The 54,933-nt window shown below is 61.9% G+C and carries 54 protein-coding genes and 1 other RNA gene (2 of these 55 cut by a window edge); 42 read left to right on the top strand and 13 right to left on the bottom strand.

Annotated features, from left to right (window positions below; all coding sequences use genetic code 11):
- The 15 genes from ACXJKE_RS00815 to ACXJKE_RS00745 form a co-directional block, all read left to right on the top strand.
- On the top strand, window positions 1–1,091 hold the 3' portion of the coding sequence (locus tag ACXJKE_RS00815) for an MFS transporter (RefSeq protein ID WP_457278677.1). Its footprint begins 37 nt before the window's first position; 1,091 of the gene's 1,128 nt are visible here — the last part of the coding sequence; its start codon lies off the left edge, out of view; its stop codon occupies window positions 1,089–1,091.
- Between the two features lie 52 nt (window positions 1,092–1,143).
- A complete protein-coding gene (locus ACXJKE_RS00810; RefSeq protein ID WP_457278676.1) occupies window positions 1,144–1,650 on the top strand; it encodes a hypothetical protein in 507 nt (168 codons plus the stop codon).
- Window positions 1,651–2,020: 370 nt separating this feature from the next.
- The gene (locus ACXJKE_RS00805; protein WP_457278675.1) at window positions 2,021–2,284 is read left to right on the top strand and encodes a hypothetical protein; all 264 of its coding nucleotides are present in this window, start codon (window positions 2,021–2,023) and stop codon (window positions 2,282–2,284) included.
- A gap of 111 nt (window positions 2,285–2,395) precedes the next feature.
- Window positions 2,396–3,262 (top strand): GNAT family N-acetyltransferase, encoded by an 867-nt coding sequence (locus tag ACXJKE_RS00800; RefSeq protein WP_457278674.1) that lies wholly within the window; start codon window positions 2,396–2,398, stop codon window positions 3,260–3,262.
- Window positions 3,262–4,131 carry a UDP-2,3-diacylglucosamine diphosphatase gene (locus ACXJKE_RS00795; protein ID WP_457278673.1) on the top strand — a complete coding sequence of 290 codons (870 nt, stop codon included), beginning with the start codon at window positions 3,262–3,264 and terminating at the stop codon, window positions 4,129–4,131. The genes ACXJKE_RS00800 and ACXJKE_RS00795 overlap by 1 nt, the downstream gene beginning before the upstream one ends.
- Window positions 4,128–5,234 carry a glycosyltransferase family 4 protein gene (locus tag ACXJKE_RS00790; RefSeq protein ID WP_457278672.1) on the top strand — a complete coding sequence of 369 codons (1,107 nt, stop codon included), beginning with the start codon at window positions 4,128–4,130 and terminating at the stop codon, window positions 5,232–5,234. Before ACXJKE_RS00795 ends, ACXJKE_RS00790 begins: the two co-directional genes overlap by 4 nt.
- Window positions 5,235–5,284: 50 nt before the next feature.
- Window positions 5,285–7,378, top strand: coding sequence for a polyphosphate kinase 1 (gene ppk1 / locus ACXJKE_RS00785; protein ID WP_457278671.1), 2,094 nt, complete (start codon window positions 5,285–5,287; stop codon window positions 7,376–7,378).
- A 1-nt stretch (window position 7,379) separates the two neighbouring features.
- Window positions 7,380–7,853, top strand: coding sequence for a SixA phosphatase family protein (locus ACXJKE_RS00780; protein ID WP_457278670.1), 474 nt, complete (start codon window positions 7,380–7,382; stop codon window positions 7,851–7,853).
- Between the two features lie 724 nt (window positions 7,854–8,577).
- Window positions 8,578–8,871 carry a hypothetical protein gene (locus tag ACXJKE_RS00775; RefSeq protein ID WP_457278669.1) on the top strand — a complete coding sequence of 98 codons (294 nt, stop codon included), beginning with the start codon at window positions 8,578–8,580 and terminating at the stop codon, window positions 8,869–8,871.
- 87 nt (window positions 8,872–8,958) lie between these two features.
- Window positions 8,959–9,288: a cupin domain-containing protein gene (locus tag ACXJKE_RS00770; RefSeq protein ID WP_457278668.1), complete on the top strand. Its 330-nt coding sequence runs from the start codon at window positions 8,959–8,961 to the stop codon at window positions 9,286–9,288.
- A 62-nt stretch (window positions 9,289–9,350) separates the two neighbouring features.
- Window positions 9,351–9,848, top strand: a complete 498-nt coding sequence (locus tag ACXJKE_RS00765) for a GNAT family N-acetyltransferase (RefSeq protein ID WP_457278667.1) — start codon at window positions 9,351–9,353, stop codon at window positions 9,846–9,848.
- 217 nt (window positions 9,849–10,065) lie between these two features.
- On the top strand, window positions 10,066–10,482 hold the full coding sequence (locus ACXJKE_RS00760; RefSeq protein WP_457278666.1) for a hypothetical protein: 417 nt from the start codon (window positions 10,066–10,068) through the stop codon (window positions 10,480–10,482).
- A 65-nt stretch (window positions 10,483–10,547) separates the two neighbouring features.
- Complete coding sequence (locus ACXJKE_RS00755; RefSeq protein WP_457278665.1) at window positions 10,548–11,291, top strand: AAA family ATPase; 744 nt, start codon at window positions 10,548–10,550, stop codon at window positions 11,289–11,291.
- A 79-nt stretch (window positions 11,292–11,370) separates the two neighbouring features.
- On the top strand, window positions 11,371–11,895 hold the full coding sequence (locus ACXJKE_RS00750; RefSeq protein WP_457278664.1) for an SLOG cluster 4 domain-containing protein: 525 nt from the start codon (window positions 11,371–11,373) through the stop codon (window positions 11,893–11,895).
- A gap of 861 nt (window positions 11,896–12,756) precedes the next feature.
- Complete coding sequence (locus tag ACXJKE_RS00745; protein WP_457278663.1) at window positions 12,757–13,221, top strand: YcxB family protein; 465 nt, start codon at window positions 12,757–12,759, stop codon at window positions 13,219–13,221.
- 59 nt (window positions 13,222–13,280) lie between these two features.
- Here ACXJKE_RS00745 and ACXJKE_RS00740 read toward each other — a convergent pair whose 3' ends face one another.
- The 4 genes from ACXJKE_RS00740 to ACXJKE_RS00725 form a co-directional block, all read right to left on the bottom strand.
- Window positions 13,281–13,757 (bottom strand): hypothetical protein, encoded by a 477-nt coding sequence (locus ACXJKE_RS00740; protein ID WP_457278662.1) that lies wholly within the window; start codon window positions 13,755–13,757, stop codon window positions 13,281–13,283.
- A gap of 104 nt (window positions 13,758–13,861) precedes the next feature.
- On the bottom strand, window positions 13,862–15,361 hold the full coding sequence (ppx, locus tag ACXJKE_RS00735; protein ID WP_457278661.1) for an exopolyphosphatase: 1,500 nt from the start codon (window positions 15,359–15,361) through the stop codon (window positions 13,862–13,864).
- Window positions 15,362–15,684: 323 nt separating this feature from the next.
- Window positions 15,685–16,824, bottom strand: a complete 1,140-nt coding sequence (locus tag ACXJKE_RS00730; protein ID WP_457278660.1) for an ABC transporter substrate-binding protein — start codon at window positions 16,822–16,824, stop codon at window positions 15,685–15,687.
- 169 nt (window positions 16,825–16,993) lie between these two features.
- Complete coding sequence (locus ACXJKE_RS00725) at window positions 16,994–17,473, bottom strand: fasciclin domain-containing protein (RefSeq protein ID WP_457278659.1); 480 nt, start codon at window positions 17,471–17,473, stop codon at window positions 16,994–16,996.
- A 228-nt stretch (window positions 17,474–17,701) separates the two neighbouring features.
- Here ACXJKE_RS00725 and pstS point away from each other — a divergent pair, with 228 nt between their 5' ends.
- The 7 genes from pstS (at window position 17,702) to phoR (ending at window position 24,482) form a co-directional block, all read left to right on the top strand.
- A complete protein-coding gene (pstS, locus tag ACXJKE_RS00720; RefSeq protein ID WP_457278658.1) occupies window positions 17,702–18,745 on the top strand; it encodes a phosphate ABC transporter substrate-binding protein PstS in 1,044 nt (347 codons plus the stop codon).
- A gap of 117 nt (window positions 18,746–18,862) precedes the next feature.
- Complete coding sequence (gene pstC / locus ACXJKE_RS00715; RefSeq protein WP_457278657.1) at window positions 18,863–19,828, top strand: phosphate ABC transporter permease subunit PstC; 966 nt, start codon at window positions 18,863–18,865, stop codon at window positions 19,826–19,828.
- Window positions 19,825–20,685, top strand: a complete 861-nt coding sequence (gene pstA / locus ACXJKE_RS00710) for a phosphate ABC transporter permease PstA (RefSeq protein ID WP_457278656.1) — start codon at window positions 19,825–19,827, stop codon at window positions 20,683–20,685. The genes pstC and pstA overlap by 4 nt, the downstream gene beginning before the upstream one ends.
- A 47-nt stretch (window positions 20,686–20,732) precedes the next feature.
- Window positions 20,733–21,512, top strand: coding sequence for a phosphate ABC transporter ATP-binding protein PstB (gene pstB, locus ACXJKE_RS00705; RefSeq protein WP_457278655.1), 780 nt, complete (start codon window positions 20,733–20,735; stop codon window positions 21,510–21,512).
- Window positions 21,513–21,531: 19 nt separating this feature from the next.
- Complete coding sequence (gene phoU / locus ACXJKE_RS00700) at window positions 21,532–22,233, top strand: phosphate signaling complex protein PhoU (protein WP_411879881.1); 702 nt, start codon at window positions 21,532–21,534, stop codon at window positions 22,231–22,233.
- Between the two features lie 171 nt (window positions 22,234–22,404).
- Window positions 22,405–23,130: a phosphate regulon transcriptional regulator PhoB gene (gene phoB, locus ACXJKE_RS00695; RefSeq protein WP_431096707.1), complete on the top strand. Its 726-nt coding sequence runs from the start codon at window positions 22,405–22,407 to the stop codon at window positions 23,128–23,130.
- A complete protein-coding gene (gene phoR, locus ACXJKE_RS00690; RefSeq protein WP_457278654.1) occupies window positions 23,127–24,482 on the top strand; it encodes a phosphate regulon sensor histidine kinase PhoR in 1,356 nt (451 codons plus the stop codon). The genes phoB and phoR overlap by 4 nt, the downstream gene beginning before the upstream one ends.
- Here the strand turns inward: phoR and ACXJKE_RS00685 are convergent.
- The 5 genes from ACXJKE_RS00685 to trxA form a co-directional block, all read right to left on the bottom strand.
- The gene (locus ACXJKE_RS00685; RefSeq protein WP_457278653.1) at window positions 24,470–25,825 is read right to left on the bottom strand and encodes an MATE family efflux transporter; all 1,356 of its coding nucleotides are present in this window, start codon (window positions 25,823–25,825) and stop codon (window positions 24,470–24,472) included. The two genes, phoR and ACXJKE_RS00685, sit on opposite strands and share 13 nt — an antisense overlap.
- Complete coding sequence (locus tag ACXJKE_RS00680) at window positions 25,822–27,573, bottom strand: hypothetical protein (RefSeq protein ID WP_457278652.1); 1,752 nt, start codon at window positions 27,571–27,573, stop codon at window positions 25,822–25,824. The genes ACXJKE_RS00685 and ACXJKE_RS00680 overlap by 4 nt, the downstream gene beginning before the upstream one ends.
- Window positions 27,574–27,780: 207 nt before the next feature.
- Window positions 27,781–28,062, bottom strand: coding sequence for a type B 50S ribosomal protein L31 (locus tag ACXJKE_RS00675; protein WP_457278651.1), 282 nt, complete (start codon window positions 28,060–28,062; stop codon window positions 27,781–27,783).
- 279 nt (window positions 28,063–28,341) lie between these two features.
- Window positions 28,342–29,604, bottom strand: a complete 1,263-nt coding sequence (gene rho, locus ACXJKE_RS00670) for a transcription termination factor Rho (protein ID WP_348050341.1) — start codon at window positions 29,602–29,604, stop codon at window positions 28,342–28,344.
- A 244-nt stretch (window positions 29,605–29,848) separates the two neighbouring features.
- Complete coding sequence (trxA, locus tag ACXJKE_RS00665; protein ID WP_077594529.1) at window positions 29,849–30,181, bottom strand: thioredoxin TrxA; 333 nt, start codon at window positions 30,179–30,181, stop codon at window positions 29,849–29,851.
- Between the two features lie 179 nt (window positions 30,182–30,360).
- Between trxA and ACXJKE_RS00660 the strand changes: the two genes are divergently transcribed.
- From ACXJKE_RS00660 to ACXJKE_RS00625, 8 genes are all read left to right on the top strand, one after another.
- Window positions 30,361–32,955 (top strand): PD-(D/E)XK nuclease family protein, encoded by a 2,595-nt coding sequence (locus tag ACXJKE_RS00660; protein ID WP_457278650.1) that lies wholly within the window; start codon window positions 30,361–30,363, stop codon window positions 32,953–32,955.
- Window positions 32,952–36,254 carry a UvrD-helicase domain-containing protein gene (locus ACXJKE_RS00655; protein WP_457278649.1) on the top strand — a complete coding sequence of 1,101 codons (3,303 nt, stop codon included), beginning with the start codon at window positions 32,952–32,954 and terminating at the stop codon, window positions 36,252–36,254. Before ACXJKE_RS00660 ends, ACXJKE_RS00655 begins: the two co-directional genes overlap by 4 nt.
- 58 nt (window positions 36,255–36,312) lie before the next feature.
- The gene (locus tag ACXJKE_RS00650) at window positions 36,313–36,945 is read left to right on the top strand and encodes a hypothetical protein (RefSeq protein ID WP_457278648.1); all 633 of its coding nucleotides are present in this window, start codon (window positions 36,313–36,315) and stop codon (window positions 36,943–36,945) included.
- A 287-nt stretch (window positions 36,946–37,232) separates the two neighbouring features.
- Window positions 37,233–38,603, top strand: a complete 1,371-nt coding sequence (locus tag ACXJKE_RS00645) for a TIGR03862 family flavoprotein (protein ID WP_457278647.1) — start codon at window positions 37,233–37,235, stop codon at window positions 38,601–38,603.
- 81 nt (window positions 38,604–38,684) lie between these two features.
- On the top strand, window positions 38,685–38,966 hold the full coding sequence (locus ACXJKE_RS00640) for a hypothetical protein (protein ID WP_457278646.1): 282 nt from the start codon (window positions 38,685–38,687) through the stop codon (window positions 38,964–38,966).
- Window positions 38,967–39,116: 150 nt separating this feature from the next.
- Window positions 39,117–39,833, top strand: coding sequence for a Crp/Fnr family transcriptional regulator (locus tag ACXJKE_RS00635; RefSeq protein ID WP_457278645.1), 717 nt, complete (start codon window positions 39,117–39,119; stop codon window positions 39,831–39,833).
- Between the two features lie 159 nt (window positions 39,834–39,992).
- Window positions 39,993–40,685, top strand: a complete 693-nt coding sequence (locus ACXJKE_RS00630; protein ID WP_457278644.1) for a Crp/Fnr family transcriptional regulator — start codon at window positions 39,993–39,995, stop codon at window positions 40,683–40,685.
- Window positions 40,686–40,925: 240 nt separating this feature from the next.
- Entirely contained in the window at window positions 40,926–41,387 is a 462-nt protein-coding gene (locus ACXJKE_RS00625; RefSeq protein ID WP_457278643.1) for a hypothetical protein, read from the top strand.
- A 29-nt stretch (window positions 41,388–41,416) separates the two neighbouring features.
- Here ACXJKE_RS00625 and ACXJKE_RS00620 read toward each other — a convergent pair whose 3' ends face one another.
- Window positions 41,417–41,677, bottom strand: coding sequence for a hypothetical protein (locus ACXJKE_RS00620; RefSeq protein ID WP_457278642.1), 261 nt, complete (start codon window positions 41,675–41,677; stop codon window positions 41,417–41,419).
- A gap of 186 nt (window positions 41,678–41,863) precedes the next feature.
- Between ACXJKE_RS00620 and ACXJKE_RS00615 the strand changes: the two genes are divergently transcribed.
- Window positions 41,864–42,352 (top strand): low molecular weight protein-tyrosine-phosphatase, encoded by a 489-nt coding sequence (locus ACXJKE_RS00615; protein ID WP_457278641.1) that lies wholly within the window; start codon window positions 41,864–41,866, stop codon window positions 42,350–42,352.
- A 34-nt stretch (window positions 42,353–42,386) separates the two neighbouring features.
- On the opposite strand, the gene ffs is transcribed toward ACXJKE_RS00615, so the two are convergent.
- Window positions 42,387–42,483: signal recognition particle sRNA small type (gene ffs, locus ACXJKE_RS00610), an RNA gene on the bottom strand.
- A 189-nt stretch (window positions 42,484–42,672) separates the two neighbouring features.
- Between ffs and dnaX the strand changes: the two genes are divergently transcribed.
- From dnaX to ACXJKE_RS00570, 8 genes are all read left to right on the top strand, one after another.
- Window positions 42,673–44,532 (top strand): DNA polymerase III subunit gamma/tau, encoded by a 1,860-nt coding sequence (dnaX, locus tag ACXJKE_RS00605; protein ID WP_457278640.1) that lies wholly within the window; start codon window positions 42,673–42,675, stop codon window positions 44,530–44,532.
- A 94-nt stretch (window positions 44,533–44,626) separates the two neighbouring features.
- Window positions 44,627–44,959: a YbaB/EbfC family nucleoid-associated protein gene (locus ACXJKE_RS00600; RefSeq protein ID WP_457278639.1), complete on the top strand. Its 333-nt coding sequence runs from the start codon at window positions 44,627–44,629 to the stop codon at window positions 44,957–44,959.
- Between the two features lie 150 nt (window positions 44,960–45,109).
- The gene (gene recR, locus ACXJKE_RS00595) at window positions 45,110–45,736 is read left to right on the top strand and encodes a recombination mediator RecR (RefSeq protein WP_457278638.1); all 627 of its coding nucleotides are present in this window, start codon (window positions 45,110–45,112) and stop codon (window positions 45,734–45,736) included.
- 71 nt (window positions 45,737–45,807) lie between these two features.
- Window positions 45,808–46,221: an MAPEG family protein gene (locus ACXJKE_RS00590; protein ID WP_457278637.1), complete on the top strand. Its 414-nt coding sequence runs from the start codon at window positions 45,808–45,810 to the stop codon at window positions 46,219–46,221.
- Window positions 46,222–46,355: 134 nt separating this feature from the next.
- The gene (locus ACXJKE_RS00585; protein ID WP_457278636.1) at window positions 46,356–47,405 is read left to right on the top strand and encodes an ABC transporter substrate-binding protein; all 1,050 of its coding nucleotides are present in this window, start codon (window positions 46,356–46,358) and stop codon (window positions 47,403–47,405) included.
- Between the two features lie 220 nt (window positions 47,406–47,625).
- Window positions 47,626–48,453 carry an ABC transporter ATP-binding protein gene (locus ACXJKE_RS00580; protein ID WP_457278635.1) on the top strand — a complete coding sequence of 276 codons (828 nt, stop codon included), beginning with the start codon at window positions 47,626–47,628 and terminating at the stop codon, window positions 48,451–48,453.
- 2 nt (window positions 48,454–48,455) lie between these two features.
- Entirely contained in the window at window positions 48,456–49,295 is an 840-nt protein-coding gene (locus ACXJKE_RS00575; RefSeq protein WP_457278634.1) for an ABC transporter permease, read from the top strand.
- Window positions 49,296–49,690: 395 nt separating this feature from the next.
- Entirely contained in the window at window positions 49,691–49,843 is a 153-nt protein-coding gene (locus ACXJKE_RS00570) for a DUF3096 domain-containing protein (protein WP_348050368.1), read from the top strand.
- 45 nt (window positions 49,844–49,888) lie between these two features.
- Here ACXJKE_RS00570 and ACXJKE_RS00565 read toward each other — a convergent pair whose 3' ends face one another.
- Together ACXJKE_RS00565 and gloB are read right to left on the bottom strand one after the other, a co-directional pair.
- The gene (locus ACXJKE_RS00565) at window positions 49,889–51,448 is read right to left on the bottom strand and encodes a transglycosylase SLT domain-containing protein (RefSeq protein ID WP_457278633.1); all 1,560 of its coding nucleotides are present in this window, start codon (window positions 51,446–51,448) and stop codon (window positions 49,889–49,891) included.
- Window positions 51,445–52,215, bottom strand: a complete 771-nt coding sequence (gloB, locus tag ACXJKE_RS00560) for a hydroxyacylglutathione hydrolase (RefSeq protein ID WP_457278632.1) — start codon at window positions 52,213–52,215, stop codon at window positions 51,445–51,447. Before gloB ends, ACXJKE_RS00565 begins: the two co-directional genes overlap by 4 nt.
- Window positions 52,216–52,227: 12 nt before the next feature.
- Here gloB and ACXJKE_RS00555 point away from each other — a divergent pair, with 12 nt between their 5' ends.
- From ACXJKE_RS00555 to ACXJKE_RS00545, 3 genes are all read left to right on the top strand, one after another.
- On the top strand, window positions 52,228–53,067 hold the full coding sequence (locus tag ACXJKE_RS00555; RefSeq protein WP_457278631.1) for a class I SAM-dependent methyltransferase: 840 nt from the start codon (window positions 52,228–52,230) through the stop codon (window positions 53,065–53,067).
- Window positions 53,068–53,120: 53 nt separating this feature from the next.
- On the top strand, window positions 53,121–53,603 hold the full coding sequence (gene rnhA / locus ACXJKE_RS00550) for a ribonuclease HI (protein WP_457278630.1): 483 nt from the start codon (window positions 53,121–53,123) through the stop codon (window positions 53,601–53,603).
- A 273-nt stretch (window positions 53,604–53,876) separates the two neighbouring features.
- Window positions 53,877–54,933: the 5' portion of an efflux RND transporter periplasmic adaptor subunit gene (locus ACXJKE_RS00545; RefSeq protein WP_457278629.1), read on the top strand. It continues 332 nt past the right edge of the window; only the first 1,057 of its 1,389 coding nucleotides appear in the window; the start codon lies at window positions 53,877–53,879; its stop codon lies beyond the right edge, outside the window.

Here is a 54,933-nt window from a genome sequence, read left to right as displayed (position 1 = left end):
CGCGCCAAGCCGCCATGGTGCTCGGGCTGTCACTTCCGGGGGACACGGTGCTCTACCTGCTCCTGCCGATGTTCGCTCCTGCGTTTGGCGTCACCTTGCCCGAAGCGGGCATTCTCCTGGCCGCTAACCGCCTGGTGCGCATTGCGGGCTACGCAGCGGTGGCAAGGTTTTACGCCCGCAACGGCGAACGGCTCACCTGCTCACTGGCGGCGCTAGCGGCCGCGGTGTGCGCGCTGGGTTACGCGATGCTGACCGGGTTCGTCGCCCTGTTGTTCTTGCGGCTCTTGTGGGGCCTGGCCTTCGCAGCCCTGAACCTGGCCACCCAGGCATTGGCCACCGCCGAACCGGCGGGCGCGGCGCGTCGGGCAGGGCGGTCCCGCGCATTCACAGCACTGGGGCCCATGCTTGCCCTTCCTTTGGGCGGCGTGTGCGCGCTTTGGTTTGGCCCCAAAGTTATTTTTTTCCTGTTCGCGGCTGTTGCGTTGAGTGCCTTGCTGGTCGCACGGCAGCTGCCAACCGCCGCACATGCCGAGCCGGCACCACGAAAAACAGGAATCAGGCTCCCGGGCGGGCTGGACATCTTTTCCTTCACGGAAGGCCTGGTGCTGGACGGCCTGTTCATCATCGGCCTGTCTTATCTGGGCCGTGACCTGTTGCCCGGCAATCCGGTCATCGTGGCGGGGCTTCTGCTGTCGGTCCGTTACCTGGCGGAAATTGTCTTGAGTTCTGCCGGCGGATACATGGCTGAAAAGCATGGCGTCGAAGTTCTTATGGTGACCTTCTCCGTGCTCACTTCTGTTGCCCTGGTGGGCTTTGGTTTCGGCTGGCTGTGGACTTGCGCACTTGCCATCGTGGTTTTGCGTGCCTTGCTGTTGCCGCTGCTGCCGCCGCTGGTTGCACTGCGCACGCCGGGGCCCGGACGCATACAGGCCCTCGCCACACGCTCGGTCTGGCGCGACATGGGCGCCGGCGCAGGCCCGGTGCTGGCCGGCCTGTTGTTGCCCATCGTGCCCTCCGCATGGATTTACGGCGTTGCTGCACTTCTTCTTTCGGCTACCGCCATTGCCTGCCTGAGGCAGCGCAGCGACTGAAAGTGCATCCGATACCACTTCTTTCATTCCCTCTTCTTTTGGAGATCTTCGCTTGGACATTCATCACACGCTCATCAATTGCGCCGGGGGCTCGGTCGCGTTACCGGCCAGCCCGATGAACCATCGAAGCGATGGCGGACATTTGCTGGTCAATCCGCCACGGCCGGTGTGGGAAAGAAGTGAATTGACGCCCAATGAACTGGCGCTATGGGGCTGCCTGGTCGCAGCCACCGCAAGAGCCATGCTGGAAACACTGCCCCAACTCGCCGGAGGGTGCCTGAACTACTGGGAGGCAGGTAACAACGCGCTCAACGAGCTGGCGCATCCACCCGGACCGAAAACCCCTCAGCTTCACCGGAAAATGCATCTCCACATTTTTGGGAGAAGCCCGACAGCGAGTCACCCCGATTGGCAATGGGGCGAACCTCCGCAGTTTCCAAAATTTGCTTCATCCAAAGCCTGGGCGGCCCAGTTCAGCCGTCTGGAGGCGGACGAATGCGAGGCCATAACAAAGAGGCTCGAAGTGCTGTTGGCAACGAGGTACGCGACAGGCTCCTAACTGCGTTGCGCAGGCGGCCGTCCACCCGGTCGATTTACCGCTGTTTGGATCGATTGCCGATGGCAACTACTCGTCGCTTTACAGGGACGACGATTTCTGTTTTAGCCAATCCAGGGATGTCCGATTTGTCATCTCTGGCATGTCCGTTCTCTTTTGCCGTTTGTCCGTGCTCATGCGCCGGCACGGTGGTGAGGCTGCAAGGCCAAGGCAGGGCTGCGCCTTGCCGTGGAGGGATTGCCGAAAAAAACGGTCTCCTGAGCCATCGAGGCGGCCGATGCGTGCCCGCCACACGACGCGAATTTCTTCCCGTGTCACACAACTGCCATTGAACTGACACGAACGCGTCACCCCCGGCTCCCAGAATCACGCCATGACCAGCATGACGGAGCACCCGATGAATGACGGACAGGCGCAGGGCCCCGGCCGCACCCTGAGCAGCGGCATCCAGGATTTCAACAAGCAGTGCCTGCGCATCCTGCGCTGCACCGCACAAGCCCTGGCGAACAGCCCGGGCGGCCTGCGCTTCAAGGCGGGCACCCGGCCTTGGCTTGAGGGTCTTTCGAATGCGCGGCCGATGCTGGCCGCCGGTTTGGGGCGACGTGACAAGGTGGTTTCGCTGACCGCCGGTGATTGAGAGTCAAAGCCCCTTTTTTGGGGCTTTTTTACAGCGCGATTTGAAGTTGCTGAATTGTCGAGTTGATGAGTTGCCGAAGTTGTTGAGACACCAGGAAACAAGGAGTTAGCCATGAAAGAACTGCCCAATCCCACCTTTGCATTGTCGCCAGTCGCAATGCCACGGGGGTCACTTCATCAAAGCGGTCATGCTGTCATTCCCGCCGTTGTTCAAAGGCCTGCCGTGGGGAAAATCACGGTCAGCTGGGCCCGGCACCAGGACGAGGTCCGGCAGGCACAGCGCCTGAGGTACCAGGTTTTTGCGCTCGAGATGGGTGCCAATCTTTCCAAGGTGCTGCCCGGCCACGACGTCGACCTGTTTGACGACTATTGCGAACACCTGCTGGTGCGTGATGCCGACAGCCAGGAAGTCATAGGTACCTATCGCGTGCTGACGCCCACCCAGGCAAAGCGCGTGGGCAGTACCTACAGCGACACCGAATTCGACCTGACCCGCCTGCGCTCCCTGCGCGAGCGCATGGTCGAGCTGGGCCGCAGCTGCGTGCATGCCGACCACCGCCACGGCGGCGTCATCCTGGCGCTGTGGGGCGCACTGGCTGAATTCATGGCGCGCAACCAGCTGGACACGATGATCGGCTGCGCCAGCATTCCGATGCAGCACAACGGCGTGTCGAGTGGGCACGCGGCCGCCAGCATCTGGCGCCAGGTGCGCCAAACGCATCTGGCACCCATTGAATACCGCGTGACGCCGCGTCTGGCGCTGCCGGTGGAGCGACTGGATGACACGCTGGACGTGGAACCGCCCGCGCTGATCAAGGGCTATTTGCGCCTGGGTGCCAAGGTGCTGGGCGCACCCGCCTGGGACCCGGACTTCAATTCGGCCGACCTGCCCATGATGATGCGCATCACCGACCTGCCGCCGCGCTACCTCAAGCATTTCTCCGGCAAGCCTGTGTCGGGCAGCCCTTCGGAGGCCTGATGCGCAGCATGTTTGACGCCATGGGCGCGCTGGGCAATGGCTTAGTCGCGAACAACGACGATCGTGATGGCGATGACGACGACTCGCTGCGCAAGCGCTATCGCACCATCTTTATTTCCGACATCCACCTGGGCACGCCCGGCTGCCAGGCGGCCGCGCTGCTGGATTTCCTGAAGGCCCACCCGAGCGACAACCTGTACCTCGTGGGTGACATAGTGGACGGCTGGCAGCTGCGCCGCCGCTGGTACTGGCCGCAGTCGCACAACGACGTGGTGCAAAAACTGCTGCGTCGCGCCCGAAAAGGCTGCCGCGTGGTTTATGTGCCGGGCAACCATGATGAGTTTGCGCGTGAATTTATTGGTAACCAGTTCGGCGGCATCGAGGTGATCGATGAAGCCGTGCACACCACCGCCGACGGCCGCCAGTTGTGGATCATCCACGGCGACTACTTCGACGCGGTGGTGCAGTGCGCCAAGTGGCTGGCCTATGTGGGCGACAACCTCTATGAATTCACACTCAAACTCAACCGCCACCTCAACCGCCTGCGCGCCCGCCTGGGCCTGCCGTATTGGTCGCTGTCGGCCTACCTGAAGCAAAAGGTCAAGAGCGCGCTCAATTACGTCACCGACTTTGAAGAGGCCGTGGCCAATGAAGCCCGCCGCCGCGGCCACCAGGGTGTGGTCTGCGGGCACATCCACCGGGCCGAGATGCGCGACATCAACGGCGTGCTGTACTGCAATGACGGCGACTGGGTGGAAAGCCGCACTGCGCTCGTGGAAAACTTCGACGGCTCGCTCGAACTGGTGCACTGGGCACCTGCGCACGAGACGCAGGGCCGCGGCCACATGGCTTCCACGGTGACCGCATGAGGGTCGCCCTTGTTACCGACGCCTGGCAACCGCAGGTCAATGGCGTGGTCACCACCCTGGTGGAACTGGTGCGGGAGCTTCAGGAACTGGGGCACCAGGTGGAAGTGATCCAGCCTGGCCTTTTCAAGACGCGGCCTTGCCCGGGTTATGCCGGCATTGACCTGGCGGTGCGCCCCAAGCGCGGCCTGACCGAAAAGCTCGATGCTTTTGGGCCTGAAGCCATTCACATTGCCACCGAAGGCCCGCTGGGCTGGGCTGCGCGCAGCTATTGCCTCAAGCGCGGCCTGAAGTTCACCACCGCGTTTCACACCAAGTTCCCTGAGATCCTTCATGCGGCATTGAAGATTCCGCTGTCCTGGGGTTACGCGCTGTTCCGCCATTTCCACAGGCCCTCATCGGGCGTGATGGTGCCTACCCATGGCGTGTTGCGCATGCTGGAGAAGCGGGGCTTTCAGAACCTGCGCAGCTGGACGCACGGCGTGGACACGGAGCTTTTCGGCTTTGAGCCGCAAGCGCGCTTGTACCCACCCATGGGGACGGTGGTGCGGCCGGTGTCGCTGTTTGTGGGCCGGGTGTCGTACGAGAAAAACATCGAGGCTTTTCTCAAGCTGGATATTCCGGGTACCAAGGTGGTCTGTGGGGTAGGGCCGCTGGAGGCAACACTCAAGGAACGGTATCCGCAGGTCCGCTGGATGGGCGTGCTGGACCGCAGTGAGCTGGCCAAGGTCTACGCGGCCGCCGATGTGTTTGCCTTTCCCAGCCGGTCGGAAACTTTTGGCCTGGTGATGCTCGAAGCCATGGCAGTCGGCACACCGGTGGCGGCCTACCCGGTCGATGGCCCGCTGGAAGTGCTTGGAAAGCCCGATGGAAGTTGTCACGGCGGTGTCATGCACGAAGATTTGCAACAGGCTTGTTACAGCGCTTTGGCTGTGCCGCGCCGTGAAGCCCGTTTGCGTGCGCTGGACTTCAGCTGGGCCCATGCGGCGCAGCTTTTCGAGTCTTTCCTCGTAACCGCCGGGCACAACAACGCCATGAGCAGTACTTGCCAGCCTTTTCAGGTGGGTGCACCATCAGTCAAAAGTACTGTCACGCCATTGTCATGAAACACGTCAACACTGTGACTTGTTGTTAATGACAAAGACCACTCTTGTTGATGCCCACTTCACCCGCCTCGGTGGCCGCCGCCGCGCCACCCGTCCAGTTCCTGGACCGCGACCACAGCATTCTTGCCTTCAATGAGCGGGTGCTGGACTGGGCGAAGCGCCAGGACGTGCCGCTGCTGGAGCGGCTGAGGTTTCTATGCATAGTCTCGTCCAACCTGGACGAGTTTTTTGAAGTCCGGACCGCGCCCCACCTGACGGCGGCGCAGGCCAATGAACAAAAAGCGCTGTATTCGGTGCAGTCTTTCGCCGCACTTTCTGCGGCGGCCCACGATATGGTGGCGCGCCAGTATTCGCTCTACAACGACGACCTGCTGCCGGCCTTTGAGCGGCAGGGCATACGCATCGTTTCGCACGGCGAACGCAATGCGGCCCAGCGGCGCTGGGTGAAAGCGTATTTCGAAAGGGAAGTGCGGCCGCTGCTGATTCCGGTCGGGCTGGACCCTTCGCATCCGTTCCCGCAGGTGGCGAACAAGTCGCTCAATTTCATCGTGCGGCTGGGCGGCCATGACGCGTTCGGGCGCGACAACGATATTGCCATCGTCAAGGTGCCGCGCGTGTTGCCGCGGCTGATTCATATGCCGTCCCACGGCAAGGACAAGAGCCGCCTGTTCGTGTCGCTTTCCAGCGTGATTCGGGCCCACCTGGCCGAGTTGTTTGCCGGCCGCGAAGTGGGGCAGTTTTCGCAGTTCCGCGTCACCCGGCATTCTGACCTGGCCGTGGATGAAGACGACGTGAAAAACCTGCGCACCGCCTTGCGCCAGGGCCTGGAGCAACGCCATTACGGGCAGGCTGTTCGGCTGGAGGTTTCCGCGGGCTGTTCGGAATACCTGGCCAGCTTCCTGCTCAGGCAATTCAACTTGCCGACACAGTCCCTGTACCGTGTTCACGGCCCCGTCAATCTGGTGCGGCTGACGCAGCTGGTGGACCTGGTCAATGACCCCAAACTGCTCTTCCCCGGGTACAGCGCGTGTTACCCCACCCAGTTGCAGCCCGGCCAGTCGTTCTTTGAGCGGCTCAAGGAAGGCGACGTTTCCATTCACCAGCCTTTTGAAAGTTTTGACGGCGTGCTCGCCTTCCTGCGCGAAGCGGTTAACGACCCGCAGGTGCTGGCGATCAAGCAGACCATTTACCGCACCGGTACCGACTCGGAGCTGATGGTGCTGCTGCGCGAAGCCGTGCGCCGCGGCAAGGAAGTGACAGTGGTGGTGGAGCTCAAGGCGCGCTTCGATGAAGAAGCCAACATCAACTGGGCGGAAATGCTGGAGTCGATAGGTGCGCAGGTGGTGTACGGTGTGGTGGGCCTCAAAACCCACGCCAAGATGTTGCTGGTGACGCGGCGCGAAGGCAAACACCTGGTGCGCTATGCCCACTTGTCTACCGGCAACTACAACCCGCGTACGGCCCGCCTATATACCGACCTGAGCTACCTGACGGCCGACCCCTTGACGACGGCCGACATTGACAATGTGTTTGTGCACCTGGCCAGCCAGAGTCGCCTGCCCAAGCTGCACCATTTGCTGCTGGCGCCGTTCCAGCTGCACCGCAAGCTGATCGAAAAAGTCGATGCGCTGGGCGATGCCGCCCTGCAAGGCAAAGACACGCGCATCGTGGCCAAGATGAACGCGCTGACCGACGAAGACCTGATGCAGGCGCTGGTGAGGGCAGGGCAGCGCGGCGTGAAGATCGACCTGATTGTGCGCGGCGCCTGCATGCTGCCGGCGCAGGTGCCCGGTGTGACGGACAACATCCGCGTGCGCTCCGTCATCGGCCGCTTCCTCGAGCATTCACGGGTGTTTTATTTCCGCTGTGCTGAAGAGGAAACCTTGTTGCTTTCCAGTGCCGACTGGATGAATCGCAACATGCTGCGCCGGGTGGAGCTGGCCTGGCCTGTGACCGACCCCGTTCTGCGCCAGCGCATCATCGATGAGTGCCTGGTGGCCTACCTGCATGACGGGCGCGACGCCTGGGATTTGCAGCCTGACGGCACCTACCTGCGTGTGAACCCCCAGGGCGATGCCCCGCGCCACGGTGCGCAGGCTGCCTTGATGGCGCGCTATTCGGCCCCCCATCACCAGGAAAAATGACATGGACCTCATCCTGTGGCGTCATGCAGAGGCAGAAGACTGGCCCGAGGGTGACCCGCAGGGCGGAAGCGATCTTGAGCGCTCACTGACGGCGAGGGGTGAGAAGCAGGCGGCCCGCATGGCCAACTGGCTGGACCGTCAGTTGCCCGAAGGCGCGCGCATTTTCGTCAGCCCGGCGCGGCGCTGCGAGCAGACCGCGCTGGCGTTGGGACGCAAATACAAAATCCGCAGTGAGCTGGCGCCCGACGCCACGCTGGAGCAGCTGCTGGAGCTGGTGCAATGGCCGTCGGCCAGGTCGCCGATTCTGGTGGTGGGCCACCAGCCCAACCTGGGGCAGGCCATCGCGCAGCTGCTCAGCTTGCAGGAAAGCGAATGCCCGGTCAAGAAGGGTGCGCTCTGGTGGCTGCGCAGTCGCGACCGCGACGGCATTGACCAGACCGTCGTGGTCACTGTGCAGTCGCCTGAAGTTCTCTGAAACAGCAGCACACTCAAAGCCTGCCCGCGGACAAAAAAACGGACCCAATACAGGTAAGTTTTACCGGTGCCAAGGCTATAGTGCAAATACCGAACCCGCTCCCGGACCTGGTCCAGCAAGCGGGCAGACTGCAGTGGAGGATTGCGGGGCTTCACAGAATTTTTATACCTGTATAAAATTACAGTTTATTTCTTTGAGACCCAGCATACAAGCGGCTTACAGGAGGTTTTAATGTCCAGATTAGGTTGCAAGCGCCAGGTTATACCGCAGGTTTTGCGGCATACATTACGTTATCCCTCATGAAATGCCGTCCTCGTCCGCCCCCGCCGGATTTCTCTCCGCACCAGGTGCTTTGGGCGAGATGGGAGTTCCTTCCCACGATGGAAATGGCTCAATACCTTCGTCGAATAATCCGCGCCGAGCGCCGATGTCGTAGCGGGGAATTTCCGAAACATCTTTTTTCTCGATTTCGTCGCCGACGCATAGCGGTGGGCCGCAAGCTACTTGCGTTGGGCGGAACAGTACACCCGCGCCTTTTTATCGACCCACACATTCGAGGCTGGCGATCTGGGGAGCAGTTCTGGCTTGCGAACGTTCCCCCGCGGCTCTGCCGACCGGCCATATTCCTCCTTGTACCCATTGTGAGTGGCATCCAATGAGGGATAACAGGTCGGCCCAGCCGCGACAGCCTACGGCTGCCGCTGGCCTCCAACGGTAAACCTCTATGAAATTCCTCGCGCCTTGGTACGAGAAAAAAGACGACTCACTGGTCGCCGAACTACAAAGGGAAGTGCCGAACGGGCATGCCTTACACGGCATTTCGGTCACCGTGCTGGGTCGCCGGGACGATAAGGACGACGTGCTGTTTGCGCTGCAAGATGGTACGGGCCGCATCGCCGCTGTTCATTTGACGTTTCAGGTCGAGACAGATGTTCGCTGGCCTAGCTTTTCGATGTTTGCAAACGAAGCCGAGTGGATTGAAAAAATGCAGGCTGATCATGCCGAGTTCGAGGCTTAACATGCCGGCCCATCGGATCGCCTGCGGCGTCCGCTGGCCTCTACGTTAGGCGTCATATTCCACCTCACATAGAAAGAGTGCAACGCAATGAACTCTGTCAACCTTTCGGCAGTGCTATCAAGTGTTTCTGAACCGTGGCAACCCGAAACGGTTGCGCACTTCAATGGCAACGAAGTCATGGTTGCCAAAGCCATGGGCTCGTACGCTTGGCACAAGCATGAAGACACAGACGATTTCTTCTTGGTACTCAAGGGCAGCATCACAATCGAAATGCGCAATCGCAGTGTTCACCTCGGCCCGGGAGAAATGTTCGTCGTTCCACGAGGCGTCGAGCATCGCCCAGTAGCCACTGAGGAGGCTCACTTCGTACTTATCGAACCGCCGGGTACCGCGAAAGACGGAACTATGCTTGTCTAAAGTTTCCTTACCACGCCGCCGCCCGTCGTTCAGCTCAAACGTTCACCGCCAGAATAGAACCAATGATTCAAATCGTCCCCTTCTCTCCGGCACACGCCGATGGTGTAGTGTCTGTGATCCTGCCGATTCAACAGTCCGAGTTCGAAATCCCGATCACACTGGAAGCACAACCAGACCTGCAGGACATTGCCGGTTTCTATCAGCATGGCATCGGCAACTTCTGGGTCGCCCTGGAGGAGGGAGCCGTTGTCGGCACACTTGCTCTGCTAGACATCGGAAACTGTCAGGCAGCTCTGCGCAAGATGTTCGTGGCCAGCTCGCATCGCGGGCCGGAGCATGGCGTCGCCAAGGCGCTGCTTCAAACGCTGCTCAACTGGTGTCGTGCTCAAGGTGTACGAGAGGTCTTCCTGGGCACAACAGTCAAGTTCCTTGCCGCCCACAGGTTCTACGAGAAGAATGGCTTCCACGAGATGGTCAAAGAAGCTCTGCCAGAGAGCTTTCCCGTCATGGCTGTTGACACCAAGTTCTATGGGTTGTCACTGCAACGCAATGACGCCTAACCTTTCCATCGAGGGGACGTGCCCCGGCATGCCGGATCACGCCTCTCATCTCAAACGTTAGGGGATCTGAAAGCTTGAGTACTTTGGTGCTCAGAGTACGTCGCGCGGCTCCCGGAGAAGAAGAGAAGAAGAGAAGAAGAGAAGAAGAGAAGAAGAGAAGAAGAGAAGAAGAGAAGAAGAGGGTTCATGTCAAACTTTAGACGCCGCAAGGAATTCCATGCCGTTGCTCAAGCCGCTTGTTGCCTGGCTGGTCATACTTGCCCTGGCCATTGCCAACGGAGCGCTTCGCGAGATTGTTCTGATTCCTGTTCTTGGCAAGACCACTGGTCTGGTCATGAGCGGGGCGCTACTTTCCCTTTTTGTGATGCTTGTGTCTTTCGCCCTTGTTTGTCTCAGCCACGGCATCACAATCTTGCAAGGTCTTTGCGTTGGCGCTTCCTGGTTGTGTCTCACACTGGTCTTCGAGTTCAGCTTTGGCCGTTACGTTCAGCACAAGTCCTGGTCTGAGCTACTCGAAGCGTATGCATTCAAAGACGGTAATATCTGGCCTGTTGTGCTTCTCGTCATTCTTCTGGCGCCGCCGGCCGCAGTCCTCCTTCAGGCAAGATCTCAGCATGCAAACGGCAGCGCCTGACCCATCCTTGAAGCGAACGCGCCTTCGGCACGCCGCACAAGTCAAACGTTAGGTGTCCAGCTCGCATGACCAAGCGCACCAAGCCCTACCTGCTTCACGCGGCAATTCGTCCAGACGCGGATATTGACTACGAGTCCTACCCGTTCAGCATTCCCGCTGTACGCGAGATTGCCAACATCGACTTCCATCCCAACGTGACCTTCTTTGTCGGAGAGAACGGGTCGGGGAAGTCGACCGTCATGGAAGGCATCGCAGTCGCTCTTGGCTTCGGAGCTGAAGGCGGCACAAAGAATGTGCGCTTTCACTCTGCAGGCTCACTATCCGCACTTCACGACTGCTTGCGTCTGGCTCGCGGTGTTCCAAAACCTCGTGATGAGTATTTCCTTCGCGCCGAAAGTTTCTTCAATGTCGCGAGCTATATGGATGAAACTGGTTACCTGGAAGGCTACGGCGGCAAGTCCTTGCACACGCAGTCTCACGGTGAGTCCTTCATGGCGGTGCTTTTGAACAAGCTACGCGGCAACGGCATCTACCTCCTGGATGAGCCAGAAGCGGCTCTGTCGCCCAGCCGCCAACTCGCCGCACTCAGTGCCATTCACCAGCTTGTAGAGGATCACTCGCAGTTCATCATTGCAACGCACTCTCCGATACTTCTTTCCTATCCAAATGCGAAGATCATTCAGTTCGACAGGTCGGGAGTCAGTGAGGTCTCGTTCGAAGATACGGAGCACTTCGCTGTCACTCGGGACTTTCTCAACAACTATCCAAGGCGTCTCGAGCAACTGCTTCAAGATGACGTAGACACCTGACCATTCCGTCGAGCTGCGTGCCCTGGCAAGCCTGGCACGTGGTTCCTGTTAAACGTGAGATCGTAAACTCGCCCCTGCCATGACCGTTTCTCATCGAAAGCCCCAAGTCTGTGTACTCGGCAGCGCTGAGCCGGGTTCTAGCGCCTACGAGCTTGCCGGGCAAGCTGGTGAAGCGCTGGCCAAACTGGGCATTACCGTTGTAAGCGGGTGCGGCAGTCCCGCAACCCGAGTTGCTGCGGAGCGCGCAATTCAGGCTAACGGCCTGGTGCTCAGCATAGTGCCGCCAGACCAGATGCCCGAGCCGGATTGGCCCGCCACGGTGGTGCTCCCCTGTGGCATGGGAGATGCCCGCAATCTCTTGATGGCGCTTGCCGGCGATGCCTGCATCGTCATCGGTGGTCGCGCAGGCACCAAATCCGAGGTTCACCTGGCCTGGCTGCACAAGCGGCCTTTGCTTCCCCTGGTCGGCTGCGGCGGGTGGTCTGATGAACTACCGTCCAACCCTCCAGACGATCGGGCGAACTCCCGGATCCTGCCGTGGAGCACCATCGCCGAGCTGGAGGCAAATCTCCGCAGTCTTGGGTTGGTCAAAAATGCGGATTGACTTGGGGAACTGGTTCGGCAAGCGGGAGGGCAGATTGCAAGGGAGAACTGCGCGGTTTCATGGAGTTTTTATAACTGCATGAATTTGCAGTATTCTTCCTTGAAACCCGGCATGCAAGCGGACTGCAGGAGTTTTGAATGTATAGACCAGATCGCAAGCGCCAGGTTATACCGCAGGTTTTGCGGCATACATTACGTTAGGCCTCTGTGCGCGATTTTCTGAAATTCGTATTCGTTAACTGGCCTTCGCTAGTACTAGGCGCCGGTGCAACCTGGATCACATCACTTGCAGTTCAGAAGTCTGAACCGTCAACAAATAGGCTGCTTGCCAAAGTTGTCGGTCGCCTTGGTCTTTCAGTCTTGATAACACTCTTCTTATGGGGGCCGCCAGGCATGTTCCTCGGCCTTGTAGGAGGCGGTGTTGCCCCCTTCCTAGTCGGCCTATTGGTTGCTCCAGTCCTGGTTTACTGGGCTCTCTATCCACTTTTCGGCCCTGCACTAGAAAGGTATCTATCTGCAGATGCCCGTGTACCACCACGAAGTTCAAAAGAGGACCCTGACGACCAAGAGACCTAGCAGCCGTCGATTGCGAGAAACCATCGCATCCTTACCTTGCCATTCAAAGAGCTTGAGCAGCTACTAGAGAGCCACCTGATCTGGAAGTAGCGCCCTCCCCCAAGTTCTCAGTCGGCGCCAATCGAGGAAAAGCAATGAAAGTCAGTTCTGTCTTCATGCCGAGGCCTAACCCTTCCATCGAGAGGGGCGTCCAAGAGCTATCGCTCTTGGACGCCCCTCATGTCAAACGTTAGGCGCTCCAGAAATGCATTCCGTCCACACGAATCTTGCGAAGAGGGACATCACCATGGCCGTTTTTGCACGTTTGACGCGTCGAGGTCCTTTGCTGAAGGCTTGGGTGCTCTGGACGGTTGTTGTGGGTGGCGTCATGGTGGTTGCGAAAGGCCTTCCGCAAGAGCCAGTCGAAGTGCTCGTACTTGCGATCTCTGCATCCCTGGGCTCGTTACTCTCAGTTGCTGTCTCTATCGTCTTCACGCTACTGCGCATTCGGAATGGATTAAAGGACGGCGATGGTGTGCTTGGCGAGCACGAATATGCGCTGACGGCAGACGGGCTGACGGAGAGGACTGCGGTCAATGAAACCTTGGCAAGATGGAGCGGAATACGAGGGGCGAACAAAACAAGAGCCTTCGCGTTCATCGAGATGCGAAGCGGGTCGTTTCACATCATCCCTCGTCGCTGTTTCAGGTCTCCGGCCCATGAGGCCGAGTTTTTATCCGAGCTTCAGCGCGGTGCGACAAGTAGTGCCTAGCCGGACACAAGCGCAAAACTCCGCGCTCTTGCGAGCGCGGGAAGATTCCTCGGTATAGCTTAAGAGCCGAGCGTGGGCCGGCCGGTCTTGATGGCGGGAACCTGCTCGAGCGCGGTCAGGAAAGCCGCATCGGAAATGCTGGCTAGCAACTTGATGCCTGCGCGCAGCAGTTCGCTTTTCTTGGCGGGGCGGGTGAGCTTGGCGGCGCGCTGCTTGAGGTCGTCCAACACCACGTATTCGGCTTTCGGAATGGTGAAGCTGTCGCGCACCAATTTTGGCTTTTTGGTCTTTTCCAGCTTTGCGGCTTTGGCGGGCTTGGCAGGCTTGGCAGGCTTAGCGGTGGCCTGCGGTTTGGCCGCAGGCTTTTTGGCGCCGGCCTTTTTCACGATGGCTTTCTTGACCGTGCCTTTGCCGGTCGGGGCCTTGGCGGGGGACGCCTTTTTCGGGGTGGGCTTGGCGGCGGTTTTCACGGGTGCCTTGGGCGTGGCAGGTGCCGGTGCGGCGGGTTTTGCAGTTGCTTTTTTGCTGGTAGCCATGGATTGATCCTTTTTGGTGCGCGGTCAAATAAACCGTATATATAGTTTATACGGTTTGTTTAAAAACCGTCAAGACCTGGTCCGGCGAGGCAGAAGAAGGGTGCTCATGGGCCGGGCACAACCAGCGTCCACGGCGTTTTTTGCCACGCCAGGACTTCTTCCTGCAGTAGATGGGCTGACTGCGGAAACGACTGCGCCCAGCCGGGGCGGCAGTTCAGTACAAAGATTCTTCCGGGTTCAGCGCTGCTCTCAAGCTGAAGGCCTTTCAGGTCAGGGTCGCGCCGGGCGTGGCAGAGGATGACGGCCAGGCGCAGGCACAGCAGTTGCTGGATGAACACGCGGTCTTCAAAATTGACTTCAAGCTTGCGCAGCTTGCCGCGGTGGCCCAGCACCAGAAGGCTCAGGCGATGCAGTTCGGGCAGGGCAAAACCCGGCGCGTCGGCGTTGTCCAGGATGTAGGCGCCATGCTTGTGATAGTCGCTGTGCGAGATCTGGCTGCCGATCTCGTGCAGCTCTGCGGCCCATTCCAGCTTGCGCTGGAAGCGCTCCGACTCTGCGCGAGGCATGCCGGCACTGGCCATTGCGAACAACTGCCTGGCGACTTTGCTGACGCGCTGGGCCTGTGCGTTGTCGGTATTGAATTTGCTGGCCAGGCGCTGCACGGTGGTGGAGCGCAAATCGGTCAAATCCTGCTCACGGTCCACCAGGTCATAGAGCACACCGTGGCGCAAGGCGCCTTGTGCGGCTTCCATTTGCGCGATGCCCAGCAGGTCGAACACGGCCCTCAGCACGCTCACACCGCCGCCTATGACGGCGCGACGGTCGTCCTTCATACCGTCGAGCTTGAGCCGGTCGGCGCTTTGCGCCTTGAGCAATCGGTCCAGCAGCCAGTCGAGGCCTTCTTGCGTGACCATACCCGCAGGCCAGCCCGAAGCTGTCAGTACGTCACTGACGGCGCCAATCGTGCCGGAAGACCCATAGGCGGTGTCCCACGCATCGGCGCGGTAGATGTTGACGGCTTCGTCGAGAACTGCCTTGGCGGCGACCTCCGCTGTCTGGAAAGCACGTGGGGTGAACTGCCCGTCGGGGAAATACTTCATGGACCATGCCACGCTGCCGACACGGTAGGACTCCATGGTGCGCGCGTCCAGCCCCTTGCCGAGGATCATTTCGGTGGAGCGCCCGCCTATGTCCACCACCAGCCGGCGTTCATCGGACTGCGGCAGGAGGTGAGCAACGCCCTGGTAAATGAGGCGGGCTTCTTCACGGCCCGGGATGACGTCGATGGCAAAACCGAGGATCTTGTGGGCGCGCGCCAGGAATTCCTCGCGGTTGCGCGCTTCGCGCAGGGTCTGCGTGGCGACGGCGCGAACCTGGTACTTCTTGAAACCGGCCAGCCGTTCGCCGAAGCGCGCCAGGCAGTCCCAGCCTCGCTGCATGGCTTCCGGGGTCAGGTTGCGGTCGGCATCCAGCCCGTTGCCCTGGCGAACGGTTTCCTTGAGGTATTCGGTGCGGTGAATCTGGCCGGCATCAAAGCGGCCGATTTCCAGTCGAAAGCTGTTGGACCCGAGGTCTACAGCGGCGAGCAGCGTTCCATTTTGCATACCTGAGTTTAAGGGCTTGCCATAGCATTCGCGCGGGACTCGCATCAGCATTTCTGGGCCTGTGAACATTGTGTTTGCAAGATGCGTTGCGAGTCAAAAAGGCCATGAGCAAGGCGTAAAACGCAGGCGGGGTGAACCCCGTCAAGGCTTTGCAACGCCGCGCAGGGCCTTTTTGATCGCAACCCGGAGGGAATGGGGTGAAAACGGCGCCAATCAAGGCGCGTGACGAATCCCAGACCGGGAGTCTGGGTGAGGAGTGCAACGCGGAGTGGCGCCGTTTTCACCCCATTCGCATTTGCAAACACAGTGTTCACAGGCCCTGCCTAGCCGATCAACCGGCCATCGACCGTCATCATGCTTTGCGTGACGTAGGTGCCGCTTCTGCGCTGGGGGTTGAAGCTGATGCTGAATCCGCCGACGTCGAACTTTGTGCGGCGCTGGAAGGCGGCAAGAACGCTCTGGCGGTTCAGGGGGCCATCGACGTCATTGAGCACTTCGTAGGTGTAGCGTGCTGCAATGAATCCTGCCAGGCTCAGCGGCGTGGGCGGCTCGTCGAAGAGGCGCGAAAGCGTTTCACGGTAGCTTCTGACCACCGGAAGGCTGGCGTTGACCAGGGGCACCGGCTGGGTGGCGATGACCGGCGTGTTGCGCGCCGCGCCCACCTGCAGCATGGTTTGCAGGTTCACATCGGCCAATGCCACGACATAGCGCTGGCGAGCCTGCTTTTCCAGGCCCTGGGTGAATTCGGCGAGCTCCGGCGTTCCGCCCACAAAAAGCAGCACGGCGGGTGTACGGGGCGTGAGTTTCTGACCCAGTGCACGCAGGTCGTCTGTTGCCTTGAAGGGCTGCAGCTTCAGTTGCATGTCCAGGGCGATGCGCTCGACGTCCGTGTGATAGGCGGCATGGTCCTGTGCTGTGGCGTAAATCGCACCCAGCTCCTTGAGGCCCATGGTCGAAAGGCTCTTGAGCGCATAGGCAATCTGTTCCTGGCGCGCGGCGAAGATGGGAAAGGTCTTGTCGTCGATTTCGAGGCTGGAGTTTTGCAGCCACGGGGCGGCGTGGGGGATGCCCAGCCCGCCCTGGCGGGACAGCGCCACGATCTGGCTGGCAACCTGGTCGCCGACACTGCCGGAAAGCACCATGCAGAGGGGGTTGTCCTTGACCGAGTCCAGTGCCGTGCGCAGGCTTGCGGGGGTGCCGTCCGTTTCCAGCGCCAGGTGCTGGACCTGCCTGCCGCGGACGCCGCCGCGCAAGTTGATGTCCTGCCAGGCGGCGCGTGAGCCGATCAGGAAGTCCTTGGACACATCCTGCTGCGCCTGGGAAAAATCAACCGGCTGGGCCACGACAACGCTGCGCGATGAGGCGCCCTTGCCGGGCTGAGCCCAGGCCGGGCTTGTAATTGCTGCGGCGACCAGGCCGGCGCGACGCAGCAGCCGGCGGCGACTGACTAAAGGTAAAGGCATTTGAGCTGGCATGGATGTTCCCCGGTGCGAGGTGGCTCGCCGTGCATGGATTGCTATTAAAACGATAGCTGCTTGCGCCAGTCCCATAAGGGCTGGAGCACGAAATTGCACAAATTCAATAAAAAACGGGTCAAGCCTTCCGGCTTGACCCGTTCCAGCACCCGTGGGCTTATTTGGCGGGTGGGATCAGCACGCTGTCCACAATGTGAACGACGCCATTGGTGGCGGAAATGTCGGCGGTCTGGACCATGGCGTCCTCGATGGTGACGAATTCTCCGGCCTTGGAGAGCGCCACATTGGCGCCATTGACGGTTTTGGCGTTGCCGTTTTTGACGTCGGCAGCCATTACCTTGCCGGGAATGAGGTGGTAGGCCAGAACCGCCTTGAGCTTGGCCGGGTCTTTGGCGAGCTCGTCCATGGTTTTGGCTGGCACTTTGGCGAAAGCCGCGTTGGTGGGCGCGAACACGGTGTAGGGGCCGGTGCCCTTGAGTGTGTCGGTCAGCCCGGCTTTGGCTACCAGGCCATTGAGGGTGCTGAGCTGCGATTGGGTGGCAATCGTGTCTGCCACGGACACCGGGGTGGAGGTGGTGGCGCAGCCGGCGAGGGCGGCAACGGCGGTGGCGAGGACCAGAAAGCGGCGGTTCAACATGAAAGATTCTCCTGATTAATCCTGATTAAGACGAGGCCAAGGGTAGGAGAACCCGGTGACAGATTCGTGACGGTAATTTGAAGGTTTTGTGACGCTATAGAGGGACGGCAGCCCGCCGGGAGGCTGTCATATTTGTCACATCCTTGTCACACAAGATTCCTACAGTCGACGCATCTTTCCGATCAATCCCAACCAGTTTCGACCAATCCCAACCCAAGAGGTGTTCTGATGAACCTGACTTTCAAAGCTTCCCTGACTACTGTGATGGGCGTTGCCCTCGCGTCGTTCGCCACGCTGGCTGCAGCCCAGGACGTGACAGGCGCCGGCGCCAGCTTCCCCGCCCCCCTGTATTCCAAGTGGGCCGCTGATTACAACAAGGCTACCAGCGTCAAGATCAATTACCAGTCGGTGGGTTCCGGCGCCGGTTTGCGCCAGATTGAAGCCAAAACCGTCGATTTCGGCGCTTCCGATGCGCCCCTGAAAGACGAAGAACTGGCCAAAAAAGGCCTGATGCAATTCCCCACGGTGATCGGCGGCGTCATTCCTGTGGTCAATATCAAGGGCATCACCCCCGGTCAGCTCAAGCTGAGCGGCCAGGTGCTGGGCGACATCTACCTCGGCAAGATCACCAAGTGGACCGATCCGGCCATCAAGGCCCTGAACCCCACGCTGCCCCTGCCTGACGCCGCCATCGCACCGGTTCGCCGTGCCGACGGCTCCGGCACCAGCTTTATCTTCACCAATTACCTGAGCAAGGTGAATGCCGAGTGGAAGTCCAAAGTGGGCGAGGGCACCGCAGTGAACTGGCCAGTGGGCGCAGGCGGCAAGGGCAATGAAGGTGTGGCGGCATTCGTCGGTCGTCTGCCCAACTCGATCGGCTACGTGGAATACGCTTACGTCAAGCAGAACAAGATGACCTTTGCCCAGCTGAAGAATGCGGCCGGCAATTTCGTGTCGCCGGAAGATGGCGCCTTCAAGGCTGCTGCAGCGGGTGCCGAATGGTCCAAGAGCTTCTACCAGATCCTGACCGAGCAGCCCGGCAAGGATTCGTGGCCCATCACCGGCGCTACTTTCATCCTGATGCAGAAAGTCCAGGACAAGCCTGCCCAGGCCGCCGCTTCGCTCAAGTTCTTTGAGTGGGCTTACAAAAACGGCGACAAAACCGCCGACGACCTGGACTACGTGCCCATGCCTGCCGCTGTGAAGACCATCATCGAAAAAGCCTGGGGCGACATCAAGGATGCATCGGGCAAGACGGTTGCCTACAAGTAAGCACAGCCAGCTGATTTTTCCCAGTCGTTACACACCATAGGGGTTTCTCACGTGTCCTCTACACTTCCGGCTAGCCGGGCCGCTTTTGACCACCCGGCAAAAGCGACCGGACGCGCTATGACCAATCCTCCTCCTGGCAGCACTGTGCGCAGAAGCCCCCTGGCAGACCGGCTTTTCGGCTGGGCTGCGCAGGGCGCGGCCTGGCTGACACTGGCTCTGCTGGCCGGCATCCTGATTTCCCTCGTCATCGGGGCGTGGCCGGCGATCAGCAAATACGGCCTCGGCTTCCTGACGAGCAGCGTCTGGGACCCTGTCAAGGGCGAGTACGGCGGGCTGGTCATGATTTACGGCACCATTGCCACGTCACTGATCGCACTGCTCATCGCGGTGCCGGTGAGCTTCGGCATTGCGCTGTTCCTGACCGAGCTGTCGCCCGCATGGCTCAAAAGGCCGCTGGGCACCGCCATCGAGCTGCTCGCCGCCGTGCCGTCCATCGTCTACGGCATGTGGGGCCTGCTGGTGTTCGGCCCCATCCTGGCCACCTACGTGCAGCAGCCGCTGCAAAGCCTGCTGAGCGGCGTGCCTTATCTGGGCGCACTGGTGTCTGGCCCTCCTGTGGGCATCGGTATTTTGTCGGCCGGCATCATCCTGGCCATCATGATCATCCCTTTCATCGCCTCGGTGATGCGGGACGTGTTCGAGGTCACGCCGGTGCTGCTCAAGGAGTCCGCCTATGGGCTGGGCTCCACCACCTGGGAAGTTGTCTCCAAGGTCGTGCTTCCATACACCAAAGCTGGTGTGGTGGGCGGCATCATGCTGGGCCTGGGCCGGGCCTTGGGCGAAACCATGGCGGTGACCTTCGTCATCGGCAACTTCAACCAGCTCGATTCGCTGAGCCTCTTTCAGGCAGCCAACAGCATCACGTCGGCGCTGGCCAACGAGTTCGCTGAAGCCGGTGAGGGTCTGCACCAGGCGGCGCTGATCTACCTGGGCCTGGTGCTGTTCTTCATCACGTTTGTCGTGCTGTCGCTGTCCAAGCTGCTGCTGGCCCAACTGCGAAAGAGTGAAGGGGTGAAAACATGAGTACCGCGGCACACGACGCGCGCCTGGCCAAGTTCGCCAGCCGCAAGCGGGTCAACCGGATCGCGTTGGTCCTCTCCCTGGCGGCCATGTCCTTCGGCCTGTTCTGGCTGGCATGGATTTTGTGGGAAACCATACGCCTGGGCGTGGGCGGGCTTTCGCTGGCCACGCTGACGCAGATGACGCCGGCACCCAATGAAGAGGGCGGTATCGCCAATGCGATTTACGGCTCCTTCCTCATGGTGCTGCTGGCCACCTTTGTGGGCACGCCCATCGGCATCATGGCGGGCATCTACCTGGCCGAGTACAACACCAAGGGCATGCTGGCGTCTGTGACGCGCTTTGTCAACGACATCCTGCTGTCCGCGCCGTCCATCGTGATCGGTTTGTTCGTCTACACGGTCGTCGTGTCGCAGTTCAAGTCCTATTCGGGCTGGGCCGGTGTCCTGGCGCTGGCGCTGATCGTGATTCCCGTGGTGATTCGCACGACGGAAAACATGCTGCAGCTGGTGCCGCCAGGCCTGCGTGAAGCGGCTTACGCCCTGGGCGCGCCGAAATGGAAAGTCATTACCAGCATCACCTTGCGCGCCGCACGCGCCGGCGTGACGACCGGCATTCTGCTGGCCGTGGCGCGGATTGCCGGTGAAACAGCGCCGTTGCTCTTCACCGCGCTGAACAACCAGTTCTGGACGTCTGACCTGAGCCAGCCCATGGCCAGCCTGCCCGTGACGATCTTCAAGTTTGCGCTGAGCCCTTATGAGAACTGGCAGCAGCTGGCATGGGCAGGCGTGTTCCTGATCACCATGGCCGTGCTCGGCCTGAACATCCTGGCGCGTGTATTGACACGCGCCAAAAACTGACAGGCTGACGCCTTTCCTTTAGACCACACAACACAACAAGGTCACAGATGGATACCCCTACTGCATCACGCGAACAATCGAAAATTTCGGTCAAGAACCTCGACTTCTATTACGGCAAGTTCCACGCCCTCAAAAGCATCAACCTGGAAATTCCCGAAAAGAAGGTCACGGCCTTCATCGGCCCCTCGGGCTGCGGCAAGTCCACGCTTCTGCGCATTTTCAACCGCATGTATGAGCTTTATCCCGAGCAGCGCGCCGAAGGCGAGATCATGTTCGACGGCGAGAACCTGCTGACGTCCAAAAAAGACGTGGCATTGATCCGCTCCAAGGTTGGCATGGTGTTCCAGAAGCCCACGCCTTTCCCGATGTCGATCTACGACAACATCGCCTTTGGCGTGAAGTTGTTCGAAAGCCTGAACGCTTCGGACATGGATGAGCGTGTGGAATGGGCCCTGCGCAAGGCCGCGCTGTGGACGGAAGTCAAGGACAAGCTGAACCAGAGCGGCTCCAGCCTCTCGGGCGGCCAGCAGCAACGCCTGTGCATTGCTCGCGGCATCGCCATCAAGCCTGAAGTGCTGCTGCTGGACGAGCCCTGTTCCGCGCTGGACCCTATTTCCACCGCCAAGGTGGAAGAACTGATTGCCGAGCTCAAGAACGAATACACGGTGGTCATCGTGACGCACAACATGCAGCAGGCTGCCCGCTGCAGTGATTACACCGCCTATATGTACCTGGGCGACCTGGTTGAGTTTGGCGCAACCGAAGACTTGTTCTTCAAGCCAAAACGTAAAGAAACCGAAGACTACATCACCGGCCGTTTCGGCTGATACGGATTAGGGAGCACACATGCCTGATAAACACCTATCGACCCAGTTTGACAGCGAACTCAATGGCGTGTCCTCGCGCGTCATGGAGCTCGGCGGCCTGGTCGAATCGCAGATTCGCCTGGCTATCTATGCGCTGTCCCAGTTCAGCGCCGAAAGCGCCAACCAGGTGATCGAAACCGAATCGCGCGTCAACGCGATGGAGATCGACATCGACCGCGAGCTGTCGTCCATCATTGCACGGCGCCAGCCCACGGCTCGCGACCTGCGCCTGCTGATTGCGATTTCCAAGACCACGGCCAACCTTGAGCGTGCCGGTGACGAGGCCGAGAAGATTGCCCGCATGGTCAAGTCCATCATCGAGAGCGGTTCGGCCCGGGCCCTGCCTTCGTCCGACCTGCGCATCGCGGCGGAGCTCGCCTCCGGCCTGCTGCGCAAGGCACTGGACGCTTTTGCCCGGCTGGACACCGCGGTCGCGGTTTCCATCCTCAAGGAAGACGACCAGATCGACCAGGAATTCGACGGTTTTGTGCGCAAGCTCATCACCTACATGATGGAAGACCCCCGCACGATTTCGCCGAGCCTGGATTTGCTGTTTGTGGCCAAGGCCATCGAGCGCGTGGGCGACCATGCCAAGAACATCGCAGAATTCATCATCTACATCGTCAAGGGCGCCGACGTGCGGCACACTCCTATGGAACAAATCGAATCCGCCGTGAAATGAGCCCCCACGGTCGCTCACTTCGTGTAGCTTCCTGCCCCCCGAGGGGGCCGCTGCGCCTGCGGTCTGGCGAAGCCAGTCCCGCGGCCCCTGCTGGTATGAAGAGCTTGCAACTGTCGGGGGGATTTTCCGCATGGGCGCTTCGGTGTCTTTGCCTTTGAACGAATATTCATCATGAAACACCTGCCACGCATACTGATTGTTGAAGACGAGCCGGCCATTGCCGAGCTGATTGCCGTCAACCTGCGGCATGGCGGCTTTGACCCCGTGGTGGCGGAAGACAGTGTGTCGGCCCAGCGCGAACTCGACGCTGTGTTGCCCGATGCCATCCTGCTCGACTGGATGCTGCCGGGGCAAAGCGGCCTGGCGCTGGCCCGCCACTGGCGCAAGCAGGCGCGTACCAAGAGCATTCCCATACTCATGTTGACGGCACGCGGTGACGAACCCGACAAGGTGGCCGGACTGGATGCCGGCGCCGACGACTACATCACCAAGCCGTTTTCTACCCAGGAGCTTCTGGCGCGCATACGCGCCGTGCTGCGCCGCCGCGCGCCCGAGTCGGTGAACGACAGCGTGACGGTGGGCGGGCTGGTCCTGGACGCCGCCACGCACCGCATCTCTTACCTGGGCCAGGAGCTCAAGCTGGGCCCGACCGAGTTCAAGCTGCTGCATTACCTGATGAAACACGCCGAACGCGTGCACAGCCGCAGTTCCCTGCTCGACAAGGTGTGGGGCGACCACGTGTTCATTGAAGAGCGCACCGTCGACGTCCACGTCAAGCGCCTGCGTGAGGCCTTGGGCGCAGCGGGCACCATGGTGGAAACCGTGCGCGGCGCCGGTTACCGGCTGACGGCGATGGCCGCCAACAACCCGGTTGCTGCGGCACAATCCAGCGCATGATCAATCGGTGGATTGTTTTTGCCGCCTGCATGATTGTTGGCGGCGGTTTGGGCTTTTGGGCGCGCACCGCAAACGGCTTGACCTTCGGACTGGGCATAGGCTTGGCTGTGGGGGCGATGCTCTGGTTGGTGATCGACAGCGTCTATATCGGCCGCCTGCTGCGCTGGCTGCGTACCGAACAGAACAACGACGCGCCAGCCGTGATGGCAGGCAGCGCCCCCAGCCTTCCCGGTGTATGGGGCGAGGTCGTGGACCGGACCCGCCGGCTGCTCAAGAATCGCGATCAACAGTTGCAGGAAAGCCAGGCGCGCCTCGATGAATTCCTGGCGGCCATGCAAGCCTCGCCGAGCGGCGTGGTGCTGCTCGACGCGCAAGGCCGTATCGAGTGGTGCAACCAGATGGCCAGCCAGCACTTCGGCTTTGACGCCCAGCGCGACGTGCTGCAGCACATCGCCAACCTGGTGCGTGACCCGGCCTTCAAAGCTTATATGGCAGCGGGTGATTTCTCGCACGACGTGGTGATCCCCGGCAACTTCAGCACGCCGGCCCGTCCGGTGAAGCTGTCGGTGCATGTACATTCCTATGGCAAAAACCGCAAGCTGCTGCTGTCGCGGGACATCACCGCCGTGGAGCTGGCAGAAGCCATGCGTCGCGATTTCGTGGCCAATGTGTCGCATGAGATCCGCACGCCGCTGACGGTCTTGTCGGGTTTTATCGAAACCCTGCAGACGCTGCCGCTCAAGGAGCCGGAGCGGGCCCGCTACCTGGCGCTGATGTCGCAGCAGTCGCAGCGCATGCAAACGCTGGTGAATGACCTGCTGACCCTGTCGCGGCTGGAAGGCAGCCCGTTTCCGGGTGCCAATGACTGGATGACCGTCAGTGCGCTGATGGCCCAATCAGAGCAGGAGGCAAGGGCCTTGTCGTTGGTGATTGCGCCGCAGGGCCACCAGCTGGAATTTGACCAGGGGCCAGGCACCGAAATTGCCGGGGTTCAGACCGAGCTTTATAGCGCGATGTCCAATCTGGTGACCAATGCTGTGCGCTACACGCCCGAGGGAGGTCTGGTCCGCGTCAGCTGGACGCTGCTGGCGGACGGGCGTGGTGAGTTCAAGGTCAAGGACAGCGGGCCGGGTATCGCGCCTGAGCACCTGCCGCGCCTGACGGAACGTTTTTATCGCATCGACCGCAGCCGATCGCGTGAAACCGGGGGCACCGGCCTCGGCCTCGCTATCGTCAAACATGTCGCCCAGCGTCACGGTGCCGAACTCAACATTCAAAGTGAACCGGGGCACGGCTCCTGCTTTTCCATCATTTTTCCCGTCGTGCGGGTTCGCCGGACTCAAACCGGTTGAGTCACCTTCAGGCTACGCCTGACCGCATGCCACAACAGGGCCAGAAAACATGCCGCAACGAGGCCAATGGCGAGCGTGCTGGCCGCCCAGAAACTGCTGGCGGACTGCGTCGCGGCCTGGCTTGCAATGCCGTCGTAAGCCAGACGATAACCCCCCAGAAGCCCAAGTCCCCAGAGCAGCACGCCATAAAGGGCCAGCGGCGCAATGGTGATGCGGTAGCAGCGAAGCAAAAAGGCCGTCAGGGCCTGTGTTGCATCGGCGACGTGATAGAACGCAACCCACACCAGCAAAGCGGAGGCCAGCGCGACAATTTCCGGGTTGCCGGAGTACCAGCTTGCCAGCACGGGGCCGGCCATTGAAACCAAGGCCGCGAGTGTCAGCGCCGCAAGCCCTGTGAGCTTCAGCCCCAGCAGCACCACGCGTTTTGCGTAATCCGGGCGTCCTGCGCCTATCCAGAACGAGACACGGGCACTGCACGCGATGGCCATGGACAGCGGCATCATGTAGAGAACCGCAGCCACGCTGGATGCAATCTGGTGGCTTGCGGAGGCCACGGTGCCGAGGCGGGCGATGAAGAGTGCCATCAGCGTGAACGACGTCACTTCCACCAGATAAGCCAGGCCGCCGGGAATGCCGAGCCTGGCGAAGTGACCTATTTGCAGCCAGTCCGGCCGTTCCATGCGTTGCCAGATGCGATAGGGCTGGTACAGCGTCTGTGTGCGCAGCATCAGGATGGCCAGCGCCAGCAGGAGGTAGTTCACAATCAGCGTGGCCCATGCGCAGCCGACAGCGCCCATGGGTTCTACGCCGGCACCGCCGGCCACCAGCCAGATAGACAGGGGGATCTTGACCAGCAGGGCGCCGACCTGCAGCCAGGTGACCAACAGCGGCTTGCCCAGTGCCTGGTTGAAGGTGCTGTAGATGCGAAACAGCAGGGATGGTGCGAACGCAAAGGCCAGCACCGCCAGGTAATGCTGCACCTCGTCGCGCATCAGTTCAGGCACTTGTGCCCAGCGCAGCAGGGGGCCGGGGAAGAGCATGGCTGCCATCCCCGCCACCACGATAAAACCGCACAGGTACATGCTTTGGCGCAGCGAAGCACCTACCGCCTCATGGCGGCGCGCGCCCATCATTTCGGCCCAGATGGGCAGTAGCGCCTGAACAATGCCGATCAGGCCGACGTAAACACTGATGTAAAGCGCCGACCCTACCGACAGCGCGGCCAGGGCCTCGTCGCTGTAGCGGCCTGCAATCACCGTGTCGGCCACACCGAAGGCCATGACGGCCAGTTGCCCGACGAGCACGGTGCCCGCGTGCTGGCTGATGATCTTGAGTTCGCTCAAGGGCTGGTTCTTGAATTCGGGCGGGGAAGCCCCACTCGCTTGAACAGCAGGACGTTTTCAGTCTTGTCCGTGGGGCGGCGCACTGTCGCCTGGAAGGCCCAATCGGGCAAATTAACGACGCGGCTGAGCGTTGGCTGCGCCTCGACATCCACAATCAGGTAGGGGCAGCTTGCCTGCGTTCCGGCTTGCCGGAGCTCGAGCCCGCCGTGGTACTGCAGCGCGGCGGCCTGCGCACTGCCTACGCCGTAAATCTCAACGCAGGCGCTTTTGTCGACGAGATTTGCGATCTGGCGCGACAGGGGCGCAAGGCTGCGGGCGTAGTCGAGCAGCGGTAGCCAGAGTGTCATCAGCAGCAGCCAGCACAGGGTGGCGCCGCCGGCAGGCAGTACCAGCGATTTCCAGATGGCCGCACGCTGCGCGCCGGCGCGCCATTTGACGAGCCAGGCCCAGGCCAAGGTGGCCAGCAGTGCGGCCAGGAATGCCAGCCACGAGAAGCTGGGTTCAAACCCCGGTGCGAGTTTGGCGACGTTGGCTGCGGGTTGACGCGGAACGCCGGTCTGCATGGCAATCCAGACCACCCAGATGATGATGCCGCAGCCGGTGAAAAACAGCAGTGTGAACCAGTCAATCAACGAGGCCACGCTGCGTTTGAGTGTGGGGAGCGCGAAGGCTGCCAGCGCTGCCAGCGGCGGCAGGCTCAGCAGCAGGCTGCGGTCCGAGGCTGTGGTCGTCAGCGTGGCGGCCACGGCCATCGCGGCGAACCACAATGGCAAGGCGACATGGCGGCTGGCCAGTTGCCTGCGCCAGCGGTAAAGTGTCCACATCGCCAGCGGCCATGCCGGCCAGGTAAACCACAGCAGCAGGCGTCCCAGGCTGCGCCAGTCTTTCAAGGCCGATTGACCGTCCGCACCGGGCAGGTGAATCCTCCAGCGCCACAGGTTCAGCCCATAGGCCAACAGCGCTACCAGCAGCGTGATGCCGGTGATCAGCAGCACCCAGTGCCATGACTGCTGCCTGGCCGCAGGGTCGGACTGGCCGGTGCCCCAGCGCATGTGGGTCCATTCCACCAACGCTCCGCCCATGCCAATCAGAAGTGCCAGTGTGGGCGCGCCGCTCAGGGCCAGCCCTGCAAGCCCGACCAGCAGGCCGAATGCCGGCCCCAGGATCTTGGTGGCCGGGCGGTAGGGGCTTGCGGCCATGGCGTAAAAGGCCAGTGCCGTGAAGCCGAGCTGCGCCAGGGCCGGTGTGGTTTCATGGGAGAGCTGCGCCAGGCCAAGACTGGCGATCAGCGCCAGCAGGGCGGTATCGGCGATAGCCCGGGCATAGTCGACCGGACTGGCCTCGCCGCCGAAAGCAAAGGCGACGGGCTGGGCTTGCGGGCTACGCGCCAGGTAGTAGACGGCGTACCACGTGGCCAGCATCGTCAACACCAGCAGTCCTACAAATGGAATGCGTACAGCCCATGCCGGATCCAGAAAGGGGAAGACCTTGATGGCGGCTGCGCCTAACCAATATGGCACCAGTGCATCGAACTCCGTGACCTGGCCCAGCAGCTGTGGACGCAGCCAGTTGCCCGCCATGGAGGCGAGTTCACGCATCACGCCAAACGCAGCAATGTCTTCGTTTTTCCAGGGGCCGCGCCCCAGAAAACCCGGCAGCGCATAGGCTGCGCAAAACAGGAGCAATGCGAGTCGCGGCAGGCGGCGCACAGCGGACTGGGCAATGATGGCAGGAGACGGTTTGTTCAAAACGTAGGGGATCGGATAGATAGATCTGAGGGATCGAAAGGGGGCGGCTGCTGTCGGGTCGTTCAACCTTGGCTACGGGTGATTCTGCGTCAAACCAGGCTGAGGTACATCGCGTGACCTGGCAAATTTTGCTGAAAAAAAAGCAGCCTGAAATTCAGGCTGCTTTTTTGCAGGCTGGCGAAAGTTTTTCGCAGCTTATCCGGCAGCTTACTTCGCAGCTTCGGGCGCGGCCTCTTTGGCTGCGGTCTTGCCGAAACGGTTGCGGAATTTCTCGACGCGGCCACCCATGTTGTCCACGGATTTTTGCGTGCCGGTGTAGAAAGGGTGCGATTCGCTGGACGTATCGAGCTTGTACAGGGGCAGTTCGCGACCGTCGTCCATCTTCACCATTTCTTTGGTGTTCACGCAGGAGCGGGTGACGAACTTGAAGTTGTTGGACAGGTCCAGGAAACAAACTTCGCGGTAATTGGGGTGAATGCCTTCTTTCATGATCTTTCCTTATTCGTTGCGGGAGCCACACCAAGCCAGTCCTGGGCACTTTCCGCTAAGCCACACATTATGGCATGAAATCAAGTACTTAGCGCACTTTTGGCCTTCTGAGAGGCGATTTTGTGTCCAAGACAGAGCTAAGAGGAGGTAAGGAACTGGTCTTAACCCAGCCGGGGCCGCGGAACCGGCTTTGCCGGGCCGCAGGCGCAGCGGCCCCCTCGGGGGGCAGGAAGCTACACGAAGTGAGCGACCGTGGGGGCAACAATTGGCGTGGCGGCTTTAGCCGCCGCGCCTCATCATGTCGAAGAATTCATGGTTGTTCTTCGTCGCTTTCATGTTCTTGAGCATGAGCTCCATGGATTCGATTTCATCCATGTTGTACATGAATTGACGCAAAATTCGCGACTTTTGGAGGATTTCGGGTGCAAGTAACAGCTCTTCCTTGCGGGTACCGCTGCGGTTGAGGTGAATTGCCGGGAACACGCGCTTTTCGTACAGGCGGCGGTCCAGGTGGATTTCGCAGTTGCCGGTGCCCTTGAATTCTTCAAAGATCACTTCGTCCATGCGGCTGCCGGTGTCGACCAGCGCGGTGCCGATGATGGTCAGGCTGCCGCCTTCCTCAATGTTGCGGGCCGCACCGAAGAAGCGCTTGGGGCGCTGCAGTGCGTTGGCGTCCACACCACCGGTCAGCACTTTGCCCGATGAAGGCAACACGTTGTTGTAGGCGCGGGCCAGGCGGGTGATGGAGTCCAGCAAAATGACCACGTCCTTGCCGAGTTCGACCAGGCGCTTGGCGCGTTCGATCACCATTTCGGCCACATGCACGTGGCGCGCGGCGGGTTCGTCGAAGGTAGACGAGATGACTTCGCCGCGCACGCTGCGCTGCATTTCGGTCACTTCTTCAGGGCGCTCGTCCACCAGCAGCACCATCATGACCACTTCAGGGTAGTTGGCGGTGATGGCATGGGCGATGTTCTGCATCATCACGGTCTTGCCGGACTTGGGCGGTGCGACCAGCAGGGCGCGCTGGCCCTTGCCGATGGGCGCGACGATGTCGATGATGCGGCTGGTCAGGTTCTCTTCGCCCTTGATGTCGCGCTCGAGCTTGAACTGCTCGCGCGGGAACAGCGGGGTCAAGTTCTCGAACATGACCTTGTGCTTGTTGTCTTCGGGCAGGCCGTCGTTGACCTTGTCGAGCTTGTTCAGTGCAAAGTAGCGCTCGCCATCCTTGGGGGTACGCACTTCGCCTTCAATCATGTCGCCGGTGTGCAGGTTGAAGCGGCGAATCTGGCTGGGGCTGATGTAGATGTCGTCGGTGCTGGCCGTGTAGCTTGAATCCGGAGCACGGAGGAAACCGAAACCGTCGGGCAGCACTTCCAGCACGCCGTCGGCCACGATGGTCTCGCCGGTTTTTGCACGTTTTTTGATGATGGCGAACATCAGCTCCTGCTTGCGCATACGGCCAACGTTTTCGATCTCAAGGGCTTCGGCCTGCTTGAGGACTTCAGACACGTGCAGTGCCTTGAGTTCGTTTAAGTGCATGGAGTTACTCCTTGCGGAGTTCATTGATGGAAATGGGGGAGGTTTGAAAAGAAGCCGCAGAAGATGGCTTACAAACCGGGAACTCGAACCAGGCAGCGAGTGCCGTCTGGTGAATAAAGCACATTATGACAGGAAATTCAGGCGGGAAATCAAGGCATTTTCCCTGCATCCGGCCAGCGGCCGGGAGACCTGCACCGGTCGGGAAGCGGCGGTGCGCCGTGCCTCCCTTCCCGCGCGAAAAACCTCAGGCCAGTTGCTGGTCGATGAAGGCGGTCAGCTGGGCCTTGCTCATGGCGCCGACCTTGGTGGCGGCAAGCTGGCCATCCTTGAACAGCATCAGGGTGGGGATGCCGCGGATGCCGAATTTGGCAGGGATGTCGCGATTTTCGTCGACGTTCATCTTGGCGATCTGCAGACGGCCGTCGTAACCCGTGGCCACTTCGTCCAGAATCGGCGCGATCATCTTGCACGGACCGCACCATTCAGCCCAGTAGTCCACCAGCACGGGTTTGGAGGCTTGCAGCACGTCGGCTTCGAAGGTGGCATCGGTGGTATGTTTGATCAGTTCGCTCGCCATGGCGGCTCCTTTGTCTGTTTAGGATGGTTACGATACGGTACGGCTAAAGTTGTAGTCATTGTGGCAGAAAGCAAGTGGCCGGGTCGGGCGCGCGGGGGCTATGGCCCCGATAGAGATTATTCAATTTGCGGCTTCCGGCCCCATTTCTTTCTTGCCAACCTCTTTTCCCCAACCTCTGTATGCCACCTGCTCCAACCTCTGATGCCGCATGGTCTGCGCCTGATGCGCTGTGCTGGCATCAGGCCATGGGCCGGCTTGCAGAAGCAATGCAGGCGCGCGGCGTCCATCCCGCAGAAGCCGTGGTGCTGCTGCCCTATGCCCAGCTGATCCAGCAGGCGCGCCGTGCCTGGGCTGCGCAGGCGGGCGAGACGTTTTTTGTTCCCCGCTTTGAAACCACCATGAACTGGGCCAGCGGCCTGGGCGGCACGTTGGGCCTCCATGTGCCTTCAGGCGACGATTTGCGCATGGATGTGGCGGTCGATATGCTCACAGCCGCGTCACTGCTGGGCCGCGCCGGCTTGGGCGCCCAGCAGGATGCGCTGGCCGGCAGGCTGGTTGAAGCGGCCTGGAGCCTGGCCGGTGTGGCCGCAGCCGTCGTGCCGGCCGCGCGCCGCGCCTGGAGCGAGCGGCTGGCGCTGACGCTGGGTGCCGGCCTGGACTCGCCGGTGCTGGCCCTCGAAGCTGCTGTGGGGCGCATCGCGCTGGCCTGGGCGTCGGCGTCCGCCTATCCGACTGACAGGCTTTTTCAGGCGAAACCTCAGCTGTTCGCCGTGCTGGAAGGCTTTCAAGCCGACCCGCTTACCGAAGCTCTCAAGGCGCATTTCGGCGACCGGTCGGTTTCCATCCCGCTGTGCGTCTCGCTCGAAGGGCCCTCGGCACCACCCGCGCTGCACATTGCGCAAGACGCTGAAGACGAAGCGGGCCGGGCCGCCGCTTGCGTGCTGGCGCATCTGACGCAAGGCCGCAGCCCGGTCGCGTTGATTGCGCAGGACCGGCAGCTCACACGGCGTGTCGGCGCCATGCTGGCTGAGCGCGGCATCGCCATGCGCGATGAAACCGGCTGGAAGCTTTCGACCACACGCGCCGCTGCCGCCCTGATGAGCCTGCTGCGCGCCATGCCTTGGGATGCATCGACGGATGCCGTGCTGGACTGGCTGAAAAACGCACCCGCGTTTGACGCCGTGCTGGTCACCGCCGCCGAGACCGAGCTGCGCAAGACCGGCGTGCGCGCCTGGCGCGACCTGCCGGACTTTGCGGAAGAAGCCATCTTGCCGCCCGTGTTTGCCGCAACAGGCCCGTTGGCGCGCGAAGTGAACGCATTGCGCAGCCCTTTCGGCCGTGCCCGTCCGCTGGCGATGTGGCTGCGCGACCTGCGCACTCTTTTGCAATCCGCCGGGCAGTGGGACGCACTGGCGCAGGACGAAGCCGGGCAGACGGTGCTGGATGTATTGCGCCTGCACGAAGGCGCTGAGACCGAATTCGAAGCATCGCCGGTGATGCGGCTGCATGACTTCACGCAGTGGGCCAACCAGGCGCTGGAAGGCGGCAAGTTCTCCCCGGTGCATCCGCCGGCAGAACAGGTGGTCATCTTGCCGCTGCCGCAGCTGCTGGGCCGCCCCATGCAGGCCGTGGTGTTACCCGGCTGCGATGAAATCCGCCTGCCGGTGTCGCCGGAACCTGCCGGCCCCTGGACGCCCGGCCAGCGCGAGCTGCTGGGCCTGCCGCCCCGGGAAGTGCTTGCCGCGGCCCAGCGCCAAGCCTGGCACTATGCCCTGCACATGCCGCATCTCGATGTGCTCTGGCGCACCAGTGAATCGGGCGAGCACCTCATCCCCAGCGGCTTTGTGCAGGAGCTGCTGCTGGACCAGGACGAGGAAGCGGTACAGCGCATGGCCACCGACCCTCGCAGCCTGCGTGCCGTGGCAACCCAGCCCACGCCGCACCCCTTTCCGACCGGCGAGGCCTTGCCCGTCACCCGGCTTTCGGCCAGCGCGTATGAAGACCTGCGGCGCTGCCCCTACCGCTTTTTTGCGCTGCGCCAGCTTAGGCTGCAGGAGCCCGAAGAGCTTGAAAGCGAGCTGGGCAAGCGCGACTTCGGCAACTGGCTGCACAGCCTGCTGCGGCATTTTCATGAAGCCCTCAAAGCGGCGCCAACCCCCGATCTATCAGCGCGGGTAGCTATGCTAAACATAGCAGCCGAGCGCGCCACGCAAGAGCTGGCGCTCAGCGACAGCGAGTTTTTGCCCTTTGCCGCGGCCTGGCCCGGCGTGCGCGAGGGCTACCTGAAATGGCTGGCCGAGCACGAAGCGACCGGCGCGATATTCGACGAAGCCGAAGTCTGGCGCGAAGTGCCCGTCGGCACACTCACGCTGCTCGGCCAGCTGGACCGCGTGGACCGTCAGCCCGACGGACACGCCCTGGTGATCGACTACAAGACCGAGCCGCGCACCACCACGAGCGAGCGCATCAAGAACGGCCAGGAAGACACGCAACTCGCGTTTTATGCCGCCCTGCTGAGCGACGACACGCTGGCGGCGGCCTATGTCAACCTCGGCGAAAAAGAACCGACCAAAACCTATGAGCAACCCGACATCGTCGGACTGCGCGACGAGCTCATCGACAGCATCCTGACCGATATGGCGCGTATTTCGCGTGGCGCCGCGTTGCCGGCGTTAGGGGAGGGCAAGGCTTGCGATTACTGCGCCGCCCGCGGTCTCTGCCGCAAGGACTTCTGGAATCTCGACGAAGAAACGGCACGGGGGGCGAGCCAATGACCGCTCCCGGCCAAACGCACATCGCTCACTCCGCCGCTTACGAATGCAACGGCGAGCCGCTCTCCGCCGATGCGTTCTACGCCATTGCCTGCGACCCGCGTCGCAGCGTGGCGGTGGAAGCCTGCGCCGGGGCGGGCAAGACCTGGATGCTGGTGTCGCGCATCGTGCGGGCCTTGCTTGACGGGGCCACGGCCGCACCGGGGCAGCAGGTCTTGCCGCACGAGATCCTTGCCATCACCTTCACCAAAAAAGCCGCCGGTGAAATGCGCGAACGCCTGGACGACTGGCTCAAGGCCTTTGCCCACGCCGACGATGAGACCCTGCAGCGCGAACTGGAAATGCGCGGCGTCAGGGGCGATTTTTCAAGCCAAAAAGGCTTGCAGTCCGCACAGGCCGTGCGCGGACAGCTATCAAATTTATACCGCTCCATCCTGGCCAGTGGCCGCTCGGTGCAGATCCGCACCTTCCACAGCTGGTTTGCAGCCCTGCTGCGCAGCGCACCGGTGGCGGTGCTGCAGCGCCTGGAACTGCCGGTGAACTATGAGCTGCTGGAAGACGACGCGCCGGCGCGCGCGCTGGTGTGGCGGCGGTTTTATGCGGCCGTCGCGGCTGATGCGTCGCTCAAGGCCGACTTTGAGGCCGTGGTGCTGGCGTATGGCCGCTTCCAGGCCGACAAAGCCTTGCAGGCCGCGCTCGATAAGCGCACCGAGTTCACACTGGCCGACGAAAAAGGGGTGATCGACGCCTCGGTACAACCATTCAGTGCACAGTTCACCGAATTTGGCGGCCTTGATGAACCCGAAGAGCTGCTCAGCACCAACCGTTTTCACCGGCAAACCTTGAGGGACGCTGCCATCGCGCTGGGCCGTGCGAGCGCGCCGACTTTCTCGGCCAAAGGCGTGGAACTGGAGCAGGCGCTGACGGCCGGCGACTTTCCGGCGGCTATCGCGGCCCTGCTGACCGAGAAGGGCACGCCGCGCAAGTTCGGCGAAAAAATCGTCGGCATCGAACAGGTGCGCATTGCCCAGGACCTGGTGTTGCGCGTGGTGGCGGCCAGCCAGCAGCACGATGCCTGGCTGTACCAGCAGCGCATGGCGCGCCTGACGCGCGTGTTGATCGCCCAGTTCACCGCCTTGAAGCGCGACCGCGGCTGGGTCGACATGAATGACGTCGAACGCGCTGCGCTGCTGATGCTGGCCGACCCGGTGTTGTCGGGCTGGGTGCAGGAGCGGCTGGACGCGCGCATCCGCCACCTGATGATTGACGAATTCCAGGACACCAACCCGCTGCAGTGGCAGGCCCTGTATGCCTGGCTCATCGGATACTCGGGTGCGGGTACGGCGCCCAGCGTGTTCCTGGTGGGTGACCCGAAGCAAAGCATTTACCGCTTCCGCCGTGCCGAGCCGCAGGTGTTCCGCGCTGCGCAGGCTTTTGTGGTGCACGGCCTGGGCGGTGACTTGCTCAGCTGCGACCATACGCGGCGCAACGCTGAAGCCGTGATCGACACCGTCAACTCGGCCATGGCCATGGCACGGGAGGCCGACGGCTATGACGGTTTTCGCGAACACACCACGGCTTCAGGCCTCGCCGGCGCCGTGGGCCGGCTTCCGCCCATTGCACGCAACAAGGATGAAGAGGAAGCTTCGCCGCTGGCCACCGGCTGGCGCGACAGTCTGACCACGCCGCGTGAGTTGCCCGAGGAAACCCTGCGCACGCGCGAGGCGCGCCAGGCCGCTGCCTGGATTTCAGAACAGGTAGCCGCCGGACTGCGTCCCCAGGACGTGATGGTTCTCTCGCGCAAACGCGCCGGCCTGCTGCCGCTGCAGGACGAGCTGCGCGCGCTGCACATCCCTGCGCAGGTGGGCGAGAAAACCGAGCTGATCGACTGCTGCGAAGTGCAGGACATGGTGGCGCTGCTCGACGTGCTGGTGTCGCCGCAGCACGACCTTTCATTGGCGCGCGCACTGCGTTCGCCGCTGTTCGGGCTGGCTGACGATTGCCTGGTGCAGCTGGCGCTGCTGCAGCGCGAGCACCACCAGCCGTGGTACGGTCTGCTACAAAAAGAGGAGCTGCTTGCGCCCGATCTGAAAGGGCTGGGGGCCGTTTTACTTAAGTGGAAGAGCTGGCTGGATCGCCTGCCGCCACACGATGCGCTGCAGGGCATTTACGACGACGGCGACGTGCTGGCGCGTTTTGGTGCTGCCGCCCCGGCGGCGCAGCGCAGCGCGGTGCTGGCCAACCTGCGCGCGCTGCTGGGTGTGTCGCTGGCACTCGACGGCGGGCGTTACGCCACGCCTTACGGTTTTGTGCGCGCGCTCAAGGCCGGCGGCACCCAGGCGCCGGCAGCCGTCAGCAGCGAGGCGGTCCGGCTGCTGACCATCCACGGCGCCAAGGGCCTTGAAGCCGAAGCCGTGCTGCTGCTGGACACCGACACCGTCGAGCGCAATGCCGACAGCATGGGCGTGCTGGTCGACTGGCCCGGCGAAGCGACCGAGCCGCGCAAGTTTGTTTTTTTGGTCAGCGAAAGCCGCCCGCCCGCCTGCGCCGCCGATACGCTGGCCAGCGAGCAGGCCGCCCGCAAGCGCGAAGAGCTCAACGCCTTGTATGTGGCGCTGACGCGCGCCCGCCATACGCTGGTGATTTCCTCCATCGAGCCGCACCGTGTGACGACTGAGAGCTGGTGGCAGCGCCTGCACGCACTGGTGGGCGAGCTGCCTGCGCCGGTCGCGGATGAGTCTGCAGCCGCCCATCTTGATGCGGCCGACGCCGGCGTGTTCTACCTGCCCGAGTTGCCTGAACTGCCCGAGGTCATGACGATTTCCGAGTCTGCTGCGGTGCGCGTTGATGAAGATTCGCTCAAGGCACGCATCGGCAAGGCCATGCACCGCTTGCTGGAATGGGGCGGTGCGCTGTCGGCGGAACAAGTGAAGGCCGCGGCGCGCGAGTTTCGCCTGAGCCCGGCACAGGCCACTGAGGCGACTGCGCTAGCCGGGCGCATTCTGGCGGGTGAGGGCGCCTGGGCCTGGAGCCCGCAAGCCGTGGCCTGGCAAGGCAACGAAGTCGGCCTTGTCTACGCCGGGAAAGACTTGCGGCTGGACCGCCTGGTGCAGCGCAAGGACGCCGGCCACGAAGGACACTGGTGGGTGCTCGACTACAAATCCGCCGTGGCGCCGGAGCTGCAGCCCGCGCTGGTGGCGCAGCTGCAGGACTACCGTGCGGCGGTGCAGCTGATTTACCCCGGCGCGCCGGTGAAAGCAGCTTTCCTGACGGGGCGGGGAACTGTTGTCGAGCTGGATTGATCTCACACAGCCCGCGCTCTACCCCATGTTATTCGCCGACCTGAAGAAAGAGACAACCATGTTCAAGCAACTTGCCGCCTCGCTAACCTTCCTGGCCGTCCTGCCACTGGCATGGGCCCAAACCCCGGCACCGACTAACCCCACGGTGCGCCTGCGCGCGACGATTGAAAAAGTCGATGCAACCAGCCTCACCATCAGGGAACGCAGCGGCGAGGTGATCACGCTGGTGCGCCCGGCCGAGATGGACGTGTCCGAGGTGTACCCGCTGTCGCTGGCCGACATCAAGCCTGGCAGCTACATCGGCACCGCCGGCATGCCGCAGCCCGACGGCAGCCAGCTGGCGCTGGAGGTGCTGGTGTTCCCCGAAGCAGCGCGCGGCGCCGGTGAAGGCCACCGCCCCTGGGATTTGCGGCCCGACAGCACCATGACCAACGCCACCGTGGCCGACCTGGCCGCGGCGCCAACGTCGGTGCCCGGCGGGCAAAAGCTCACGTTGCGCTACAAAGATGGCGAGAAAACCGTGATTGTTCCGCCGGATGTGCCGGTGGTGTCCTTCAAGCCCGGCAAGGCCGATGAAAACGCCTTGCTGGTGCCGGGTGCCAAGGTGATGATCACGGCGCAGGAAAAAGCCGGCAAGCCGACCGCGCTGCGTGTCATCGTCGGCCGCGATGGTTTTGCGCCGCCCATGTAGTGCAATGCGCCGCGCGGGCTGGCAAGTGCGGCCTGTGATAATTGGCGCATGCCGCCAATCGGCGCCAAACCTGTACCTGGCCCCTGTTTTTAAGCGATTTAGCCCTGCAGGCCAATAGGATAGGGCGCAAGCAGCTATCAAAAACAGAGCAAACACATTCGCCTGCGAAGCGCTATCTTTGACGCCTTTCAGGAAAGCGGCTGCTGTTTGGCCTTGATTTCTCCAATTTCACCCTGGCTCGCCTCCGCGAGCAGACGGAACACCTTTTGAACGACTCAGCCTCTCCCGTGAAACCGCCGCCTGCCGGCCCCCTGCGTATTGCCGTCATAGGCGGCGGACCCGCCGGCCTGATGGCCGCCGAGGTGCTGGCCGCTGCCGGTGCGGCCGTGAAGGTCGAGGTGTACGACGCCATGCCTTCGGTGGGGCGCAAGTTTTTGCTGGCCGGCAAGGGCGGGCTCAACCTCACGCATTCCGAAGCACCGGAGGCTTTTCTGAGCCGCTATGGCGAGCGCGCTCCACAGCTGCAGCCGTTGCTGGCCGCGTTCGGCCCGGCCGAGCTGCGTGCCTGGGCTGAAGCGCTGGGTGTGGAAACCTTTATCGGCAGCTCGGGCCGCGTGTTCCCCAAAGACATGAAAGCCGCGCCGCTGCTGCGCGCCTGGCTGCACCGCCTTCGCCAGGCCGGCGTGCAGTTTTCCATGCGGCACCGCTGGCTGGGCTGGGCCGATGACGGCGCGCTGAAGTTTTCAACGCCCACCGGCGAGGTGCTGGCGCAAGCCGACGCCGTGGTGCTGGCTTTGGGCGGCGGCAGCTGGGCGCGGCTGGGCTCTGATGGCGCCTGGGTGCCGCTGCTGGCTGCGCGCGGCGTGGCCGTGGCGCCGCTGCTGCCGTCCAACTGCGGCTTCGACGTGGCGGCGCGGCCCGACAGCCCGGCGCAGCTTGAAGAGGCGGCAGCCGACGCCGGCGAGACCCGCCGCGAATTCCTGCAGGAGCTCATCGGAAAAAGTCCCTTGACCAAGGCCGGCTGGACTGAACACTTCGCCAGCCGTTCTGCCGGCCAGCCTTTCAAGTCCGTCGCCATCAGCTTCACCGATTCACGCGGCCGAGCTTTTAGCCGCAAGGGCGAGTTCATTGCCACCGCCCCCGGTGTGGAAGGCAGCCTGGTGTATGCCGCCTCCAGCTTGTTGCGCGACGAGATTGCGAAACACGGCAGCGCCACCTTCCTGCTCGATTTGCTGCCCGCCAAGACCGCCGAGCAGGTGCTGGTAGAGGTGCGCCACCCGCGCGGCTCACGCTCGCTGTCCAGTCACCTCAAGAGTCGCCTGAACCTGGATGGCATCAAGGCCGCGATGTTGTACGAACTGCTGGGCAAGGACGCGATTGCCGATCCGGTGCGCCTGGCCGCCGGCATCAAGGCGCTGCCGGTGCGCGTTACTGCGGCCAGGCCGATGGATGAAGCCATCAGCACCGCGGGCGGCGTGATGTTTGAGGGCCTGAGTGCACAGCTACAGCTGGGTGCTGCGGCTGCAGTGCCCCAGCCCGTGTTCTGTGCCGGTGAAATGCTGGACTGGGAAGCCCCCACGGGCGGCTATCTGCTCACGGCCTGCTTTGCCGGCGGGCGTGTTGCCGGGCAGGGCGTTTTAAGTTATTTTGGCCTGTAGGCCAATAGGGGCGAGCGCAAGCAGCTATTGATTTTGTAGCAAATTTTCTGAACCATTCGCCGTTGCGCGAGAGGAACCGCCATGATCGTCCGTTTTAACATCGACTCTTTTGACAAAACCCAGTACGAATACCGCGTGACCCACGAAGGTGAAGACCTGTTCGGCGACGCGGGGTTGGGCGGCATTGAAGAATGCATCATCGCCGCCACCGAAGGCCTGGGCCAGGACGCCGTGGCAGCAGAAGTCGCCTTCAGGGGCATCATCAGCGGCACCTACCCGCTGGCGTCGCTGGCGCTCATGTCGGCGCAGATCGCCGTTCATGCATTGCAGACCACCGAGGCGGTTGAAGAGGTGAGCCGGTAGCCTCATCGTCACCGGGCGACCTTTGCCGCGAATAGCTGGTTTGTGCGGTATCGCACATACCGGAGGGCCTTTAATCCCTATACTCCGAAGACGGTGCGAGATCTCTGCCAGAGGCCCAACTCGAAGCCAGATCCGCCCCGGAGTGTCTCGATGGCCAATGCTTCCAACCCCAAAGACAACCAGCTGCTTGCCGCATTGCCGGAAGCAGAGTGGCAGCGCTGGCTGCCGCAGCTGGAGTGGGTCGACATGCCGCTGGGTCAGGTGCTTTACGAGTCGGGCACCACGCTGGACCATGTGTACTTTCCCACCACGGCCATCGTTTCGCTGCTTTATGTGATGGAAAACGGCTCTTCGGCCGAGATTGCCGTGGTCGGCCATGAAGGTGTCGTGGGCATCTCCCTGTTCATGGGCGGGGAGTCCACACCCAGCCGCGCCGTCGTGCAAAGCGCCGGCCAGGGCTTTCGCCTCAAGGCACAGGCGATCAAGAACGAGTTCAAGCGCGCGCCGGTGCTGCACCTGCTGCTGCGCTACACCCAGGCGCTGATCACGCAGATGGCGCAAACCGCGGTATGCAACCGCCATCATTCGCTGGACCAGCAGCTGTGCCGCTGGCTGCTGCTCAGCCTTGACCGGTTGCAGAGCAATGAGCTGGTGATGACGCAGGAGCTGATCGCCAACATGCTGGGCGTGCGCCGCGAAGGCGTGACCGAAGGCGCGACCAAGCTGCAAAACCTCGGGCTGATCCGCTATTCGCGCGGCCGTATCACGGTGTTGGACCGCCCGGGCCTGGAGCAGCGCACCTGTGAGTGTTATGCCGTGGTCAAGAAAGAATACGACCGCTTGCTTCCCGAAAAACTCGCCTCCTAGCATCCCGGTGTGCGGCCTGTTGTGTGCTGTGTGCGCTGGCACACGGTGGCGTTGGCGACACGTCGTGCATACTGGGGCACCGAATTGAACTGACGACAGTAGCGCGGCCTTGTCCATGACCCGGCACTCCCCGGGGTCCGCCTACACCGGAGAGCCGCTTTGGCCCCTGTCGAAAACCACCTCATTGAGCTTCTCCCTCGCAAGGACCGCCTGCGCCTGCTCGCCGTCTGCGAGCCGGTTGAGTTGTCGCTGGCTGAAGTGATGTGCGAACCCGGCAAACCCACACGTTACGTCTATTTTCCGGTCGAAAGCTTCATTTCCCTTGTGGCCCTTGTTGAGGGCAGCCCGGGAGTAGAGGTTGGCATGGTGGGCCGCGAAGGCATGCTGGGTGCGCAACTGGTGCTGGGCGTTGTCACCGCGCCGGTGCATGCGGTAGTGCAGGGCGCAGGTGCATCCTGGCGGATCAGCACCGCCGTTTTCCGGCGCGAGCTGGCGCTCAGCGCTTCGTTGCAACGCGGCCTGAACCGCTACCTTTATGTGCTGATGGCGCAGCAGTCCGCATCAGCCGCCTGCCTTCGGTTTCACCTGACGAGCCAGCGCCTGGCCCGATGGCTGCTGATGAGCCAGGACCGCGCGCATTCCGACAATTTTCATGTGACACACGAATTTCTGGCCTACATGCTGGGCATGCGCCGCGTCGGCATCACGTCGGCCGCCAGCGCGTTGCAGCGCAGCGGATTGATCGAATACCACCGTGGTGAATTGAAGGTTCTTGACCGCGGCGGCCTGGAAGCCGCGGCATGCAGCTGTTACGCGGCTGACCGGAAAACCTATACCCAATTGCTTCACTGACGAGCGGGTTTGGGATAGCGGGGGCCTGCCTGTCAGGCAAAAGCATCGGTTTACCTGTTTCAGCTCAATGGCAGCCCGCGACTCTGCCTGAAAACCTTTTGCGGTTGATGTGTGCTACCGCACGGACGGATCGCCTTGGGCCGCCTAGAAAGGAGCGTACGGCGATATTGCGAACCTTTGAAGGTGCAGCGCCCAACCGCTGTTGCAGCGCCATGCAACTCCTTTAGCGAGGGTTCTGAAATGATCCGGCTTGCTTCCTCACCCCCTCCCAATATCAGGCTGCTGGCGCGCTCGGCGCTGACCATGCTGAGCTCTCCTGAACTCATGAAGGAGTCCCGGTGCGAGCTGCCCGCCACCAGCGCCGCTGCGCTGGATGTTCTGCGCGACTGGGCCAAAGGAGGCGGCGAGGACGCTGACGACGCCCATCTCGCTTCGCTTCCCGAGCGGCAGCTCGAAGCGCTCACACCCGACCACCCGCTGGACATCGCGATCGCCGACTGGGACGCGCTGTTTCACGCCGTCAAGGCCAGGCTCATGCTCAGCGTCGGTGAAAAACTCGCGGCCGCACCCAACTCGCAGGCCGGCGAGGCCGCGGAGCTGGTCCAGTCCATCGTGCTGGAGTGTGTGGGCGCCTTGCACCAGCTTCACCTGGCGCTGACGCAAGAGCGCGAGCAGCGTGCCCACCCGACAGTCCCTGATTGATTTTTCTTTTTGAGATGTCCGCAGGCCCGTCAGGCCGGTTTTGACGCAACCGGCAAGGGCCGAAAAGTCTCCAGGTGGGCGATGATCAGATCGGTCACCTCCATCCCGCTCAGCGAACTCAACGCAAAGAACGCCACAGAGTCGGCATGGCCAGCCCGCGGGTCGTAATACTGCGACGGCACCTGCCGCAAATAACGCGCACGCGCCTTGCTGTCCTGCAATTCGTACACCAGGGCATCGTCGGCAACTCCCACTTGCAGCCCATGAAGCGGGCCCCCTATGCAGGTCATCAGCATTGCATGGTTGTCTCCGTCAATGGACTGTATACGGATGGAGTGCCTGTGGCTATGGGCCGTCTGGCCTAGTGGTGGCTTTGGTCGCCGGATGGGCAGCGTCAAACCTAAAATGGTTGTGATAGCCCAAGGCCGCATGTTCTTTGGGTCTTCCATGGCAAGTCCCCGCCCAGCCTTCAATCCATGAAACCCTATTCCATTCTCTTTGTTTGCATGGGCAATATCTGCCGCAGCCCGACGGCCCACGGCGTGTTCCAACAAAAGGTCAAAGATCGCGGCTTGGCTCATCAAATCCAGGTCGACTCCGCCGGCACCCACAACTACCACCCCGGCAACCCACCCGACGAGCGCTCGCAGGCGCATGCATCCAGGCGCGGTTATGACCTGTCAGGCTTGAGGGCCCGGCAGATTTCGGATTCAGATTTTGAGCGCCATGATTTGATTTTGGCGATGGACTGGGACAACCTGGCTTTGATTCAGGAAGGGTGCCCGGCTAAACATCTCGGGAAGGTGCGCAGGCTCACGGAGTTCTGCCTGAAGCATGACAGCCCGGTTGTGCCTGATCCTTACTACGGCGGCAAGGATGGGTTTGAGCATGCGCTCGACCTGGTGGAGGATGCCTGCGAGGGGCTGATGCGGTATGTTGAACGCCAGCTGAAGCCGGCGCATTGACTGGCAGCGGCTGCGCGCGCTGCAACTTGAATAAGGTGACGAGCCTTGACCCCGGCACTGACTCCACAGTTAGGGCTGCTTGGTTCCCCACCTGACCCGGTTGGCCGCTTTACCATGCGGGAAGGCCCGTCACCCTCGATTGTAAGGGACTTGGGAATGACCCCTCTGGCATACCCCCATCAGTGAAAAGGGCACCGAGCGATCTATTCCAGCCGGGGCCGCGGGACTGGCTTTGCCAGACCGCAGGCGCAGCGGCCCCCTCGGGGGGCGGCGCATTACACGAAGTGAAAAGCGTGGGGGCCATATCCTAGAATGGGCGGATGTCCTATCTCGTTCTTGCCCGCAAATACCGCCCCAAAAATTTCTCGGAAATGGTGGGGCAGTCGCATGTGGTGCAGGCGCTGGGCAATGCGCTGGCCACCCAGCGGTTGCACCATGCTTACCTGTTCACCGGCACGCGGGGCGTGGGCAAGACAACCATTTCACGCATTCTGGCCAAGTCGCTCAACTGCCTGGGCCCGGACGGGCAGGGCGGCATCACGGCCACGCCGTGTGGCGTGTGCCAGGCCTGTACCGACATCGACAGCGGTCGTTTTGTCGACTACACCGAGCTGGACGCGGCGTCCAACCGCGGCGTGGATGAAATCGCACAACTGCTCGAGCAGGCCGTTTACAAACCTGTCGTCGGCCGCTTCAAGGTCTTCATGATCGACGAGGTGCACATGCTGACGAACACGGCGTTCAACGCCATGCTCAAGACGCTGGAAGAACCTCCCGAGTATTTGAAGTTTGTACTGGCCACGACCGACCCGCAGAAGGTGCCGGCCACCGTGCTGTCGCGCTGCCTGCAGTTCAACCTGCGGCCCATGGCGCCCGAGACGGTGCTGGAGCACCTCACGCAGGTGCTGGGCGTTGAAAACGTCCCGGCCGAGCAGCAGGCGTTGCGCCTGCTGGCGCGCGCGGCGCGCGGCTCCATGCGCGACGCCCTGTCGCTGACGGACCAGGCCATTGCGTTTGGCTCGGGCAAGCTTGAAGAAGCCAGTGTGCGCACCATGCTGGGCAGCGTGGACCGCAGCTATGTCTACCGCCTGCTGGATGCCCTGGCGCGCGGCGACGGCAAAACCGTGGTCGAAACCTCCGAAGCGTTGCGGCTGAACGGCTTGAGCGCGGCTTCCACCCTGGAAGAAATGACGACGGTGCTGCAACGCATGGCGGTGTTGCAGGCCGTACCCGAGATGGGGGCGGGTGACGACGGGGCCGACCCGGATATCGCGGAGACGGCCCGGCTGGCCCAGGCGCTGCCCGCTGATGAAACGCAGCTGCTTTACAGCCTGTGCCTGCATGGCCGCGGTGAATTGGGCCTTGCGCCCGATGAATATGCCGGGCTGACCATGGTACTGCTGCGCTTGCTGGCCTTCAAACCGTCGGCTTCGGCTACCACCCATGCGGGGGGTGCCGCCGAGCCTGGAAAAAAGCCCCAGCCTGAGGTGGCGCGGGCCCATGCGCCCGTGGCTTTGCCTGAACGGCGCGCGGCGCCGGCGCCTGCCGCTGCACGCGAACCTACCCATGATGAGCCGGTGCCTGCTGCGCCGCGTGTTCCGCAAGAAACACCCACTTCTCAGGATTTTGAGAAAAAACAGCCCGCAGCCCAAGCGGAGCGTGCGCAAGCAGCTATCAATTCAGTAGCGACTCCCGTGGCGATGCCGGAGCGGCCAGTACCGCAGCAGCGCCCGCAGCCGGGCGCGCCAGCAGCTGCCGTCGCGCCTCTGGTGCCTGTTCCGCACGGCGAAGACTGGAGCCAGACTGTCAACCAGCTGGTGGCCGCCGAAGCCGTGGCGGCGCTGACGCGTGAGCTGGGCCTGCAGTCGGAGCTGCGCAGCCAGGCCGATGGGCTGTGGACGCTTCGGGTAGAACGCGAGTCGCTGAACCAGGCGGCAGCGCGTGAAAAGCTGCAAGCCGCACTGCAGGCGCATCTCGGCGATGCGGCCTTGCGGCTCGCGGTGGAAGTGGGGCCCGTCACCGACACCCCGGCGCGCCGCAATGCGGCGGCGCAAGCCGAGCGCCAGCGTGCGGCCGAAGAAATGATCCAGAACGACCCGTTTGTGCAGGACATGATTCGCGACTGGGGCGCCAAAATTGTCCCCGGCAGCATCCGGCCGCTGGCTGCGAAGTCGATATGATCAAAGGCAGGTTTTAAAACCAATTTCTGCCCCCAATTTCGACGCAATTTCAGACGCAAAGCACACCTCGATTTCAAGTTTTAAAGGAACTACCATGTTTAACAAAGGACAACTCGCGGGCCTCATGAAGCAGGCGCAGGCGATGCAGGACAACCTCAAGAAAGCCCAGGAAGAACTGGCATTTGTGGAAGTCACCGCTGAGGCCGGCGCCGGCCTGGTGAAGGTCACCATGACCTGCAAGCACGATGTCAAACGCGTCGAAATTGACCCCAGCCTGCTGACTGACGACAAGGACATGCTGGAAGACCTGGTAGCCGCTGCGTTCAACGCCGCCGTGCGCAAGGCCGAGGAAGTGAGCAACGAGAAAATGGGCAAGCTCACGGCCGGGATGCCCGGTCTCCCTGGCGGGATGAAACTCCCGTTTTAGTTGTGAGCCCCCACGGTCGCTCACTGCGAGCCTGCGGCGGCTCCCTGCCCCTTGCACGAGAAAAGGGGCCGCTGCGCCTGCGGCCCGGCAAAGCCGGTTCCGCGGCCCCTGCTTGCGAAAGCGGGTACAACGCTCGGTCGCTGCTGCCACATGGCTGATTCGAATGCTCTCGAAGGCTTGACCCAGGCGCTGCGCAAGCTGCCGGGCGTGGGCGCCAAGTCGGCCGCGCGCATGGCGTTCCATCTCCTGCAGCACGACAAGCCCGGCGCGCTGCAGATTGCCCGTGCGCTGGAGCACGCCGTCAACAGCGTGCGGCATTGCACCCTGTGCAACACGCTGACCGAGCAGGAGGTTTGCACCACCTGCGCCAACCCGCAGCGTGACCGCAGCAAGCTGTGCGTGGTTGAAACACCGGCCGACCAGGCTGCCCTTGAACGCACGCTGGCCTACAAGGGCCTTTATTTTGTGCTCATGGGCAAGCTGAGCCCGCTTGACGGCATAGGCCCCAACGACATCGGCTTGCAAAAACTGTTTGACCGCGTGGTGCCCAAGAACGAGCGCGGCGAGGCGTTGCCGCCTGCATCGCGCGAAGTGCAGGAAGTCATCCTGGCGACCAATTTCACGGCCGAAGGCGAAGCCACTGCGCACGTGATTGCACAAGCGCTGAAAAGCCGCGGCGTCCAGGTGACGCGCCTGGCGCGCGGAGTGCCGGTGGGAAGCGAACTTGAATACGTAGATTTGGGCACCATTGCCCACGCGTTGGTGGACCGCAGGTGAGGGCGGTGTTTTTAGTTTTATCTTGACAGCTTCATGCCCGCAGCGGGCGACCATAACGAAAGGAACCCACCATGACATTCGCACGCTTCACCATTGCCTACTGGTGTGTTCTGATTGCGGCCCTGTTGCCCATTGTGTGTGCGGCCATTGCCAAATACGGCACGATGAGCACCCCGCGGCGCGACGGCGGATACGACAACCACAACCCGCGAGGCTGGCTGGCGCAGCAAACCGACTGGCGTGCCCGGGCCAACGCCGCGCAAGCCAACACCTTCGAGGCGCTGCCCTTTTTCTTTGCAGCAGTCATCATTGCGCACGTCCTGCAGGCGGGGCAGACACGGCTGGACATCCTGGCATTGCTCTTTGTCGTGCTGCGCATTGCCTACATCATGATGTACATCGCTGACCTGGCCAAAGCCCGCTCGGCCATCTGGGCGTGTGCACTTTTTATCAATATCGTCATTCTTTTTTCCGGCTTTCGTTGACACATGCGTCGGGCGTGTGAAAGTTACCTCTGGTAACGCGATCACCTTCGGTAAAAACCCGCACGGGATGACCCCGATGCGGGTTTTTTTATGCCTCGATAAGCTTGTGACATCAAAAAAAGAGAGAGGCTTGCATGAATCGCCAACCCCTGATTTCCCGCCGGGCTTTTGCCGGTGGCACCGCACTGGCAGCAGCAACGCTGGCATTGCCGGCGCTTCGCGCGCAACCCAGGCTCGAGAAAACAAAAATTGCGCTGGCGGTCGGCGGCAAGGCGGCGTTCTATTACCTGCCTCTTACCATTTCAGAGCAACTGGGGTATTTCAAGGCTGAGGGCCTGGACATTGAAATCAGCGACTTTGCCGGTGGCGCGCGCGCGCTACAGGCCGTGGTGGGCGGCTCTGCCGACGTCTGCTCGGGTGCTTTCGAGCACACCATCAACCTTCAGTCCAAAAACCAGATGTTCCAGGCTTTTGTGCTGCAGGGCAGGGCGCCGCAAATCGCTTTTGGCGTCTCGACCAAAAACATGCCCAACTACAAAACGGTCGCAGACCTGAAGGGCAAGAGAATCGGTGTGTCTGCGCCGGGGTCATCCACCAACATGATGGCCAACCTGGTACTTTCGCGCGCAGGCCTCAAACCCGGCGACGTGAGTTTTATCGGAGTCGGCACTGCGGCGGGCGCACTGACTGCGATGCGTTCGGGGCAGATCGATGCCATGAGCAATACCGACCCGGTCATGACCATGCTCGAGCAAAAGGGCGAGGTAAAGATCATCAGCGATACGCGCACCCTCAAGGGCACGATCGAAGTTTTTGGCGGTTCCATGCCGGCGGCCTGCCTGTACGCCCCGATAGAGTTCGTCCAGAAAAATCCCAACACTTGCCAGGCACTGGCCAATGCGATCGTGCATGGGCTCAAATGGCTGCAGACGGCAGGCCCCGGTGACATCATCAAGACCGTGCCCGAGAGCTACCTGCTGGGTGACCGGGCGCTGTACCTTGCGTCATTCAACAAGGTGCGTGAGTCGATCTCGCTTGACGGCATCATTCCTGATGATGGTGCGCGCACGGCGCTCAAGGCACTGGCAAGCTTTGACCCCAGCATCAAGGCCGACAAGATCGACATCGCCAAGACCTATACCAACGAGTTTGCGCGCAAGGCCAAGGACCGATTCAAAGCTTGAGCCCCCACGCTTTTCACTTCGTGTAATGCGCGAGGCCTTGCAGGCCGCGGCTCGCGAGACGCTTCGCCTCTGTCGCCCGTCCAGGCCTGCGCAGGCAGGCTTGGAGCCGCGGGCTCCAGCCCCTCGGGGCCGCTGCGCCTGCGGTCTGGCAAAGCCAGTCCCGCGGCCCCGGCTGGTGAAGATAGAGGCCCTGCGCAGCACCTTGCTGTAAGCTCCCGCCATGCCAGAACCCGACGACGCCTACGCCCTGGAGTTGATCAACATCAGCTGTACCTTTCACTCGCGCGACGATGCGGGCCAGCGTTATACGGCGGTGAGCGACACTACCTTGCGCATACGGGCCGGTGAATTCGTTTCGGTTGTCGGGCCTACAGGGTGCGGTAAATCCACGTTGCTCAATATTGGTGCCGGTTTGCTGGAGCCGTCTTCCGGCGAGGTTCGGGTGTTTGGCCAGCCGCTGGGCGGCATCAACACCCGCGCCGGCTACATGTTCCAGACCGAAGCTTTGATGCCATGGCGCAGCGCCATCGCCAATGTGATGATGGGATTGCAATACCGGGGCATTCCCGACGATGAAGCCCGCCGCCAGGCGCAGGCCTGGCTGGAACGTGTGGGCCTGGGCGAGTTCGGTGACCGCTATCCGCACCAGCTTTCGGGCGGCATGCGCAAACGCACCGCACTGGCCCAGGTGCTGGCACTGGACCCCGACATCATCCTGATGGACGAGCCGTTCAGTGCGCTGGATATTCAGACACGCCAGCTCATGGAAAACGAAGTGCTGGACCTGTGGGCTGCCAAGAAAAAGGCGGTGCTGTTCATCACGCACGATCTGGACGAAGCCATTGCCATGAGCGACAGGGTGGTGGTGCTGTCGGCTGGCCCCGGCACGCATCCTATCGGCGAATTCCCGATTGACCTGCCGCGCCCGCGTGACGTGGCGGAGGTGCGCAGCCAGCCGCGTTTTGTGGAGCTGCACAAACAGATCTGGGACGTGCTGCGCGATGAAGTGCTTAAAGGCTATGCACAGCAACTCAAGAAGGCAGCCTGATCATGTGGCGCCATCTCAAGCCCTCTGAAAGCAATCTCCGCGCATGGCAAGTCGGTTTGCTGGTATTCATTCTGATCGGCTGGCACCTGGCGTCGCGCGACCAGAAAATTGCTTTTTTCCTGGGCGAGCCGATCAAGGTGGCCGGCAAGATATGGAGCTGGTTCATGCCCTTTGGTTTCGGGCCGAGCGGCCTGTTCCCCGATGGACTGGCAGGCAACGCCGACATCTACCTTCATCTGGGCACCACCCTGCTGGAAACTGTGTTGGCCTTCGGCATAGGCACGGCGCTGGGCCTGGCCTGCGGGCTGTGGCTGGCCTTGGCCCCTACGGCCAGCGCGATCCTGGACCCTTACATCAAAGCCGCCAACTCGATGCCGCGGGTGATTCTGGCGCCGATCTTCTCGCTGTGGCTTGGCCTTGGCATCTGGAGCAAGGTAGCGCTGGCGGTCACGCTGGTATTTTTCATCGTGTTTTTCAATGTTTACCAGGGTGTGAAAGAGGTCAGCCCGGTGGTGCTGGCGAATGCCCGCATGCTGGGCGCCAACCAGCGCCAGCTGTTGCGCACGGTGTACCTGCCAAGCGCGACCAGCTGGGTGTTTTCCAGCCTGCATACCTCTGTGGGCCTGGCGTTTGTCGGGGCTGTCGTGGGTGAATACCTGGGGTCGGCGCGCGGAGTGGGCTACCTGATTTTGCAGGCCGAGGGCACGTTTGACGTGAACACGGTGTTTGCCGGCATCGTGGTGCTGACGGCGTTCGCCCTCGTGCTGGACGGCATTGTTGGCAAGCTGGAGAAGCGGCTCATGAAATGGCAGCCGCGCATCGGTGAGACAGAAAAACTCTAAGAACCTGTTCACGGCCTAAACGGGGTTCCGTTGGGATGCAATCGGGATGAGTGGGCCGACCGGGCACGCCGCATGGGCTAATGCCCATGCAAGAGCTCGGGTGGCTCAATCGCCCGATTTCACCCCAACCCGGAGGGCAAGCCCCTTTTCGGGCGGTCTGCGGCGTTGCGGCGCTAACCCATAGCGGTGCTATGGGCAGCGCACCGCGCCTTGCATCCCATCCCGAAAAGGGGCTTGCGGGACCTCGTTTAGGCCGCGAACAGGTTCTACCCTGTACCGCAACTCTTCCTGTCGTCCTACAGCCTGTGGCCGGGCGGCTCCTTAAAGTCGTGGCTGCCTGCACCGCTTCTGCCATGCGCAGCAGCGGCGAGCCGGCTTCACTCCAAGGACACACCATGAATCTTTCACTCAGCATCGGCCCCATCGTGTCGCTCATCGCGGGGATCCTTATCCTGCTGATACCGCGCCTGCTCAATTACATCGTGGCGATTTACCTGATCGTCATCGGCCTGATCGGGCTGTTCGGCAGCGGTTCGTTCAAGCTGTAGCAGCAGCCCGCAGTTGGTGACTGCTGAAGTGCGTGCTCCGGAGCGTCAACGTTTTTTGGACTTGACGACCGTCTTGGTATTGCTGCGTTTGGTCACTTTCGCGGAACTGCCGCGACTGCGGCTGGAGGCTGAGGCCTGGCTTTTGGAGGCGTGGCTTTTGACCGGAAGAAAAACCACCACCTGATGGCCCAGTTTGAAAGCGCTGGAAGTGCTGACATTGTTCCATTCGGCAACGCTGGCAGCGCTCAGGCCGTAGCGCTTGGCAATGGTCGCGACCGACTCGCCCTTGCGGGCCTTGACGGTGGTGCGGCGCGTCACGACTTCAGGAGCGAACGAGACCTGCGCGGTATCCGCAACGTGGCTGGTAACGTCGTTTTCAACCTTGGCTGAACGCGGCACCAGCAAGGTCGAACCGGCCTTGATGAGCATGCGCGGCGGTATGTTGTTGACGCTGCGCAGATCGGCTTCACTCATGCCGGTACGCCGCGCCGCTTCGGCCGGGTTCATGGTGCTGGGGGCTGACCAGGCGGTCCAGCTGGCGTATTGCCCCTGGGTGTAGGCCTCGAAATTACGTTGGAACACCGTAGCGTTATCCCAGGGAAGCAGGATCTGGGGCGTCCCCGCCGCAATGATGACGGGGCGGTGCGCCGAAGGGTTCAGTGCCTTGAAGTCTTCAATCTTGACGTCGGCAAGGCGTGCGGCCAGGGCCACATCAATGTCGCGTGTGATCAGCACCTGCTGAAAATAAGGGTGGTTTTCGATCAACGGCAGCTCGGTGCGAAATGCCTGGGGATTGGCCACAATGTTCTTGACGGCCTGCAGCTTGGGCACATAGAGCCGGGTTTCTGCCGGCATGTTCAGGTCGGTGTAGCTGGTGCCCAGTCCCGCTCTCTGGTTTTTGGCAATGGCGCGGCCCACACTGCCTTCACCCCAGTTATAGGCCGCCAGCGCCAGATGCCAGTCGCCAAACATGCCATGCAGCTTTTGCAGGTAGTCCAGCGCTGCTCGGGTGGAAGCCAGTACGTCGCGCCGGTCGTCACGGAAAGCATTTTGCTTCAGGTCGAAATATTTACCGGTGGCCGGCATGAACTGCCACATGCCGGCGGCTTTGGCGCTGGAAACGGCTTGCGGGTTAAAAGCGCTTTCGATGAACGGCAGCAGGGCCAGTTCCGTCGGCATCTGGCGGCGCTCGAGTTCTTCAACGATATGAAAAAGGTATTTGCTGGAGCGCTCGGTCATGCGCAGGATATAGTCCGGCCGGCTGGCATACCACTGCTCGCGATCCGTCACCAGCTCATTTTGCAGGTCGGGCATGGCGAAGCCGCGGCGAATACGGTCCCATAGTTCCTTGGGAGGTTCCGTGGAGGCGATCTGGTAAGAGCCGATCTGACCTGGTGTGATGGCTTGAAGCGGACCGCCCGGCACTTGCGGTTTGGCGGTGGGGCTTGTTCCTGTTGTGAGGACCGGGTCACCCGGCATGCCGGGTGGCTGTGTGGCGCAGCCCGCTAGCAGCGTCGCCACAAGCAGAAACGCCAGCGGAACAATACGGAAATTGATGAGTTTGGGAAGAGGAGCGGCTGCAGTGGTTCGGTCGTGTGGCGTCATTTGAATTGGTTTTTCCACTGCCGGATGGCGGCAAATACGGTGTTGTCGTCTCGGGCCGACGCATCAAAGTGCCGGGCAGCAGCCATGATAGTGGGTTGGCGGGTCCGCAAGAAGGGGTTGATCAGCAATTCCTGGGCTACAGAGGTCGGCAAGGTCGGCTTTTCCTGGGTGCGAAGCGCAACGCATTGCGCCTGATACGCCGCCAGGTCGGTGTTTTCCGGCTCGACCGCCATGGCAAAGCGCAGATTGCTGAGTGTGTATTCATGGGTACAACAGACGACGGTGTTGCCGGGCAACGCAGCCAGCTTGTCGAGCGAGGTCAGCATTTGCGCCGGTGTACCCTCAAACAAACGTCCGCAGCCTCCCGAGAACAGCGTGTCGCCGCAAAACAGCAGCGGCCTGCCGTTCACCTCGGGCGTGTAGAAAGCAATGTGGCCTGCGGTATGGCCAGGTACATCAATCACCTGAAAATTAAGACCAAGGGCTTTCGCTGTGTCGCCACCGCTGAGGGGCGTGTATGGCCGCGGAATGTGTTCGGTGGCCGGGCCCCAGACCTGAGCACCTGTTGCCTCGCGAAGGGCATCTACGCCGCCTGTATGGTCTGCATGGTGATGCGTGACTAGAATCGACTCCAGTTGCAACGCATGCTGCTCCAGGGTGCGCTGCACCGGCCCGGCATCTCCCGGGTCCACGACCAGGGCGCGCCTGCCGTCATGCAACAACCAGAGGTAGTTGTCGTCAAAGGCAGGAATGGGAATCAAATACATACAGTGGTCTCAATGAGCTCTGAAATTATAGGTTTGACGGACTGGCTGAAGACCCCTCCCGGTGGCTATCTTCTGGACTGGGAGCGCACGCATTTTGACCAGGCCGTCGGTGACGTTTTTGGTTACCACGCCCTGCAACTGGGCCTGCCGGAGCTCGACGCCCTGCAAGCCAATCGCATGCCGCACAAATGGCTGGCGCTGGATTCATTGCCGCCGCCATCTGAACCCGGAAAGTCCCCGGCTACAGATACGAGCGGCCGCACGGCCGCAAGTTCCCGGCGCGCGGCGCTCCTGACCGATGCGGGAGCACTTCCATTCCCGGAGAACAGCCTGGACCTGGTGGTATTGCCGCACACGCTCGAACTCAGCAGCGACCCGCATGCCAGCCTGCGCGAGGTGAGCCGGGTGCTTGTTCCGGAAGGGCGGGTGGTCATCAGCGGCTTCAACCCGACCAGCTTGTGGGGGCTGCGCCAGCGCCGCGGCCACATCTACCAGCGTTGGGGGTATGACAACCTGTTTCTTCCCAAAACAGGCGAGTTCATCGGCTACTGGCGCCTTCGCGACTGGCTGAGGCTGCTGGACTTTGAGGTAGAGTCGGGGCGCTTCGGCTGCTACCGGCCGGCGCTCACAAGTCAGGCCTGGCTGGACCGGTTCGAGTGGATGGATGCGGCGGGGGAACGCTGGTGGCCAATTTTTGGCGCTGTTTATTTCCTCGCAGCGGTCAAGCGTGTACGGGGAGTCCGCTTGCTTGAGCCGGCCTGGAAGGCGCGAAGGGCGCCGGCGACGGCACCCGCCGCGATAGCCAACAAGGAGCCGCTCACCCGATCATCCCGCTCTCAGCCGCCTGCCTGATTTTCTTTAACCACCGGCTGCTCTTTGGAGCTTCCCGGGAGCATTTGTAACGCATGACCGACACACCAACAGGCACAACGCCACAACCACAACACGTCGTGATCTATACCGACGGCGCATGCAAGGGAAACCCCGGCCCCGGAGGTTGGGGGGCGCTGCTGGCAATGGGCGGCACCGAAAAAGAGCTATTTGGCGGCGAACTTGGCACTACCAACAACCGCATGGAAATGACTGCCGTCATCGAGGCGCTGGCGGCGCTGAAGCGGCCCTGCAGCGTGACGCTTTACCTGGACAGCGAATACGTGCGCAAGGGCATTACCGAGTGGATTCACGGCTGGAAAGCCCGGGGCTGGCGTACAGCGGCCAAGGCGCCGGTCAAGAATGTGGATCTCTGGCAGCGCCTGGACGCCCTTGTCGTCTCCAGCGGCCACAAAATCGACTGGCGTTGGGTCAAGGGCCATGCCGGTGACCCCGGCAACGAGCGTGCCGACGCACTGGCCAACAAAGGCGTGGAACGCGCGCTCGGCCGCTTGTAACAAAGACCTGTCAGGGAGTCTGAAGCCGGGGTGGGAACATGTGCGCAAAACACGCACCAAACAGCCTTGGCCCACACAAAAAAACTGCGCCTTCCGGAACGCACCATAAGCGTACATAGCATCCGCACCGTTTTGCTCGCCCGCGCCGTTTGGTAAAGCCGTTGTAAAGCTACCGCGCTCACCCTGCGCAGAGGCCAGAAAAAGGCTGCGCGCGCCATGGTGTCCTGCTACATTGGAAGTTTGTATCTCTTTGTATAACAAGTTTTCCTCCCCATGGCATCAAAAGCAATTTACACAGCGGTCGCGGTAGCGGGCATAGCGGTCGCCTCGGGTGCTGCCTGGTGGCTGCAAAAACCTAAGGCGCAGGGCGGTGCGGCCGAGTCTTCTCCGGTTGCCTCGACGGGCCAGGGCGCCGGCAATGGCACCAACGGCGCCGCCGCTGGAAAACCGGTGACCGTGGAAGCCGCGAAGGTGGAACTCGCCAGACTGTCGGATGACACCTCGGCCGTGGGCAGTTTGCGTTCGCGCCGCGGCGTGGTCTTGCGCCCCGAGGTCAGCGGGCGCATCACCCAGCTCAATTTCACCGATGGCCAGCGTGTGCGCAAAGGCCAGGTTCTGGTGCAGTTCGACGACCAGTTGCCGTTGGCGCAGGTGCAGCAAAGCCAGGCCGAACTGTCGATCGCACGGGCCAACCAGAAGCGCAACCAGGAACTGGTGGCGCAAAACTTCATCAGCCAGCGCTCGCTCGATGAAAGCGCTGCCAACCTGCAGGTGGCCGAGGCCAAACTGTCTCTGGCCAAGGCCACGGCCGCGCGGCTGAAGATCGTCGCGCCATTTGACGGCATCGCCGGTATCCGGCTCGTGAACGTGGGCGACTACCTGAAAGACGGCGCGGACATTGTCAACATCGAAGACATCGAGGCCATCTTTGTCGATTTCCGGCTGCCCGAACGCTTCCAGAGCAAGGTCAGGCGCGGCCAGACAGCTGTCCTCGACATCGACGCCTTGCCGGGGCGCAAGTACAACGCGCAAATCCAGGCCATAGACCCCCTGATCGACGCCAACGGCCGTTCCATTGGCATCCGCGGCTGCATCGACAACCGCCAGCTGCAGCTGCGGCCCGGCATGTTCGCCCGGGTCAACACGGTGTTCGGCGTGCGCGAGAACGCCCGCGTGGTGCCCGAGGAAGCGATTGTTCCGCAGGGCGGCCGGCAGTTCGTCATCAAGCTGCTGGAAGGCCCGAACGAGCAGACCCGCACGACCAAGCGCGTGGAAGTCAAGGTCGGCCTGCGCAGCCCCGGCAAGGTCGAGATCCTCGAAGGCCTGGAGT

It is taken from the genome of Polaromonas sp. P5_D5 (assembly GCF_054049435.1).
The sequence above is the reverse complement of the archived record's forward strand: the minus strand, read 5'-3'. Positions and strand labels throughout refer to the sequence as shown.

What these genes read in the sequence shown, in the direction of transcription:
- ACXJKE_RS00805 (WP_457278675.1), top strand. Translation starts at nt 2,021, where the DNA reads ATGACCAGCATGACGGAGCACCCGATGAATGACGGACAGGCGCAGGGC.
- ACXJKE_RS00800 (WP_457278674.1), top strand. Translation starts at nt 2,396, where the DNA reads ATGAAAGAACTGCCCAATCCCACCTTTGCATTGTCGCCAGTCGCAATG.
- ACXJKE_RS00795 (WP_457278673.1), top strand. Translation starts at nt 3,262, where the DNA reads ATGCGCAGCATGTTTGACGCCATGGGCGCGCTGGGCAATGGCTTAGTC.
- ACXJKE_RS00790 (WP_457278672.1), top strand. Translation starts at nt 4,128, where the DNA reads ATGAGGGTCGCCCTTGTTACCGACGCCTGGCAACCGCAGGTCAATGGC.
- ppk1 (WP_457278671.1), top strand. Translation starts at nt 5,285, where the DNA reads ATGCCCACTTCACCCGCCTCGGTGGCCGCCGCCGCGCCACCCGTCCAG.
- ACXJKE_RS00780 (WP_457278670.1), top strand. Translation starts at nt 7,380, where the DNA reads ATGGACCTCATCCTGTGGCGTCATGCAGAGGCAGAAGACTGGCCCGAG.
- ACXJKE_RS00775 (WP_457278669.1), top strand. Translation starts at nt 8,578, where the DNA reads ATGAAATTCCTCGCGCCTTGGTACGAGAAAAAAGACGACTCACTGGTC.
- ACXJKE_RS00770 (WP_457278668.1), top strand. Translation starts at nt 8,959, where the DNA reads ATGAACTCTGTCAACCTTTCGGCAGTGCTATCAAGTGTTTCTGAACCG.
- ACXJKE_RS00765 (WP_457278667.1), top strand. Translation starts at nt 9,351, where the DNA reads ATGATTCAAATCGTCCCCTTCTCTCCGGCACACGCCGATGGTGTAGTG.
- ACXJKE_RS00760 (WP_457278666.1), top strand. Translation starts at nt 10,066, where the DNA reads ATGCCGTTGCTCAAGCCGCTTGTTGCCTGGCTGGTCATACTTGCCCTG.
- ACXJKE_RS00755 (WP_457278665.1), top strand. Translation starts at nt 10,548, where the DNA reads ATGACCAAGCGCACCAAGCCCTACCTGCTTCACGCGGCAATTCGTCCA.
- ACXJKE_RS00750 (WP_457278664.1), top strand. Translation starts at nt 11,371, where the DNA reads ATGACCGTTTCTCATCGAAAGCCCCAAGTCTGTGTACTCGGCAGCGCT.
- ACXJKE_RS00745 (WP_457278663.1), top strand. Translation starts at nt 12,757, where the DNA reads ATGGCCGTTTTTGCACGTTTGACGCGTCGAGGTCCTTTGCTGAAGGCT.
- ACXJKE_RS00740 (WP_457278662.1), bottom strand. Translation starts at nt 13,757, where the DNA reads ATGGCTACCAGCAAAAAAGCAACTGCAAAACCCGCCGCACCGGCACCT.
- ppx (WP_457278661.1), bottom strand. Translation starts at nt 15,361, where the DNA reads ATGCAAAATGGAACGCTGCTCGCCGCTGTAGACCTCGGGTCCAACAGC.
- ACXJKE_RS00730 (WP_457278660.1), bottom strand. Translation starts at nt 16,824, where the DNA reads ATGCCTTTACCTTTAGTCAGTCGCCGCCGGCTGCTGCGTCGCGCCGGC.
- ACXJKE_RS00725 (WP_457278659.1), bottom strand. Translation starts at nt 17,473, where the DNA reads ATGTTGAACCGCCGCTTTCTGGTCCTCGCCACCGCCGTTGCCGCCCTC.
- pstS (WP_457278658.1), top strand. Translation starts at nt 17,702, where the DNA reads ATGAACCTGACTTTCAAAGCTTCCCTGACTACTGTGATGGGCGTTGCC.
- pstC (WP_457278657.1), top strand. Translation starts at nt 18,863, where the DNA reads ATGACCAATCCTCCTCCTGGCAGCACTGTGCGCAGAAGCCCCCTGGCA.
- pstA (WP_457278656.1), top strand. Translation starts at nt 19,825, where the DNA reads ATGAGTACCGCGGCACACGACGCGCGCCTGGCCAAGTTCGCCAGCCGC.
- pstB (WP_457278655.1), top strand. Translation starts at nt 20,733, where the DNA reads ATGGATACCCCTACTGCATCACGCGAACAATCGAAAATTTCGGTCAAG.
- phoU (WP_411879881.1), top strand. Translation starts at nt 21,532, where the DNA reads ATGCCTGATAAACACCTATCGACCCAGTTTGACAGCGAACTCAATGGC.
- phoB (WP_431096707.1), top strand. Translation starts at nt 22,405, where the DNA reads ATGAAACACCTGCCACGCATACTGATTGTTGAAGACGAGCCGGCCATT.
- phoR (WP_457278654.1), top strand. Translation starts at nt 23,127, where the DNA reads ATGATCAATCGGTGGATTGTTTTTGCCGCCTGCATGATTGTTGGCGGC.
- ACXJKE_RS00675 (WP_457278651.1), bottom strand. Translation starts at nt 28,062, where the DNA reads ATGAAAGAAGGCATTCACCCCAATTACCGCGAAGTTTGTTTCCTGGAC.
- rho (WP_348050341.1), bottom strand. Translation starts at nt 29,604, where the DNA reads ATGCACTTAAACGAACTCAAGGCACTGCACGTGTCTGAAGTCCTCAAG.
- trxA (WP_077594529.1), bottom strand. Translation starts at nt 30,181, where the DNA reads ATGGCGAGCGAACTGATCAAACATACCACCGATGCCACCTTCGAAGCC.
- ACXJKE_RS00660 (WP_457278650.1), top strand. Translation starts at nt 30,361, where the DNA reads ATGCCACCTGCTCCAACCTCTGATGCCGCATGGTCTGCGCCTGATGCG.
- ACXJKE_RS00655 (WP_457278649.1), top strand. Translation starts at nt 32,952, where the DNA reads ATGACCGCTCCCGGCCAAACGCACATCGCTCACTCCGCCGCTTACGAA.
- ACXJKE_RS00650 (WP_457278648.1), top strand. Translation starts at nt 36,313, where the DNA reads ATGTTCAAGCAACTTGCCGCCTCGCTAACCTTCCTGGCCGTCCTGCCA.
- ACXJKE_RS00640 (WP_457278646.1), top strand. Translation starts at nt 38,685, where the DNA reads ATGATCGTCCGTTTTAACATCGACTCTTTTGACAAAACCCAGTACGAA.
- ACXJKE_RS00635 (WP_457278645.1), top strand. Translation starts at nt 39,117, where the DNA reads ATGGCCAATGCTTCCAACCCCAAAGACAACCAGCTGCTTGCCGCATTG.
- ACXJKE_RS00625 (WP_457278643.1), top strand. Translation starts at nt 40,926, where the DNA reads ATGATCCGGCTTGCTTCCTCACCCCCTCCCAATATCAGGCTGCTGGCG.
- ACXJKE_RS00620 (WP_457278642.1), bottom strand. Translation starts at nt 41,677, where the DNA reads ATGACCTGCATAGGGGGCCCGCTTCATGGGCTGCAAGTGGGAGTTGCC.
- ACXJKE_RS00615 (WP_457278641.1), top strand. Translation starts at nt 41,864, where the DNA reads ATGAAACCCTATTCCATTCTCTTTGTTTGCATGGGCAATATCTGCCGC.
- dnaX (WP_457278640.1), top strand. Translation starts at nt 42,673, where the DNA reads ATGTCCTATCTCGTTCTTGCCCGCAAATACCGCCCCAAAAATTTCTCG.
- ACXJKE_RS00600 (WP_457278639.1), top strand. Translation starts at nt 44,627, where the DNA reads ATGTTTAACAAAGGACAACTCGCGGGCCTCATGAAGCAGGCGCAGGCG.
- recR (WP_457278638.1), top strand. Translation starts at nt 45,110, where the DNA reads ATGGCTGATTCGAATGCTCTCGAAGGCTTGACCCAGGCGCTGCGCAAG.
- ACXJKE_RS00590 (WP_457278637.1), top strand. Translation starts at nt 45,808, where the DNA reads ATGACATTCGCACGCTTCACCATTGCCTACTGGTGTGTTCTGATTGCG.
- ACXJKE_RS00585 (WP_457278636.1), top strand. Translation starts at nt 46,356, where the DNA reads ATGAATCGCCAACCCCTGATTTCCCGCCGGGCTTTTGCCGGTGGCACC.
- ACXJKE_RS00580 (WP_457278635.1), top strand. Translation starts at nt 47,626, where the DNA reads ATGCCAGAACCCGACGACGCCTACGCCCTGGAGTTGATCAACATCAGC.
- ACXJKE_RS00575 (WP_457278634.1), top strand. Translation starts at nt 48,456, where the DNA reads ATGTGGCGCCATCTCAAGCCCTCTGAAAGCAATCTCCGCGCATGGCAA.
- ACXJKE_RS00570 (WP_348050368.1), top strand. Translation starts at nt 49,691, where the DNA reads ATGAATCTTTCACTCAGCATCGGCCCCATCGTGTCGCTCATCGCGGGG.
- ACXJKE_RS00565 (WP_457278633.1), bottom strand. Translation starts at nt 51,448, where the DNA reads ATGACGCCACACGACCGAACCACTGCAGCCGCTCCTCTTCCCAAACTC.
- gloB (WP_457278632.1), bottom strand. Translation starts at nt 52,215, where the DNA reads ATGTATTTGATTCCCATTCCTGCCTTTGACGACAACTACCTCTGGTTG.
- ACXJKE_RS00555 (WP_457278631.1), top strand. Translation starts at nt 52,228, where the DNA reads ATGAGCTCTGAAATTATAGGTTTGACGGACTGGCTGAAGACCCCTCCC.
- rnhA (WP_457278630.1), top strand. Translation starts at nt 53,121, where the DNA reads ATGACCGACACACCAACAGGCACAACGCCACAACCACAACACGTCGTG.